Source organism: Rhodosalinus halophilus (assembly GCF_003298775.1).
Taxonomy (GTDB): domain Bacteria; phylum Pseudomonadota; class Alphaproteobacteria; order Rhodobacterales; family Rhodobacteraceae; genus Rhodosalinus; species Rhodosalinus halophilus.
This window is the reverse complement of sequence record NZ_QNTQ01000005.1, coordinates 216265-269779: the sequence shown is the minus strand read 5'-3', so window position 1 is coordinate 269779 and position 53515 is coordinate 216265. Positions and strand designations below refer to the sequence as shown.

61 protein-coding genes (2 of these 61 running past the window's edge) are annotated in these 53515 nt (G+C 71.0%); 27 read left to right on the top strand and 34 right to left on the bottom strand.

Features of this window, described 5'->3' with window-relative positions; genetic code table 11:
- The 7 genes in view from DRV85_RS06590 to DRV85_RS06560 are tightly spaced (each overlapping or abutting the next) and all read right to left on the bottom strand, a layout consistent with a single transcriptional unit that may run on beyond the window.
- On the bottom strand, positions 1-1400 hold the 5' portion of the coding sequence (locus DRV85_RS06590) for a complex I subunit 5 family protein (RefSeq protein ID WP_113288646.1). 64 nt of this gene lie to the left of the window's left edge; 1400 of the gene's 1464 nt are visible here — the first part of the coding sequence; the start codon lies at positions 1398-1400; its stop codon lies off the left edge, out of view.
- On the bottom strand, positions 1397-2842 hold the full coding sequence (locus tag DRV85_RS06585; protein ID WP_199525837.1) for a complex I subunit 5 family protein: 1446 nt from the start codon (positions 2840-2842) through the stop codon (positions 1397-1399). The genes DRV85_RS06590 and DRV85_RS06585 overlap by 4 nt, the downstream gene beginning before the upstream one ends.
- Positions 2839-3138 (bottom strand): NADH-quinone oxidoreductase subunit K, encoded by a 300-nt coding sequence (locus DRV85_RS06580; RefSeq protein WP_113288645.1) that lies wholly within the window; start codon positions 3136-3138, stop codon positions 2839-2841. The genes DRV85_RS06585 and DRV85_RS06580 overlap by 4 nt, the downstream gene beginning before the upstream one ends.
- Positions 3135-4064 carry a hydrogenase subunit MbhD domain-containing protein gene (locus DRV85_RS06575; RefSeq protein WP_199525835.1) on the bottom strand — a complete coding sequence of 310 codons (930 nt, stop codon included), beginning with the start codon at positions 4062-4064 and terminating at the stop codon, positions 3135-3137. The genes DRV85_RS06580 and DRV85_RS06575 overlap by 4 nt, the downstream gene beginning before the upstream one ends.
- Positions 4061-4345, bottom strand: a complete 285-nt coding sequence (locus DRV85_RS06570; protein ID WP_113288643.1) for a cation:proton antiporter — start codon at positions 4343-4345, stop codon at positions 4061-4063. The genes DRV85_RS06575 and DRV85_RS06570 overlap by 4 nt, the downstream gene beginning before the upstream one ends.
- Positions 4338-4643 (bottom strand): MrpF/PhaF family protein, encoded by a 306-nt coding sequence (locus tag DRV85_RS06565; protein ID WP_113288642.1) that lies wholly within the window; start codon positions 4641-4643, stop codon positions 4338-4340. Before DRV85_RS06565 ends, DRV85_RS06570 begins: the two co-directional genes overlap by 8 nt.
- Entirely contained in the window at positions 4640-5119 is a 480-nt protein-coding gene (locus tag DRV85_RS06560; RefSeq protein ID WP_113288641.1) for a Na+/H+ antiporter subunit E, read from the bottom strand. Before DRV85_RS06560 ends, DRV85_RS06565 begins: the two co-directional genes overlap by 4 nt.
- Positions 5120-5316: 197 nt before the next feature.
- Between DRV85_RS06560 and dgcA the strand changes: the two genes are divergently transcribed.
- From dgcA to DRV85_RS06545, 3 genes are all read left to right on the top strand, one after another.
- Positions 5317-6282 carry an N-acetyl-D-Glu racemase DgcA gene (dgcA, locus tag DRV85_RS06555; protein ID WP_199525833.1) on the top strand — a complete coding sequence of 322 codons (966 nt, stop codon included), beginning with the start codon at positions 5317-5319 and terminating at the stop codon, positions 6280-6282.
- Between the two features lie 14 nt (positions 6283-6296).
- Positions 6297-7157 carry a D-amino-acid transaminase gene (locus tag DRV85_RS06550; RefSeq protein ID WP_113288639.1) on the top strand — a complete coding sequence of 287 codons (861 nt, stop codon included), beginning with the start codon at positions 6297-6299 and terminating at the stop codon, positions 7155-7157.
- Between the two features lie 600 nt (positions 7158-7757).
- The gene (locus DRV85_RS06545) at positions 7758-8021 is read left to right on the top strand and encodes a hypothetical protein (protein ID WP_113288638.1); all 264 of its coding nucleotides are present in this window, start codon (positions 7758-7760) and stop codon (positions 8019-8021) included.
- A gap of 54 nt (positions 8022-8075) precedes the next feature.
- Here the strand turns inward: DRV85_RS06545 and DRV85_RS06540 are convergent, their stop codons facing one another.
- Both DRV85_RS06540 and DRV85_RS06535 read right to left on the bottom strand, forming a co-directional pair.
- A complete protein-coding gene (locus DRV85_RS06540; RefSeq protein WP_113288637.1) occupies positions 8076-8390 on the bottom strand; it encodes a DUF1244 domain-containing protein in 315 nt (104 codons plus the stop codon).
- Between the two features lie 61 nt (positions 8391-8451).
- Entirely contained in the window at positions 8452-9192 is a 741-nt protein-coding gene (locus tag DRV85_RS06535; RefSeq protein WP_113288636.1) for an N-formylglutamate amidohydrolase, read from the bottom strand.
- A gap of 100 nt (positions 9193-9292) precedes the next feature.
- Here DRV85_RS06535 and pyk point away from each other — a divergent pair, with 100 nt between their 5' ends.
- The 4 genes from pyk to rplT all read left to right on the top strand — a co-directional run bounded on the left by pyk (position 9293) and on the right by rplT (position 11689).
- Complete coding sequence (gene pyk / locus DRV85_RS06530; RefSeq protein ID WP_113288635.1) at positions 9293-10738, top strand: pyruvate kinase; 1446 nt, start codon at positions 9293-9295, stop codon at positions 10736-10738.
- Positions 10739-10769: 31 nt separating this feature from the next.
- Positions 10770-10994 carry a hypothetical protein gene (locus DRV85_RS06525; RefSeq protein ID WP_113288634.1) on the top strand — a complete coding sequence of 75 codons (225 nt, stop codon included), beginning with the start codon at positions 10770-10772 and terminating at the stop codon, positions 10992-10994.
- 115 nt (positions 10995-11109) lie between these two features.
- The gene (gene rpmI, locus DRV85_RS06520) at positions 11110-11310 is read left to right on the top strand and encodes a 50S ribosomal protein L35 (RefSeq protein WP_113288633.1); all 201 of its coding nucleotides are present in this window, start codon (positions 11110-11112) and stop codon (positions 11308-11310) included.
- A gap of 13 nt (positions 11311-11323) precedes the next feature.
- On the top strand, positions 11324-11689 hold the full coding sequence (rplT, locus tag DRV85_RS06515; protein ID WP_113288632.1) for a 50S ribosomal protein L20: 366 nt from the start codon (positions 11324-11326) through the stop codon (positions 11687-11689).
- A gap of 71 nt (positions 11690-11760) precedes the next feature.
- Here the strand turns inward: rplT and DRV85_RS06510 are convergent, their stop codons facing one another.
- From DRV85_RS06510 to DRV85_RS06500, 3 genes are read right to left on the bottom strand one after another with little or no spacing between them, the layout of a single operon-like run.
- A complete protein-coding gene (locus DRV85_RS06510) occupies positions 11761-12057 on the bottom strand; it encodes a hypothetical protein (RefSeq protein ID WP_113288631.1) in 297 nt (98 codons plus the stop codon).
- Positions 12045-12596: a DUF2953 domain-containing protein gene (locus DRV85_RS06505; protein WP_113288630.1), complete on the bottom strand. Its 552-nt coding sequence runs from the start codon at positions 12594-12596 to the stop codon at positions 12045-12047. The genes DRV85_RS06510 and DRV85_RS06505 overlap by 13 nt, the downstream gene beginning before the upstream one ends.
- Before the next feature lie 9 nt (positions 12597-12605).
- Complete coding sequence (locus tag DRV85_RS06500; protein ID WP_113288629.1) at positions 12606-12959, bottom strand: spore germination protein GerW family protein; 354 nt, start codon at positions 12957-12959, stop codon at positions 12606-12608.
- 152 nt (positions 12960-13111) lie between these two features.
- On the opposite strand from DRV85_RS06500, the gene pheS reads away from it, so the two are divergent.
- The 9 genes from pheS to DRV85_RS06455 all read left to right on the top strand — a co-directional run bounded on the left by pheS (position 13112) and on the right by DRV85_RS06455 (position 20189).
- Positions 13112-14185, top strand: coding sequence for a phenylalanine--tRNA ligase subunit alpha (gene pheS / locus DRV85_RS06495; protein ID WP_113288628.1), 1074 nt, complete (start codon positions 13112-13114; stop codon positions 14183-14185).
- 54 nt (positions 14186-14239) lie between these two features.
- The gene (locus DRV85_RS06490; RefSeq protein WP_158540117.1) at positions 14240-14392 is read left to right on the top strand and encodes a hypothetical protein; all 153 of its coding nucleotides are present in this window, start codon (positions 14240-14242) and stop codon (positions 14390-14392) included.
- A gap of 42 nt (positions 14393-14434) precedes the next feature.
- Positions 14435-14947, top strand: coding sequence for a DUF6647 family protein (locus DRV85_RS06485; RefSeq protein WP_158540116.1), 513 nt, complete (start codon positions 14435-14437; stop codon positions 14945-14947).
- A 31-nt stretch (positions 14948-14978) separates the two neighbouring features.
- On the top strand, positions 14979-15200 hold the full coding sequence (locus tag DRV85_RS06480; RefSeq protein WP_113288625.1) for a phenylalanyl-tRNA synthetase subunit beta: 222 nt from the start codon (positions 14979-14981) through the stop codon (positions 15198-15200).
- 3 nt (positions 15201-15203) lie between these two features.
- Positions 15204-15485, top strand: coding sequence for a YrhK family protein (locus DRV85_RS06475; RefSeq protein WP_113288624.1), 282 nt, complete (start codon positions 15204-15206; stop codon positions 15483-15485).
- Between the two features lie 62 nt (positions 15486-15547).
- Positions 15548-16423, top strand: coding sequence for a nitrilase-related carbon-nitrogen hydrolase (locus DRV85_RS06470; RefSeq protein ID WP_113288623.1), 876 nt, complete (start codon positions 15548-15550; stop codon positions 16421-16423).
- Positions 16424-16610: 187 nt separating this feature from the next.
- Positions 16611-19004: a phenylalanine--tRNA ligase subunit beta gene (pheT, locus tag DRV85_RS06465; protein ID WP_113288622.1), complete on the top strand. Its 2394-nt coding sequence runs from the start codon at positions 16611-16613 to the stop codon at positions 19002-19004.
- Positions 19005-19089: 85 nt separating this feature from the next.
- Complete coding sequence (locus DRV85_RS06460) at positions 19090-19746, top strand: phosphoribosyltransferase (protein ID WP_113288621.1); 657 nt, start codon at positions 19090-19092, stop codon at positions 19744-19746.
- Entirely contained in the window at positions 19743-20189 is a 447-nt protein-coding gene (locus DRV85_RS06455) for a YtoQ family protein (RefSeq protein WP_113288620.1), read from the top strand. Before DRV85_RS06460 ends, DRV85_RS06455 begins: the two co-directional genes overlap by 4 nt.
- A gap of 70 nt (positions 20190-20259) precedes the next feature.
- On the opposite strand, the gene DRV85_RS06450 is transcribed toward DRV85_RS06455, so the two are convergent.
- The 3 genes from DRV85_RS06450 to DRV85_RS06440 are packed head-to-tail and all read right to left on the bottom strand — an operon-like array spanning position 20260 to position 24022.
- Positions 20260-21912, bottom strand: a complete 1653-nt coding sequence (locus DRV85_RS06450; RefSeq protein WP_113288619.1) for a choline dehydrogenase — start codon at positions 21910-21912, stop codon at positions 20260-20262.
- Between the two features lie 7 nt (positions 21913-21919).
- On the bottom strand, positions 21920-23056 hold the full coding sequence (locus tag DRV85_RS06445) for an aromatic ring-hydroxylating oxygenase subunit alpha (protein ID WP_113288618.1): 1137 nt from the start codon (positions 23054-23056) through the stop codon (positions 21920-21922).
- 30 nt (positions 23057-23086) lie between these two features.
- On the bottom strand, positions 23087-24022 hold the full coding sequence (locus DRV85_RS06440) for a DMT family transporter (RefSeq protein WP_158540115.1): 936 nt from the start codon (positions 24020-24022) through the stop codon (positions 23087-23089).
- Positions 24023-24251: 229 nt separating this feature from the next.
- Between DRV85_RS06440 and DRV85_RS06435 the strand changes: the two genes are divergently transcribed.
- From DRV85_RS06435 to kdsA, 3 genes are read left to right on the top strand one after another with little or no spacing between them, the layout of a single operon-like run.
- The gene (locus tag DRV85_RS06435) at positions 24252-25226 is read left to right on the top strand and encodes a KpsF/GutQ family sugar-phosphate isomerase (protein ID WP_113288616.1); all 975 of its coding nucleotides are present in this window, start codon (positions 24252-24254) and stop codon (positions 25224-25226) included.
- Positions 25226-26017, top strand: a complete 792-nt coding sequence (locus DRV85_RS06430) for a 3-deoxy-manno-octulosonate cytidylyltransferase (protein WP_113288615.1) — start codon at positions 25226-25228, stop codon at positions 26015-26017. The genes DRV85_RS06435 and DRV85_RS06430 overlap by 1 nt, the downstream gene beginning before the upstream one ends.
- Positions 26014-26835, top strand: coding sequence for a 3-deoxy-8-phosphooctulonate synthase (gene kdsA, locus DRV85_RS06425; protein WP_113288614.1), 822 nt, complete (start codon positions 26014-26016; stop codon positions 26833-26835). Before DRV85_RS06430 ends, kdsA begins: the two co-directional genes overlap by 4 nt.
- Before the next feature lie 25 nt (positions 26836-26860).
- Here the strand turns inward: kdsA and DRV85_RS06420 are convergent, their stop codons facing one another.
- The gene (locus tag DRV85_RS06420; RefSeq protein ID WP_420820910.1) at positions 26861-27655 is read right to left on the bottom strand and encodes a mechanosensitive ion channel family protein; all 795 of its coding nucleotides are present in this window, start codon (positions 27653-27655) and stop codon (positions 26861-26863) included.
- Positions 27656-27790: 135 nt separating this feature from the next.
- Between DRV85_RS06420 and DRV85_RS06415 the strand changes: the two genes are divergently transcribed.
- Positions 27791-28492, top strand: a complete 702-nt coding sequence (locus DRV85_RS06415; RefSeq protein ID WP_113288612.1) for a glutathione S-transferase family protein — start codon at positions 27791-27793, stop codon at positions 28490-28492.
- A gap of 49 nt (positions 28493-28541) precedes the next feature.
- Here DRV85_RS06415 and DRV85_RS06410 read toward each other — a convergent pair whose 3' ends face one another.
- Entirely contained in the window at positions 28542-29306 is a 765-nt protein-coding gene (locus DRV85_RS06410) for an SDR family NAD(P)-dependent oxidoreductase (RefSeq protein WP_113288611.1), read from the bottom strand.
- Between the two features lie 127 nt (positions 29307-29433).
- On the opposite strand from DRV85_RS06410, the gene DRV85_RS06405 reads away from it, so the two are divergent.
- Complete coding sequence (locus tag DRV85_RS06405; RefSeq protein ID WP_113288610.1) at positions 29434-30486, top strand: GlxA family transcriptional regulator; 1053 nt, start codon at positions 29434-29436, stop codon at positions 30484-30486.
- A gap of 13 nt (positions 30487-30499) precedes the next feature.
- Here DRV85_RS06405 and DRV85_RS19140 read toward each other — a convergent pair whose 3' ends face one another.
- Together DRV85_RS19140 and DRV85_RS06395 are read right to left on the bottom strand one after the other, a co-directional pair.
- The gene (locus DRV85_RS19140; RefSeq protein ID WP_158540114.1) at positions 30500-31363 is read right to left on the bottom strand and encodes a formate/nitrite transporter family protein; all 864 of its coding nucleotides are present in this window, start codon (positions 31361-31363) and stop codon (positions 30500-30502) included.
- 824 nt (positions 31364-32187) lie between these two features.
- Positions 32188-32682 carry a YciE/YciF ferroxidase family protein gene (locus tag DRV85_RS06395; RefSeq protein WP_113288608.1) on the bottom strand — a complete coding sequence of 165 codons (495 nt, stop codon included), beginning with the start codon at positions 32680-32682 and terminating at the stop codon, positions 32188-32190.
- A 168-nt stretch (positions 32683-32850) separates the two neighbouring features.
- Between DRV85_RS06395 and DRV85_RS06390 the strand changes: the two genes are divergently transcribed.
- Complete coding sequence (locus DRV85_RS06390) at positions 32851-33051, top strand: CsbD family protein (RefSeq protein ID WP_113288607.1); 201 nt, start codon at positions 32851-32853, stop codon at positions 33049-33051.
- A gap of 75 nt (positions 33052-33126) precedes the next feature.
- Here DRV85_RS06390 and DRV85_RS06385 read toward each other — a convergent pair whose 3' ends face one another.
- Positions 33127-34596, bottom strand: coding sequence for a Do family serine endopeptidase (locus DRV85_RS06385; RefSeq protein WP_113288606.1), 1470 nt, complete (start codon positions 34594-34596; stop codon positions 33127-33129).
- 178 nt (positions 34597-34774) lie between these two features.
- Here DRV85_RS06385 and DRV85_RS06380 point away from each other — a divergent pair, with 178 nt between their 5' ends.
- Positions 34775-35176, top strand: a complete 402-nt coding sequence (locus DRV85_RS06380; RefSeq protein WP_233495416.1) for a hypothetical protein — start codon at positions 34775-34777, stop codon at positions 35174-35176.
- 38 nt (positions 35177-35214) lie between these two features.
- On the opposite strand, the gene DRV85_RS06375 is transcribed toward DRV85_RS06380, so the two are convergent.
- The 4 genes from DRV85_RS06375 to DRV85_RS06360 all read right to left on the bottom strand — a co-directional run bounded on the left by DRV85_RS06375 (position 35215) and on the right by DRV85_RS06360 (position 38913).
- A complete protein-coding gene (locus tag DRV85_RS06375) occupies positions 35215-36465 on the bottom strand; it encodes an AI-2E family transporter (RefSeq protein ID WP_113288605.1) in 1251 nt (416 codons plus the stop codon).
- 8 nt (positions 36466-36473) lie between these two features.
- Positions 36474-37358, bottom strand: a complete 885-nt coding sequence (locus DRV85_RS06370) for an alpha/beta fold hydrolase (protein WP_113288604.1) — start codon at positions 37356-37358, stop codon at positions 36474-36476.
- Between the two features lie 113 nt (positions 37359-37471).
- On the bottom strand, positions 37472-38512 hold the full coding sequence (locus tag DRV85_RS06365) for a YihY/virulence factor BrkB family protein (protein ID WP_199525831.1): 1041 nt from the start codon (positions 38510-38512) through the stop codon (positions 37472-37474).
- On the bottom strand, positions 38509-38913 hold the full coding sequence (locus tag DRV85_RS06360; RefSeq protein ID WP_233495415.1) for a DUF4112 domain-containing protein: 405 nt from the start codon (positions 38911-38913) through the stop codon (positions 38509-38511). Before DRV85_RS06360 ends, DRV85_RS06365 begins: the two co-directional genes overlap by 4 nt.
- 112 nt (positions 38914-39025) lie before the next feature.
- On the opposite strand from DRV85_RS06360, the gene ku reads away from it, so the two are divergent.
- The 3 genes from ku to DRV85_RS06345 all read left to right on the top strand — a co-directional run bounded on the left by ku (position 39026) and on the right by DRV85_RS06345 (position 44055).
- Positions 39026-39895 (top strand): non-homologous end joining protein Ku, encoded by an 870-nt coding sequence (gene ku, locus DRV85_RS06355; RefSeq protein ID WP_113288603.1) that lies wholly within the window; start codon positions 39026-39028, stop codon positions 39893-39895.
- Entirely contained in the window at positions 39895-42351 is a 2457-nt protein-coding gene (gene ligD / locus DRV85_RS06350) for a DNA ligase D (protein ID WP_113288602.1), read from the top strand. Before ku ends, ligD begins: the two co-directional genes overlap by 1 nt.
- 90 nt (positions 42352-42441) lie before the next feature.
- Positions 42442-44055, top strand: a complete 1614-nt coding sequence (locus DRV85_RS06345; RefSeq protein ID WP_113288601.1) for a phospholipase D family protein — start codon at positions 42442-42444, stop codon at positions 44053-44055.
- Between the two features lie 18 nt (positions 44056-44073).
- Here DRV85_RS06345 and DRV85_RS06340 read toward each other — a convergent pair whose 3' ends face one another.
- From DRV85_RS06340 to DRV85_RS06305, 8 genes are all read right to left on the bottom strand, one after another.
- Entirely contained in the window at positions 44074-44775 is a 702-nt protein-coding gene (locus DRV85_RS06340; RefSeq protein ID WP_113288600.1) for a gamma-glutamyl-gamma-aminobutyrate hydrolase family protein, read from the bottom strand.
- Positions 44772-45812, bottom strand: coding sequence for an amidoligase family protein (locus tag DRV85_RS06335; RefSeq protein ID WP_113288599.1), 1041 nt, complete (start codon positions 45810-45812; stop codon positions 44772-44774). Before DRV85_RS06335 ends, DRV85_RS06340 begins: the two co-directional genes overlap by 4 nt.
- Before the next feature lie 51 nt (positions 45813-45863).
- Entirely contained in the window at positions 45864-46520 is a 657-nt protein-coding gene (locus tag DRV85_RS06330) for an RNA polymerase sigma factor (protein ID WP_113288598.1), read from the bottom strand.
- Positions 46521-46908: 388 nt separating this feature from the next.
- A complete protein-coding gene (locus tag DRV85_RS06325) occupies positions 46909-47493 on the bottom strand; it encodes a DUF3618 domain-containing protein (protein WP_113288597.1) in 585 nt (194 codons plus the stop codon).
- Entirely contained in the window at positions 47480-47887 is a 408-nt protein-coding gene (locus DRV85_RS06320; protein WP_113288596.1) for a phage holin family protein, read from the bottom strand. Before DRV85_RS06320 ends, DRV85_RS06325 begins: the two co-directional genes overlap by 14 nt.
- Positions 47884-48423, bottom strand: coding sequence for a hypothetical protein (locus DRV85_RS06315; protein WP_113288595.1), 540 nt, complete (start codon positions 48421-48423; stop codon positions 47884-47886). The genes DRV85_RS06320 and DRV85_RS06315 overlap by 4 nt, the downstream gene beginning before the upstream one ends.
- A 201-nt stretch (positions 48424-48624) precedes the next feature.
- A complete protein-coding gene (locus DRV85_RS06310) occupies positions 48625-49296 on the bottom strand; it encodes a PRC-barrel domain-containing protein (protein WP_158540113.1) in 672 nt (223 codons plus the stop codon).
- 130 nt (positions 49297-49426) lie between these two features.
- Positions 49427-50128, bottom strand: a complete 702-nt coding sequence (locus tag DRV85_RS06305; protein WP_113288593.1) for an FAD-binding oxidoreductase — start codon at positions 50126-50128, stop codon at positions 49427-49429.
- Positions 50129-50280: 152 nt separating this feature from the next.
- Between DRV85_RS06305 and DRV85_RS06300 the strand changes: the two genes are divergently transcribed.
- A complete protein-coding gene (locus DRV85_RS06300) occupies positions 50281-51300 on the top strand; it encodes a hypothetical protein (RefSeq protein WP_113288592.1) in 1020 nt (339 codons plus the stop codon).
- 84 nt (positions 51301-51384) lie between these two features.
- Here DRV85_RS06300 and DRV85_RS06295 read toward each other — a convergent pair whose 3' ends face one another.
- Both DRV85_RS06295 and DRV85_RS06290 read right to left on the bottom strand, forming a co-directional pair.
- Positions 51385-52095: a potassium channel family protein gene (locus DRV85_RS06295; protein WP_233495414.1), complete on the bottom strand. Its 711-nt coding sequence runs from the start codon at positions 52093-52095 to the stop codon at positions 51385-51387.
- Positions 52074-53515 carry the 3' portion of a potassium transporter TrkG gene (locus tag DRV85_RS06290; protein ID WP_147238814.1) on the bottom strand. 13 nt of this gene lie beyond the right edge of the window, so the window shows 1442 of its 1455 coding nt (coding positions 14-1455); its start codon lies off the right edge, out of view; its stop codon occupies positions 52074-52076. The genes DRV85_RS06295 and DRV85_RS06290 overlap by 22 nt, the downstream gene beginning before the upstream one ends.

Genomic DNA, 53515 nt, shown 5'->3' with positions numbered 1-53515 from the left:
GCGAGCGCCCCCACGCCCAGCGCGCCCAGCGCTGCGACCACGGTCGGCGCGACCAGCGCAGGCGCGCGCTCGTCGCCCTGCACCTCCGGCGCGGGCTCCCTGAACCAGAGACGGTAGAGCAGCGGCAGGAAATAGGCCGCGTTGAGCAGGGTCGAGGCCGCGAGCACGGCCAGCACCCAGGGCGCCCCGCTCTGCAGGCCGCCGAGCCCGAGGTATATCTTGCTCACGAAGCCGGCCATCGGCGGCAGCCCGATCATGCCCAGCGCGCCGAGCGAGAAACAGGTCGAGGTCCAGGGCATCCGCGGCCCCAGCCCATCGAGTCCCTCGATCCGCTTCACGCCCGCCCGTTCGTCGTAGATTCCGGCACAGAAGAAGAGCGTGATCTTCATCAGTCCCTGGTGAATCAGATGGGCGAGGCCCCCGATCACCGCGAAGGGGCCGATGAGCGAAATGCCGAGCACGATGTAGCTGACCTGGCTCACCGTCGAATAGGCGAGCCGTTTCTTGATCTCGCGCTGGCCGAGCGCGCGCACCGAGCCCCAGAGGATCGTGACCGAGGCCAGCGCCGCCAGCGGCAGGCCGAGCCCCAGCTCGCTCATCCGGTCCATCCCGAAGACGTCGTGCACCACCCGAATCACCCCGAAGGCGCCCGCCTTGACCACAGCGACCGCATGGAGCAGCGCCGAGACCGGGGCCGGCGCCGCCATGGCCGCGGGCAGCCAGCCATGCAGCGGGACGATGGCTGCCTTCATTCCCATTCCCACGATCAGCAACGCGAAGATCGCCCGCTGGGCGTTTGGCGCGAGCGTCCCGAAGTCCGTCGGCGCGGCGAAGATCACCGGGCCGGTCGCGCTTTCCAGCCACACGATGGCCCAGAGCAACGCCGCGCTGCACGGCATGGCGTAGAGCAGATAGCGCCGACCCGCCGCGAGCGACGGCGCGTCCTGCTTGTGCGCGACGAGCGGCCAGGTGCTGAGCGTGAGCAGTTCGAAGAAGATGAAGAATGTGAAGAGCGAACCGGAGAGCGCGATCCCGGTCGTCGCGGCGACGCAGAGGCTGAAGAAGCCGAAGAAGCGCGAGAGCTGGGGCTTCGTGCCGAAATAGGCGATCGCGTAGATCGTCGTGAGCAGCCACAGGATCGCCGAGAGCGACACGAAGAGCAGCGCGAGCGCGTCGATCCGGAGCAGCAGCATCAATCCGGGCGCCGGCGTCAGGCCTGCCTCGTAGCTCGCGCCGCCCGCGACCGCGAAGAGCATGGCCACGATCAGCGCGACCTTCAGAAGCGCGCCGCCGAGGCTCAGGGCGTTGCGCAGCCGGTGGGCCTCTTGCGGCAGGAAGAAGGTCACCGCCGCCGGCACAAGCGAGGTAAGCAGCAGCAGAACGGGCAGCGGCACCGTCATCGCACCACCGCCTGTATCGGGGGCTGTCCGTTCGCGAGAAGCGCCAGCGGCTCCGCCGAGGCGAGGCCCAGGGCAATCCCGCCGCCGGCGAGGGCGAGCGGCACCGCCTGCCGCGCGCGGGACGGCGCCGCCACGGAAGCCCCCTCGCGCGCGAAGAGCGCCGCGAGCGGGCGGTAGAGATAGGCCGCCGCCAGCAACCCGCCCAGCGCCATCGGCAGCGCCCAGACCCACTGCCCCGCCGTGAAGGCCGCCGTCATCACCATATACTTGCCGAGAAAGCCGCCCGAGGGCGGCAGCCCGGCGAGCGTGACGGCCGCGAGCGCGAAGGCGAAGGCGCTCATCGGCATCGCCTGCGCCAGGCCCCGCAGCTCTTCCAGCCGGTCGCCGCCGGCCGCCGCCATCCACTGCCCCACGGCGAGGAACATCGCCGCCTTGGCCAGCGCGTGGCTGAGCGCGAGAAAGATCACGCCGCTCCAGGCCGCCTGTGCGAGCGGCAGGAGCGGGAAAACCGCGAAGAGATAGCCGATCTGCGCCACGGTGGAATAGGCGACGATCAGCTTCACGCGGCTCTGCGCCAGCGCACCGAGGCTGCCCCAGACCACCGCCGCGACGCCCAGCGCGCCGATCAGCGTCAGGGCTGCCGGCGAAGCCTCATCCGGCAGCGCCTCGGTCCAGAGCCGGAGCAGGATCACGAAGGAGGCCTTCGGCACCAGCGCCGAGAGCATGGCCGAGGCCGGGGCCGGGGCGCCTGCATGCGCCGGCGGCAGCCAGACGTGAAAGGGGAAGAGCGCCGTCTTGGCCGTCAGCCCCGCCGTCATCAGCGCGAGCGCCAGCGCGTCGGTCCCGGACGGGCGACGGCTCGCCAGAAGGTCGATGTCGAGCGCGCCGTGAGCGGCGTAGATCAAGGCGACGCCGGCGAGATAGAGCAGCGAACCGGCGAGGGCGAAGAGCATGTAGCGCATCGCGGCGGCGAGCGCCTCGGGCTTGCCGCCGATGGCGACGAGGCCGACGGCGGCGAGGCTCAGAAGCTCGATCCCGACATAGAGGTTGAAGAGATCGCGCGAGACGAAGACCGCGTTGAGCGCGGCCCAGAGCATCAGCGCCAGCGGCCAGAAGCCGAAAGCGATGCGCGGCCCCGCCAGGCCGGCCGCCATCGTGTGACGCGCCGCCAGCAGGACTGCGGCCATCACCGCCGCCGTCGTCACGAGCAGCGCGGCGGACAGACCGTCGGCGGCGAGCGCAATGCCCAGTGGCGGCGGCCAGCCGCCCAGCGCGATCCGCGGCGGCGCGCCTGCTGCGACCTCTGAGGCGACCGCGAGCGCTGCCGCGACCGTGCCGGCCGCTGCGGCCAGCGCTGCCCCGCGCGCGACGCCGGCCGGGAACGCGACCGCCGCGAGCGCCCCGCCAAGCGGCAGCGTCAGCAGGACGACAAGGGCGTTCACTCCGCCTCCTCCGGCAGCGTCGCCCGTCCCGAGAGCCGCGCGCCCGCCACCAGCAGCCCGACCGCCAGCGCGCTCGCCGAGAGTGCGACGACGATACCGGTGATGATGAGCGCCTGCGGCACGGGGTCGGGGCCATCGCCCCGCGCGCCCGCCGCGCCCAGATACAGAAAGAGCCCCGAGCCCAGCAGGTTGAAGGCCACGATCCGGCGCAACAGATGCCGCGCCGCGATCAGCCCGTAGAGCCCAAGGCCGATCAGCGCAGCCCCGGTGAGCGCGTAGAGCGTAAGCGCCGTCATCGCGTGATCGTTTCCTCCGGCGGGCCGAGGACGAGGAAGGCGAGGGTCACGGCGATGGACGCCGCGAGCGCCACCTCGATCGCGAAGAGCGCCGCCCCCGCGATCTGCGGCGGCAGCGTGAGAAACCCCGCGCCGAGCGCGGCGCCGGCGAGCCCGGCCAGAAGGAACACGAGCGGTCCGGCCACGAGCGCCGCCCGCCAGCGTGTCGCGCCGATGCGCGGCGGCCGCACGGCCCCGGCCAGCGCCGCGACGAGCCCCACAGCGGCCAGGACCGTGCCGCCCTGAAACGCGCCGCCGGGCCGGTCCGCACCGATGTAGACGAGATAGACGCCCACGAGCAGCCCGAGCGGCGGCAGCACGCGTCCGAAGCCAGCCATCACGCCGTCGGGCCGGACATGCTGCGGCAGGCCGATCCGCCCGCCCCAGGCCGCGTCTCGGGTGAGCATCCAGAGCCCGGTCAGGGCGGCCAGCAGCACGACGCTTTCCAGAAGGGTGTCCCAGGCGCGGAAGTTCAGCAGCACCGCCGTCACGGGGTTCTCGACGCCAGACATGGGCAGGGCTTCGGCCAGTTGGGGCCCCGGCCGGTCGGGCAGGGGCAGGGCGCTCCACGCCCAGCCGAGCGCGCATGTCACGCCGAGGCCCGCCATTGCCGCCGGCAGATGGGCAGGCGCGGGCGCATCGCCCCCGGCGCCCTCCCGCCCGAGCCGGCCGTAGGCGGCCAGAAACAGCACGCCGGTGAGTCCCGCGCCGATGGCCGCCTCGGCGAGCGCCACGTCCACGGCGCCCAGCCGCACCCAACCGACGGCCACCAACAGGCCGTAGACGATGAAGAACACGATCGCCCGGAACACCCCGTGTCCTGCGATCGTCGCCGCCGCCACGCCGAGGATGAGCGCGCAGAGCACGGCGTCGAGCACGAAGGTCATCGCGTCTCCTCCTCGCCGAGCGCCGCGCGCGCGACCAGTTGCGAGACGGTTCCCGCGGCGAGCAGCGCCAGCGCCCAGATCAGCGCCAGAAGCGCCACTTCGCGCCATGTCGCGGCCTGGAAGGCGACGCCGAGGGCGATGAAGCCGAGGCCCAGATTGTCGGCCTTGGTCAGCGCGTGCAGCCGGCTGAAGGTGTCGGGAAACCGCATGAGCCCTGCCGTCCCCGCGAGGAAGAAGAAGAGCCCGATGCCGGTGAGCACGACCGTCGCGACGTCAGCCATCGGCCTTCCTGCGCGGTGTCTCCTCCTCCTCTTCCGGGTCGCCGGCGCCGTCGGGGCTCGTGGCCTTCACGAAGCCGACCGCCGCGAGCGCCGCGAGCAGCGCCAGCACCAGCGCGACGTCGAGCGCCGCCCAGCTGCCCAGCGGCGCCAGCAGCATCAGCACGGCCACGCCGCCGGTCCCGACGAGCTGCGCCCCCATCATCCGGTCGGCGCGCCGCGGACCGCGCCAGACCCGCCAGAGCGCGCCCGCGAGGCTCGCCAGCACGCCCGCCGCGACGAAGGACAGCCAGAGCGTCATCGTGGCGCGCCGTCCGTCATGGCCGTGATGGCCGCCGCCGCGTCGCGGATCGTGCGCTCGAAGCCCGCGTCGGTGTCGAGGACATGCACCAGAAGCCGGTCCTGGCGGCTGCCCGCGGCGAGCGTTCCGGGCATCAGCGACAGCTCGCCGCCCATCGCGGCGCGGCCCCCCGGCGGCAGATCGAGCGGCACCTCGACCCAGCCGGGCGCGAGCCGCAGGCGCGGCGCCAGGGCGCGCCGCGTCACGTCGATCCCGCCCCGGAGCGAGCCCGCGAGAAAGCGCGGCAGGTGACCTGCGAGCCGCCAGAGGCGCAGCGGAGCGCTGGCGGGCAAAAGCCGAAGGCTCATCCACAGGGCCACGGGCACGGCCGCCGCGCCGAGCGCAAGGCCCTTGGCCTCCCCGCCCGTGAGCACCACCCAGACCCCGCCGAGAAGCAGGGCACGGTGCAAGATCGCCGTGAACTTCGGCCCGTCCATGGCGGAAAGCTCAGCCGATCCGCGCCCGCGTTTCAAGAGCACGGCGAGTGCCGCCGCCCTGTGACAGTCCGTCGCCCTCCGGCGGCCGCATGTTCAGCATCCGGATCGGGCGGCGCCGCTGCGCCGCGGCTGGGCCTTCCCGGAAAGCTGTGCTACCCGACGCCCGGCAGGATCATTGCCGGGCAGGAGGGCGGAACGTGCAGATCGAGGTCACCCGTGAAAGCTTCCGGCTGCGCGAGGCCTTCACCATTTCTCGGGGCTCGCGCACGGAGGCCGAAGTGCTGACGGTCCGCGTCGCGGCCGAGGGCGTGACGGGGCAGGGCGAATGCGTCCCCTACGCCCGCTACGGCGAGACGCGCGACAGCGTGGAGGCCCAGATCGCCGCGCTGCCGGAAGGCCTCGACCGGGATGCGCTGCAGAGGGCGCTGCCGCCCGGCGCCGCCCGCAACGCGGTGGATTGCGCGCTCTGGGACTGGGCGGCGAAGCGCGCGGGTCGCCGGGTGTGGGATCTCGCCGGGCTTGCGGCGCCCGCGCCCCTCGTCACCGCCTACACGCTGTCGCTCGACGCGCCGGACAGGATGCGCGACGCCGCAACGCGTGCGGCGGACCGGCCGCTGCTCAAGATCAAGCTGGGCACGCCCGAGGACATGCCGCGCCTCGAAGCCGTGCGGGAGGGTGCGCCGGAGGCGCGGCTCATCGTGGACGCCAACGAGGGCTGGACGGCAGAGGTTTACGCGGATCTCGCGCCGCATCTGCTGCGCCTGGGCGTCGAGATGGTCGAGCAGCCGCTTCCCGCCGGAGAGGACGACGCGCTGGCCGAGATCGCGCGCCCGTTGCCGGTCTGCGCCGACGAGTCCTGCCACGACCGCGCCTCGCTGGCCGGACTCGCAGGCAAGTACGACATGGTAAACATAAAGCTCGACAAGACCGGCGGGCTCACGGAGGCGCTGGCGCTGCGCGAAGCTGCGCGGGCACAAGGCTACCGCATCATGGTGGGCTGCATGGTGGGCTCGTCGCTGGCGATGGCGCCCGCGGTGCTCCTGGCGCAGGGCGCCGAGGTCGTGGACCTTGACGGCCCGCTCCTGCTGGCCGAGGACCGGGAGCCGCCGCTGGTCTACGACGCGGACGGCGTGCACCCGCCAGAGGCCGCGCTCTGGGGCTGACAAAGGAGAGGATCATGCGCACCGTCTATGTCAACGGCGAGTATTTGCCCGAGAACGAGGCCAGGGTCTCGGTCTTCGATCGCGGCTTCCTCATGGCCGACGGGGTCTATGAGGTCACCAGCGTGCTCGACGGCAAGCTGGTGGATTTCGACGGGCACGCCGTGCGGCTCGACCGCTCGCTCAGCGAGCTTTCCATGCGCGCGCCGGTGACGCGCGACGAGCTGCTGCAGATCCACCGCGAACTGGTCGCGCGCAACGACCTGACCGATGGTCTGGTCTATCTGCAGATCACCCGCGGCGCGCCGGCCGACCGCGACTTCGCCTTCCCCGACCCGGACGAGGTGCCGCCGACCATCGTGCTCTTCACCCAGTCCAAGCCCGGCCTTGCCGATGCGCCGGCGGCGAAGACCGGGATCAAGGTGATCTCGATCGACGACATCCGCTGGGGCCGGCGCGACATCAAGACGGTGCAGCTTCTCTATCCCTCGATGGGCAAGATGATGGCCAAGGCCAAGGGTTGCGACGACGCCTGGATGGTCGAGGACGGCTACGTCACCGAAGGCACCTCGAACAACGCCTACATCGTCAAGGACGGCCGGATCGTGACCCGGCCGAAGTCCAACGACATCCTGCACGGCATCACGCGCGCGGCCGTGCTGCGCTATGCCGCAGAGGCGCAGATGGAGGTGGACGAGCGGCCGTTCACGCTGGAGGAGGCCAAGGCGGCGGACGAGGCCTTCGTCACTTCCGCCTCGACCTTCGTGATGCCCGTGGTCGAGATCGACGGAACGCCGGTCGGAACGGGCGCCCCGGGGCCCGTCGCAGCGCGCCTGCGCGAGATCTATCTCGAGGAGAGCCGCAAGGCCGCGATCTGAAGGCCGCCGCATCCTGGCGTCCGGACGGGCCGCCTGCAGTCTGCGCTCAGCCGCGAGCTTGGACGTCCGCGCCGTTCTGCGGGCGTAGGCGGGTTTTGCTGCGCCTCAGTCCGCCGCATCTCCGATGATTGTCGCCGGTGCGCCGCCTGCCGGGATCAAAGCATGCGCCGGGCGCCGATGGTCCGCGCGCGATACGGCTCTCCGCCATCGCGTCCCGCGAGATACCCCGAACCGTTCGAACCAGTGCCTCGCGCCGGCAGTCGAAGCCCTCTTCGGCTGCAGCATTCCTCACGCCGCCTGTGAGGTCTGCGCGCATTTGCAGAGGGCGGCTGCATGCGACTGCACACAAGCCTGCGCGAGGTCTGGGCGGCGGCCCCTTGCAGCGGCGTCGAGGGCAAGCCGGAGATGACGTAAGTATTTGTTTGAAAGTTTAATTTTCTGGCTGACCTTTGTTCACGAAGCTCTCAGGCACAAACACATTCTGTTGATAGCATGTGTTTTGAAAACCCGCCTTCGGCGCGCCATCTCTGCTACACGCAACGACGACAGCAACCGCCCGGACCGGCCCGGCCGGGAAGGGCATGAAGAGGAGAGAACGACATGAAACTCAGCATCGCCACTATCGCCGCGACCGTTCTGCTGACCGGCGCCGCCACCGCCATGACCGAGCGCACCAGCCCGTTCCACGAGCCGCGCGACGCCGCGCTCGGCGGCAACGGCCTCGTGACCGCCGGCGAAATCGTCCGGAAGGATGCCGACGAATTCTTCGAGCCGCGTGCCAAGGCGCTCATCTCGGCGGAGACCGTCGACGTGACCGTCTTCGAGACCAAGGACGAAGAGCCCAGCGACCGCGCCATCCGCTGAGCTGCCCGCTTGCCCCGCTCCGGCGCTGCCGGAGCGGGGTCTACGCGCCTGGCTTCACTCCGGCTTGCCCACGTTTTCCGCGAAGCTCTTCTCGAAGTCGGCCTTCTGCGCCGCGGAGGCTTCCGTCTGATGCTGCGCCTTCCACTGGTCGTAGGGCATCCCGTAGAAGACCTCGCGCGCCTCTTCCTTGCCCATCTCGATGCCGCGCTCGGCCGCCGCTTCCTGATACCAGCGGCTCAGGCAGTTGCGGCAGAAACCGGCCAGGTTCATCAGGTCGATGTTCTGCACGTCCGGCCGGTCCTCCATCAGGTGCTGACGGAGCCGGCGAAAGGCCGCGGCCTCGAGTTCGGTGCGGGTCTGATCGTCCATCAACTGCACTCCTCTGCTCCATGGAGTCTGAGTCCTCGGTGCTACTGAATCAAGCGGCGCCTCAAATCCCGGTGTCCGCGAGCGCCGCTTCCAGCGCCGGCGCCAGCCGGTCGGCCCATGCGGCCTGTTCGGCCTCCGTCCCGATCAGGTCGTTGCGCAGCTCCACCAGCACGTTGAGCCGCCCCTCGGCGAGCGCGTGGCGCGAGATCGCATCGCCTGGCAGGTGGCCGCCGTAGGGCTGATTGCGCCCCACGCAGAGATCGGGCTCGGCCGACAAGCGCGCGATCAGCGGGTCGGCGAGCCGCGCGTCGTGACCGTGCAGCACGCCGATGTGCCAGGGCCGCGGCTCCCGCCCGCGCAGTTGCGGCGTGAAGGAATGGATCGACAGGATCACGACGTCGTCCCGCCGCCCCGCGAGATCGGCAAGCGCGGCGTGATAGGGCCGGTAATAGGCGTTCAGCCGTCGCTCGACCTCGTCGGCATCGGCATGGCGGTTTCCGGGGATGATCGTGCCGTCGTAGAGCTTCATCAGCAGCGTGGGGTCGTCCTCGCCCCGATTGGGGTCGATCACCAGCCGCGAAAAGTTCGACAGGATCGCTGGCGCATCGAGCCGATCCGCGAGCGCGAGCGCAAACCCCGCCGCGCCCACGTCGTAGGCGATGTGGCGCGCCATCTCCTCCTCGGGCAGGCCAAGCGTGCCGCCGTTCACCTCGGCGGGCACGAGGTTGCTGGCGTGATCGCAGGTCACCAGCCAGCGGGCGGGGCGCGCAGCCCCGTGGATATGATAGGGATGATATGTCATGTCCGGGTCACCGTGCCGCGGCATGACATACGCGGGTTGCAGGCGGAAGGGAATTGGCCGTAAGCCGCAGTTTCGTGAGGCACCGAGCGGAGGACCGCAGATGCGCCGCATGCGCAACGTCAAGATCGTGGCCACCCTCGGCCCCGCCTCGAGCGACCGCGAGACGATCCGCGCGCTCCATGCCGCAGGCGCCGATGTCTTCCGGCTGAACATGAGCCACGGCACGCACGACGAGATCGCCGCGCGCCACGCGATCATCCGCGCGCTCGAGGCGGATCTCGACAGCCCGATCGGGGTGCTGGCGGACCTGCAGGGCCCCAAGCTGCGCGTCGGCACCTTCGCCTCGGGCGCGGTCGAGCTCGAGGAGGGCGCGCGCTTCCGTCTGGACCTCGACGAGGCCGAGGGGGACAGTCATCGCGTGCGCCTTCCGCACCCCGAAATCTTCGCGGCCCTCGAGCCTGGGGCGGAGCTTCTGGTGGACGACGGCAAGGTGCGGCTTCGGGTCGAAGACTGCGGTGACGGCTTCGCCGAGTGCACGGTCGTCACCGGCGGCACCATCTCGAACCGCAAGGGCGTCAACGTGCCCGACGTGGTCCTTCCGGTCGCGGCGCTTTCCGACAAGGACCGCGAGGATCTGGAATTCGCCTGCGCACTGGGCGTGGACTGGATCGCGCTGTCCTTCGTGCAGCGCCCCGAGGACGTCGAGGAGGCGCGCGCCCTGGTCGATGGCCGTGCCGCGGTGCTCTCCAAGATCGAGAAGCCGACGGCCGTGCGCCGCATCGACGAGATCATCGCGGCCTCCGACGGGATCATGGTGGCGCGGGGGGATCTGGGCGTCGAGCTGCCGGTGCAGAACGTCCCGCCCATTCAGAAGCGCATCGTGCGCAAGTGCCGCGCGGCGGCCAAGCCGGTGATCGTGGCCACGCAGATGCTCGAGAGCATGATCGAAAGCCCGATGCCCACCCGCGCCGAGGTCTCGGACGTGGCCACCGCGATCTACGAGGGCGCCGATGCGATCATGCTCTCGGCCGAAAGCGCGGCCGGCCAGTATCCCGTCGAGGCGGTCACGACGATGGACGCGGTCGCCCGCGAGGTCGAGGACGATCCGACATACACCGAGATCCTCGAGGCCTCGCGCGTGGCGAAGCGTGAAAGCGTGGCCGACGGTATCGTCGCCGCCGCGCGCGAGATCGCCGAGACGACGGAGATCAAGGCCATCGCCTGTTTCACCCAGTCGGGCACCACCGCCGCGCTGGTCGCGCGCGAGCGGCCGCGCGTGCCGATCATCGCGATGACGAACCTGCGCGGCACGGCGCGGCGTCTGGCTCTCACCTGGGGGACACACTGCGTGATGACCGGCGAGCTGACCCGGTTCAAGCAGGCCGTGGTCAACGCCGCCCGCGCCGCGCGGGTCGAGGGCTACGCGACCGAGGATGACCAGATCGTCGTGACCGCCGGTGTCCCCTTCAACATCCCCGGTACTACCAACATCCTGCGTGTCGCGCCCTGCGACGAGCGTTTGATCTGGGCGACGGATCCGGAGTAGTCTTTCTCTCCGTTACAGGGAGGCAGGGGGCATGAACCCTGATGTGGCGCTCGTCGTCGGTCTCGTCGTCGGGGTGTTCGCGATCCCCGCGATGGTCTCGTCCTATTCCGAGGGACGCGCGCCGCGCGTGGCGGCCTTCGCGGCGATCGTGGCCGGCGGTCTCGTGCTCTGGGCGCTGACCACGAAGCCCGGCGGCTACCGCTTCGAGGAGATCCCCGAGGTGATCGTGGGGGTGATCGGCGGCTTTCTGCCCTGACGTGCCCGCTCTTGCGCCTCGGCCGAGGATCGCCTATACGCGCGACCTCACTTCGCGCGGCCGGCCCGGACGGCATGCCGAGTCGCGCGCCACACCGACCGATCAGGAGACGGAAATGCCGAAACTCAAGACCAAGTCGAGCTGCAAGAAGCGGTTCAAGGTGACGGCCAAGGGCCGGGTCAAGTTCCAGCAGGCCGGCAAGCGCCACGGGATGATCAAGCGGACGAACAAGTTCATCCGCAACGCCCGCGGCACCGCCGTGATGTCGAAGGCCGACGAGCAGATCGTCAAGCCGATGATGCCCTACCAGCGCTGAGGAGCACCGACCCATGTCCCGAGTCAAAGGCGGAACCGTCACCCACGCGCGCCACAAGAAGGTCCTGAAGGCCGCCAAGGGCTACTACGGCCGGCGCAAGAACACCTTCAAGGTCGCCCGCCAGGCGGTCGACAAGGCCAATCAGTACGCCACGCGCGACCGCAAGAACCGCAAGCGCAATTTCCGCGCGCTCTGGATCCAGCGGATCAATGCGGCCGTGCGGGCGCATGACGAGAGCCTGACCTATTCGCGCTTCATCGACGGCCTGAACCGGGCCGGCATCGAGGTGGACCGCAAGGTGCTGGCCGATCTCGCCGTGCGCGAGCCCGACGCCTTCGGCGCCATCGTCGAGAAGGCCAAGGGCGCGCTGGCGGCCTGAGCCGTGCCGCGTGACGAATGACAGGGGGGCCGCCTCGGGCGGCCCTTTCTCGTTTCCGCGGTCGCATCGGTCTACCGGCCGGCGACAGCCCGGCGAAAGGCGGCGAGGCACCCGGGCAGCAGTGCTTCGGCTTCCTGCTCCGTCATGTGCCCGCCATCCGGGCGCAGGCAGCGCAGCTCCTGACCGGCGATCACCATCAGCGCCAGCGCGGTCTTTTCACCGCCGCCCAGCACCCCGGCGACGCGGGCGCGCGCCGCGCGCGCGTCCAATCGCGGCCCGGCCCGCACCGTCACGCGGCACAGCGCGGCGACCGTGCCATGCGGCGTCTCGACAGGCGCATCCAGCTGCACGCGGCTCACCTGTTCCACAGCACCCTCCAGCCAAAGCGGATCGCCGCGCCAAGCGCGGGCGCCAGAGTCACCGCCACCCGTCCCTCCGCTTCCCCCGTCAAGCTGGGGCCGTCGAACACGGGCCGCAGCGCGATCTCGCGCCGCGCCGAGGGTGGCAGCCCGTAAAGCAAGGGGCAGAGCAGGCCGAAAAGCTGGCCCGTGTCCGCAGGGTCCAGCAGGCCAAAGGCGCCGTCCACGCGCAGCCGCTCGACCCGGACCGCGCGAAGGAGACCGCGCGTCAGGTCGGGGGCCGCGCGCAGCATGGCGCCGCCGCGCCGATACCGGCGCCAACGGTGCGACCTCTCCCGCGCCACGGGCTCGGGGGCCACGGCCCGGGGCCGCGCGCGCCTGCCGCCGATCCGGATCGGGAGCAGCCCGCCGAAAAGCCCCAGCGTCAGCCGCGCTTCCACCCGCTCGGCGCGCGCCAGCCGCCCCTCCACCCGGATCGGCAGCCAGATGAGCCCGGCGAGCGTGGCCAGCACCAGCGCCGCGAGCGTCCAGAGGGCTGCCGCGAGCATCGCCCGCGATCAGCTCTCGCCCGCGCCGCCGGCGGATTTCGCGCCGCGCTCGACCGCCGCCGCGGCCACGTCGCGCACCACGTCCGCCATGCTGGACATGGTGCCCTTCACGGCCTCGTCGCGCGCGCCGTCGGCGTCGAAGACGATGGCGCCCACCGGCTTGATGCCGCCGCCCGCGCCGGTCCCGCCCGAGGGGCCGGTCTTGGTCTGCGCGCCGCCCGCGCCGAAGCCGAAGCCGTAGCTCACGATGGGGATGACCGTCGCGCCATCCTTCTCGATCGGCGCGCCGAGCACGTTCTTGGCGCTGAGCAGCCGATCCAGTTCCTCGACCGTGCCCTTCAGCAGCTTCTCTACATCGTCCATGACCGCGTCTCCCTCGCGAAGCGCGCCCGGCCCGGGCGCAAGGGCAGCATAGCCGCCGAGTCCGACAGCGCATTGACGTGCGTCATGCCGCGCGCTTGCGCTCTTTCGGCCTGCAGGCTAGCACCGGCGCGGCGCTCAAAGGGGATGCGGACATGGACGATCTTCGCGAAAAGTGGCTGAAAGCGGTCGCCGATGCGGGCGACGCGGCCGCGCTCGAGGCGGTGCGCGTGGCCGCGCTCGGCAAGAAGGGCGAGATCAGCGCGCAGATGCGCGAGCTGGGCCGCATGACCCCCGAAGAGCGCAAGGAGGCCGGCCCGCGCCTCAACGCGCTCAAGGACGAGATCAATTCGGCCATCGCCGCCAAGCGCGCCGCCCTCGCCGACGCCGCGCTGGAGGAACGCCTGCGCACCGAGTGGCTGGACGTGACCCTGCCCGCGCGGCCGCAGCGCATGGGCACCGTGCACCCCATCAGCCAGGTGACCGAGGAGGTCACGGCGATCTTCGCCGACATGGGATTCTCGGTGGCCGAAGGCCCGCAGGTGGAAAGCGACTGGCACAACTTCGACGCGCTCAACATCCCCGGCCACCATCCCGCGCGGGCGGAGATGGACACCTTCTACATGGCCCGCGCCGAGGGCGACAACCGCCCGCCCCACGTGCTGCGCACCCACACCTCGCCGGTGCAGATCCGCGCGATGGAGATGGCGGGCGCGCCGCTCCGGGTGATCTGCCCCGGCCGCGTCTACCGCGCCGACTACGACCAGACGCATACGCCGATGTTCCACCAGGTCGAGGGGCTGGCCATCGACAAGGATATCTCGATGGCGAACCTGAAATGGGTGCTCGAGGAATTCGTGAAGGCCTTCTTCGAGGTGGACGAGGTCGAGCTGCGCTTCCGCGCCTCGCATTTCCCCTTCACCGAACCCTCGGCCGAGGTCGACATCCGCTGTTCCTGGGAGGGCGGCACGCTCAAGGTGGGCGAGGGCGACGACTGGCTGGAGATCCTCGGCTCCGGCATGGTCCACCCCAAGGTGCTCATGGCCGGCAACATCGACCCCGCCGCCTGGCAGGGCTTCGCCTTCGGCATGGGAATCGACCGGATCGCCATGCTGAAATACGGCATCCCGGATTTGCGCGCGTTCTTCGATTCAGACCTGCGCTGGCTGCGCCACTACGGCTTCGCCGCCCTGGACGTGCCGACGCTGCACAGGGGGCTGTCGCGGTAGCGGCAGTCTGATGGCGGGCGTGCATGGTTGCTCCTTCCCCGCCTGATCGCCTTCATGGATCGCTGGCTCATGGCGGAGGCCTCGGAGCTGGCTCCCGGGCCGGTCTGCATGGAGGTGGAGGCCGACGTGACCATCGCCGGGATCGGGCGCGACGCGGCGCGCACCATCATGGCCGGGATCGACGCGAAGGCCGCGCGGCGCGGGTGACGCGGTGGCCCCCGGCCGCTAGGCTGGGGCATGGCCTGCGCCTTGCGTCCCCTCCTGCTGGCAGCGTTCTGCGTGATCCTGCCCGACCTCCCGCGCGCCGAGATCGCCGGCGAGCACGCCTTCTGCCTCCGCCCGCCCGATGCGCTGGTGCAGGAGCTGCTCGACTGGATCGAGGAGGCGTCCGACTACGACGTGAGCCCGGCGCGTGCCGACCCGCCGCTGATCCTGTTCTGCGACGAGGGCGACGCGCTGGACTACCCCGGCGGCGGCACGCTGGTCCAGCCGGGCGAGGGCGGCGTCTACGACTACCAGGCGCGGGTGATCTACCTGGTCTCGCCGTGGTCACCCGGCGACACATGGCACCGATCCATCCTGCTGCACGAGCTGATCCACGACGTGCAGTTCCTCAACCGAACCTGGGAGTGCCCGAACGCCAGCGAGATGGAGGCCTACACGCTGCAGGACGACTGGCTGAAGGCCCAGGGGGTCGCGCACGACTTCGACTGGCTGGCGATCTGGTTCTGGTCGAAATGCGGAGACGGGCCGCATCCGTGACCCCGCGCGGCCGCGCGCTAGACTGACCGTCATGCGCATTCTCTTCGCCCTTGTCGTCGCGGCACTGGTGGTTGCAGGGCACGTCGGGCTCTGGACCTCGGACCGCGTGCCGGCAGAGCTCAAGGCCGACCTCACCCGGATCAATGCCACCGCCTGGGCCGTTGTGCTGATGCCGGCGGGGGCGGTGGCGCTCTGGCGGCGCGCGCAGCGCCGCCGGGGACGCGAACGGCGGAACCACGACAGGACGGAGTGACGCATGCAACTCTTCAGGCTCTCGAACCGCGAGCGTAACGAGAATTCGCGCCGGATCTGGGCGCTCTGGGAGATCGCCTATACCTGCGTCGACTTCGGCGCGGCGCTCTGTTTCACGGTGGGCTCCGTGCTGTTCTTCTGGAAGCAGTACGAAACCGCCGCGATCTGGTTCTTCACGGTGGGCTCGGTGCTCTTCATGGCCAAGCCCAGCATCCGTCTGATCCGTGAGTTGCATCTGCTGGCCATGGGCGACGATGACGACCTCGCCCGACGGCTTCGGGGATGAGCGGCGGTTGACCGAAGCCGCGCGGCCGCCTACGGGCGGCCCGACCCGTAAGGAGCCTCGCCATGTCGCAGAGCCTGACCCTCGCCGCCGCGCAGTTCGCGAGCCATATCGGCGACCTCGACGCCAACTTCGAGACGCATCACGCCTGGGTGGCACAGGCGCAGGCGGCGGGTGCCGATGTGCTGGTGTTCCCCGAACTGAGCCTCGTCGGCCACTACGGCGCCGAGCGGCTGCTCGACGTGACGATGAAGCGCAACGATCCGCGGCTGCTGGCGCTCTCGCGCGCGGCGGGGGAGACGATCCTGATCCTTGGCTTCATCGAGGAAGGGCCGGCTGCGCAGTTCTACAATGCCGCGGGCGTCTACAAGGCCGGGCGCTGCATCTACCTGCACCGCAAGATCAACCTGCCCTCCTACGGCAAGCTGATCGAGACCAAGTACTACGCGCAGGGCCGCTTCGTGGACACCCACGCCATCGCCGAGGACTGGCGGCTTGGCCTGCTGATCTGCGCCGACCTGTGGAACCCGGCGCTGGTGCATCTGGCTTTCCTGCATGGTGCGACGCTCCTGGTCTCGCCGATCTCCTCTGGCGTCGAGGCGGTGGGCGACGGCTTCGACAACCCCGCGGGCTGGGCGGCGACGATGCATTTCTACTCGATGATGTACGGGGCGCCCTCGGTCATGATGAACCGCGTGGGGCCGGAGGAGGATCTGACCTTCTGGGGCGGCTCGCGCATCCTGGGCCCCTTCGGCGAGCCGCTGGCGGTCGCGGGGACCGAGCCGGAACTGATCTCGGCGACGCTGGACTACGCCGAGGTGCGGCGCGCGCGGGCCCTGCTGCCCACGGTGCGCGACAGCAACATGGGCCTTGTCGAGCGCGAGATGAACCGGCTGATCGACCGTCTGGGCGTGCCCGACATCATCCGCGACGACGACTGAGGTCCCCGGCGATTCTTCGTACGAAAAACCGCCGCCGCCTCCGGACGGATCCCGCCTTCGGGGGCGTCGGGCCGAAAATTCTTCGTGCGAAGAATTTTCTGCGCGCCCCGGTGGCGCGGGCGGGCTCTTCCACCGGGACGCCCGATCGGCTATCCCGCGCGCGATCGAGGCCCAAGGGACGCGCAAGATGAAATTCACCCTCTCCTGGCTCAGGGACCATCTGGAAACCACAGCCACGGTCGACGAGATCGCCGAGTCGCTGACCGATCTGGGCCTCGAGGTCGAGGAGGTCTTCGATCCCGCGAAGCGGCTTGCCGGCTTCACGCTGGGAAAGGTTCTGGAGGCCGAGCAGCACCCCGACGCCGACCGGCTGCGCGTCTGCCGGGTCGAGACGGATCAGGGCGAAAAGCAGATCATCTGCGGCGCACCCAATGCGCGGGCCGGCATCATCGCCGTCATCGCGCATCCGGGCACCTACATCCCCGGCCTCGACACCACGATTCAGGTGGGCAGGATCCGCGGCGTCGAGAGCCACGGGATGATGTGCTCCGAGCGCGAGATGGAGCTCTCCGACGAACACGAGGGCATCATCGAGCTGCCTTCGGGCGATGTGGGCGAGCGCTTCGTGGACTGGCTGGCGGCCCATGACCCGGCCAAGGTGGATCCGGTGATCGAGATCGCCATCACCCCCAACAGGCCCGATGCGCTCGGCGTGCGCGGCATCGCGCGCGACCTCGCCGCGCGCGGCCTCGGCACGCTGAAGCCGCGGGAGTCGACGCCGGTTCCGGGCGCCTTCGCCAGCCCCATCGGCGTGACCATCGACGCGGATACGCAGGATGGCTGCCCGGTCTTCGCCGGCCGCGTCATCCGTGGCGTCCGGAACGGCCCCTCGCCACAGTGGCTGCAGGACCGGCTGCGCGCCATCGGGCTGCGCCCGATCTCGGCGCTGGTGGACATCACGAACTTCTTCACCTTCGACCGCAACCGCCCGCTGCATGTCTTCGACGCCGCGAAGGTCGCGGGCAACCTGCGCGTGCATCGTGCGGCGGGCGGCGAGGAGCTGCTGGCGCTCGACGAAAAGACCTATCGCTTCCCCGAGGGCGCCATCGTCATTTCCGACGACAGCGGCCCCGAGAGCATCGCGGGCATCATGGGTGGCGAGCCCACCGGCGTGACGGAAGAGACGACCGACGTCTTCCTCGAAAGCGCCTACTGGGACAACGTGCAGATCGCGCTGACCGGCCGCGCGCTCAAGATCAATTCCGACGCCCGCTACCGCTTCGAGCGCGGGGTCGACCCGGCCTACACGGTCAAGGGGCTGGAGGACGCGACGCGGATGATCCTCGACCTTTGCGGCGGCGAGCCCTCCGAGGTGGTGGTTGCGGGTGGCATTCCGGACCATTCCCGCGCCTACCGGCTCGACCCGGACCGGGTGCGTTCGCTCGTCGGCATGGATCTGCCCGAGGCGGAACAGCGCCAGACCCTCACCGCGCTGGGCTTCACCCTCGAGGGCGACATGGCGCATGTGCCCTCCTGGCGGCCCGACGTGATGGGCGAGGCGGATCTCGTCGAGGAAGTGGCGCGGGTGGCCAGCCTCACCCGGCTGGAGGGCAGGCCGCTGCCGCGGCCCACGCAGGGGGTCACCGGCCCCGTGCTCACGCCGCTGCAGCGCCGCGAGCAGGCCGCGCGCCGCGCGCTGTCCGCCGCGGGCTTCAACGAATGCGTCACCTACAGCTTCATCGACCGGGAGGCGACGCAGCTCTTCGGGGGGGACGACAGGCTGGCGCTCGAGAATCCGATCAGCTCGGAGATGACGCACATGCGGCCCGACGTGCTGCCCGGCCTCCTGCAGGCGGCGGCGCGCAACCAGGCGCGCGGCTTCGCCGATCTGGCGCTCTTCGAGATCGGCCCGGCCTTCCACGGGCCGGAGCCCGGCGAGCAGCACCTGCAGGTGGCGGGCGTGCTCGTGGGCCGCGCGGTGCCGCGCAACGTGCATGGGGCCAGCCGTGACGCCGACGCATTCGATGCCAAGGCCGCCGCGGAGGCCGTGCTCGCCGCGCTCGGCGCGCCCGCGGGCGTGCAGGTGCTGCGCGGCGGGGCGGCGTGGTGGCATCCCGGCCGGCACGGCCGCCTCTGCCTCGGCCCGAAGAAGACGCTCGGCACCTTCGGCGAACTGCACCCGCGCGTGCTTCGGGCGCTCGACGTGAAGGGGCCCGCGGTCGCCTTCACGCTCTGGCCCGAGGAGATCCCCGCGCCGCGCCGGGCGGGTGCCGCGCGCCCGGCGCTCGCGGCCTCCGATCTGCAGGCGGTGGAACGCGATTTCGCCTTCGTGGTTGATGCCGGGGTGGAAGCCGCGGCTCTCGTCAACGCGGCGCGCGGCGCAGACAAGACATTGATCGAGTCGGTCGAGGTGTTCGACGAGTTCGCCGGCGGCGGTCTCGGAGAGGGACGCAAATCGCTTGCGCTCTCCGTGCGCCTTCAGCCGCGGGACAAGACGCTGACCGAGGCCGAGATCGAGGCCGTCTCGGGCCGCATCGTCGACAAGGTCCGTGCCGCGACGGGCGCAGAGCTGCGGGGCTGAACCGCCGCCGGCTTGCGCCCGGTCAAGGCGTCCGCGCCCGGATCGCGGCAGGCTGCGTCCCGCGGCGCGACACGGGAGAGACGCGATGTTCGAGGACCGGAAGCAGGCAGGCGAGCAGTTGGCCGAGGCGGTCGCCGCCGAGCGCCCGGCGCGTCCCGTCGTTCTCGCGCTGCCGCGGGGCGGCGTGCCGGTCGCGGCGGTCGTGGCCGAGCGGCTGGGCGCGCCCCTCGACCTTCTGCTCGTGCGCAAGCTCGGCATGCCGGGGCATGAAGAGCTCGCCGCCGGTGCGCTCGTGGACGGCGAGCCGCCGCAGGCGGTCTACAATCCCGAGGTGCTCGCCATGGCCGGTCTGGACGAGCGCGACTTCGCCGTCCAGATCGAGGAGAAGACGCGCGAGATCGCCGAGCGGCGCGCACGCTGGCTCGCCGGCCGCGCGCCGACAGACCTTGCCGGGCGAACGGCCATCGTCGTCGATGACGGGATCGCCACGGGCGCCACGATGCGCGCGGCGCTGCGCGGCCTGCGCGCGCGCACGCCGGAGGCGGTATGGCTCGCCGTGCCGGTGGCCCCGCCCGACACGCTGGAGCGCCTCGCGCATGAGGCCGACAACGTGATCTGCCTGTACCGACCTCGCGCCTTTCAGGCCGTCGGCCTGCATTATCGGCGCTTCGGACAGGTGAGCGAGGCCGAGGTCTCCGACATCCTGAAGAATTTCGACCAGCCCGAGCGGAGGAGCGAATGACCCTGACCGTCTATCTCGCAGGCGAGATCCACAGCGACTGGCGCGACGAGGTGAAGGCCGCGGCCGAAGGCCTCGGCATCCGGTTCACCGCGCCGGTGACCGATCACGCGGCGAGCGACGACTGCGGCGTGGCGATCCTCGGCGCGGAGGATGACAAGTTCTGGCACGACCGCAAGGGAGCGCTGCTCAACGCAATCCGCACGCGCACCGCGCTGGAGGAAGCGGATGTCGTCGTCGTCCGCTTCGGCGACAAGTACAAGCAGTGGAATGCGGCCTTCGACGCGGGCTACGCCGCCGCGCTGGGCCGGCCGCTGATCATCCTGCATCCGCCAGAGCACGACCACGCCCTGAAGGAGGTGGACGCCGCGGCCAACGCCGTCGCGCGCGAGCCGCGCCAGGTCGCGGAGATCCTGCGATATATCGTCGAAGGGCGTCTTCCCTAGCGCGTGCCGCGTTGGGGCCGGCGCCCTGCGGGCTCCGGCCCGGTGGTCGGGGGCGTGCCACGCCGGGACTCTAGGCTGGCGACACGGGCTGTGGGGCGTCCTGAGCCTCGACTTGGGCGGCCGGCAGCGGCGCACGCCCGAGCACCGCATCGGCCAGTTTCTCCGCGATCATGATCGTCGGCGCGTTGGTGTTGGAGTTCACCACCTCCGGCATCACGGAGGCGTCGATCACGCGCAGGCCGGGCACGCCATGCACCCGCCCCTGCGGATCGACGACGGCACCGACGTCATCTGCCGGACCCATGCGCGCGGTGCCGGACAGGTGCCACTGGCTCAGGCAGTTGGCGCGCAGCGCCGCCTCGAGCGCGGCCTCGTCCCGCACCGGCTCGCCCGGCGCGATCTCTTCGCCGCGCAATCCGTCGAAGGCCGGCTGCGCCACCAGATCGCGCGTGAGCCGGATGCCGGCGAGCATCGCGTCCACGTCGCTGCGTTGGCTGAGGTAGTTGCACAGGATGCGGGGCGGCATCAGCGGGTCGGGCGCGCGCAGGGTGATCTCGCCCCGGCTCGCCGCGCGCATCAGCCCGACATGGATCTGAAAGCTGTGGTCCGCGACCGGCTCCCAGGTCAGGCCCTGCATGGCGATGGGCGCGATGGTGAGCTGCAGGTCGGGGTAGTCCACGCCGGGGCGCGAGCGGATCGCGGCCACCACGTCGAAGTGGTTCGTCCCCACGACCCCCTCGCCGTTCAGTAGCCAGCGAACCCCTTCGATGTAGCGCCGCGGAAAGCGCGTCTGCGGCCAGACCGAAACGGGTTTTGTGGCGCGCCATTTCAGCACGTAGTCCGGATGGTCGTTGAGGTTCTGCCCGACGCCGGGGATGTCGCGCGCGACCGCGATGCCGTGCTCGGCCAGCTGCGCGGCCGGTCCGATCCCCGAGAGCATCAGCAGATGCGGAGAACCCACCGCGCCGGCCGAGAGAATCACCTCGCGCGCCGCCTCGATCACCTCGGTCGCGCCGTCCGGGCGACGCAGTTCCACGCCCGCGGCGCGGCCCTCGCGCAGGACCACGCGCTTCACCGTCGCGTCGGTGCGGATCTCCAGATTGTCCCGCCCGCGGGCGGGGTCGAGATAGCCGCGCGCCGTGCTCCAGCGCACGCCCTGATGCACCGAGCGGTCGAGCACGCCGAACCCTTCCTGCCGCGCGCCGCAGATGTCCTCGGTCTCGGGATAGCCCGCCTGTCGCCCGGCTTCGAGAAAGGCGCGGGAGAGCGGGTGATCGGGCCGGGGCCGGGCGATCCGCATCGGCCCCTCGCCGCCGCGGAAATCGTCCGCGCCCCCCGCGTAGCTCTCGGCCCGCCGGAAGTAGGGCAGCACCTCTGCGAAGCTCCAGCCCTCGCAGCCGCGCTGGCGCCATGTGTCGTAGTCGCGGGCATGTCCGCGGATCCAGACCATGCCGTTGATCGAGGAGGAGCCGCCCAGCACCCGCCCGCGGTCGTGCACGAAGCTGCGCCCGTCCAGCCCCGGCTCGGGCTCGCCCGGATAGGCCCAGTTGTAGCGGTGGCTCGTGAGATTCTGCACCATCGCGGCGGGCGCGCGCAGGCTGAGCGCCCCGTCCTTCGGCCCGGCCTCGAGCAGAAGGACGCGCAACCGCCCGTCCTCGGTGAGACGGTTGGCCAGCACGGCGCCGGCCGAGCCGGCGCCGACGATGATGATGTCGGGCTGCATCAGGGCGTCAGCGATGGATCGCCTGATACACCAGCGTGTGGAAGTGGTGCAGCAGATGCTCCGAGTTCGGCCCCCGCTGGGCGTCGATCATGTAGCGCCCCTGATCGAAGGCCATCGAGTGCAGGCCCCGCTGCACGTAGAGGTTCAGGTCGATGTCCTCGGGCCCCAGCTTCTCGTTGAACCAGGCGATCGCGGCCTTGCTGAGTTCGCTCTGCGGGCGCGATTTCGGCACGTAATGCCCGAAGCGCAGGAGCGTCCTTTCCGGCCCCAGGGGGATCTGGTTGAAGCTGCCGATCGCGTCGGCATAGGGGAAGGCGTAGAAGGTTGTCGTGGGCCAGAGCTGGATGTTGTAGAACCAGTTGGTCTGGTATTTCTCGTCCTTCACGGGATGGCCGAAGGCGGTGTCCACGTCGCGCGGCGGCCCGACGAAGTCCCACCACTTGCCGTGCTGCGTCAGCGTGTAGCCGTCGAAATCGATCAGCGCGGCGAGCTCCTTGTGGTGCGGCCCCGAGAGCTTGAAGTGATAGCCCTCGATCTGGTTGTCGACGATCACCTTCCAGTTGGCGTCGACATACATGTCCACCTCCTCGACGAAGCGCAGGTCGTCGAGGTCCGGGAAGAAGGGGCGCATCGCCTCTTCCGCGCCGGCGAACTGCTCGGCGGCGGGTGCCGCGTCCGGGTCGAAGTTGACGAACCAGAAGCCTGCGTAGTTCTCCAGCCGCACGGGCACGAGGCCCCAGTCCTCGCGCCGGAAGTCGGCCAGCTTCTCGCAGCGCGGCGCGTGGCGCAGCCGACCGTCCAGGTGATAGGACCAGGCGTGATAGGGGCAGGTGATCATCGAGGACAGCCGCCCGCGCCGGGCCTGCACCAGCCGGGTGCCGCGATGCCGGCAGACATTGTGCAGCGCGTGCACGCCGCCGTCCTCGCCCCGCACGACCAGCACGCTCTGGCCCAGGATCTCGAAGTTCACGAAATCGCCCGCCTCGGGAATCTCGCAATCGTGGCAGACGCAGTGCCACGCAGGCGTGAAGATGCGCTCGACTTCCTTGTCAAAGATCTCCTGGTCGAAGAAATACCGCGACGGCAGCGTCAGCGCGTGCTCGGGATCCTGGCTGTCCCAGGTCAGCACCTTCTGTTCGATCATTGCGGCCTCCCGACTGGTTGCGACGCGACCCTAGCCGCCTTGTCCCGGCCCGGTTTGACCGGAATCGACAGGACTCGCGCGCCGGATCGGCGGCGCGATCGCCTCGGCCGTGGCGCCGAGGATGATGAGCGCGGCGCCGACCGCTTCCGGCACGCCGAAGGGCTCGGCCAGGAAGAGGGCGCCCGAGACGACGCCCGCGATGATCTCGGCCGTCAGCAGAAAGCTCATCGTCGCAGGGGCGAGGCGCTGCGCCGCCCATATCGTGACCAGAAGTACGGGCACGATGTAGAGCAGCCCCGTGGCCAGTGCGAGCGGCACGGCCTCCAGCGCCTGCGCGCCACCCGGCCAGCGCCCCGCGGCCGCGCCGCCGATAACGAGCACCGCCGCCGCGGCCAGCACCAGCCCGAGGGTGGCGAAGAAGGACAGGGCGACCGGCCGCCCGCCCGGCCGGGAAAAGACCAGCGCCGCGCCCACGGCCCAGGCCAGCCCGGAGAGGAGCGCGGCCAGGTCGCCGGCCGCCAGATTGTCCAGCGTGACGTCGAAGCGGAAGATCGTGGCAACGCCCAGGAACGACAGCCCCAGCGCGATGCCGCTGCGCAGGCTCCAGCGGCGGCCCATGAACAGGCATTCGATGGCCGTCGACCAGGCCGGCGCGAGATAGAAGATCACCACCGCGCGCACGACGTCGGTGAAGGCCAGCGCCGCGCCGTAGAGCATCGCCGCGAGACCCATCAGCAGAGCGCCAAGCAGCGCCTGCGGCGCGGTGACCGCGCCCGCGCGGTCCCGCAGCGCCATGAGCCCGAACACCGGCAGGGCCGCGAGCCCCATGGCGAGGCTGGCCCAGACCCCTTCGAGGCCCTCGGCCTCGAGCCAGCGAATGGGCATCCACCAGACGCCCCACAGCAGCGAGGCGGCCAGCGTGAGACCCACCGCGCCGCGATATCCCAGCCCGTCGAGCGCCTGCATGACGCCGTGCCTCCGCCCTCTCGATCCGTCGTGAAAAGCGCGCCGGAAGCCCGGCGCGCGCCGCGAGCCTATCCGCTCTTGCACGACGGACCTGACGATTCGCGACATGCCGCAGGGTATCCGTTCGCCCGCACGCGGCGCGCTCCGACCTGGGCCGCAGGGACGCGAGGGCCGGGTTGGACAGCGGCCGCGCTCGGGGTATGAGGGGCCAGCCGATGCGAGCCCCGAGATGACCGCGCCCGACACGCCCCGCCAACCCTCCGCTTCCGAGATCGCCCGCGAGGTGCTCGCCACCGAACAGGCGGCGCTCGCCCGGCTCATCGACGAGCTGCCTGCGAGCTTCGACGCGGTCGCGTCGCTGCTCATCGGGGTGCCGGGCCGCATCGTGGTTTCTGGCATCGGCAAGTCCGGCCATGTGGCCGGCAAGATCGCGGCGACGCTCGCCTCGACCGGCACGCCGGCGCAGTCCGTGCATCCGGCCGAAGCGAGTCACGGCGATCTGGGGATGATCACTCGCTCGGACGCGGTGATCCTGATCTCGAACTCCGGGGAGACGCGCGAGCTCGCCGACATGATCGCGCATACCAAGCGCTTCGGCATCCCGCTGATCGCGATCACCCGCAAGCCGGAGAGTTCGCTGGCGCGCGCCGCAACGCATGTTCTGACCCTGCCCGACGCGCCCGAGGCCTGCGCGATCGGGATGGCGCCCACCACATCGACCACGCTCACCATGGCGCTGGGGGACGCGCTGGCGGTGGCGCTGATGCGGCAACGCGGATTCGACCGGGCCGACTTTCTCGCCTTCCATCCGGGCGGCACCCTGGGCGCGCAGCTTCTGCAGGTCTCGGCGGTGATGCATACCGGCGACGAGCTGCCGGTCGTCGCGCCCGAAACGCCGATGGGCGAGACGCTCGTCGTGATGAGCCAAAAGGGCTTCGGCGTCGCGGCGGTGCTCGCAGAGGGGCGGCTGGCCGGCGTCATCACCGACGGCGACCTGCGCCGCAACCTCGACGGTCTGATGGATCGGCGCGCGGGCGAGGTCGCGACGCGTTCGCCCCGCACGATCCGGCCAGACGCGCTCGTGACCGAGGCCATCGGCATCATGAACGAGAACAAGATCAGCGCGCTCTTCGCCGTCGACGACGCGGGCGAGCTGCTCGGCCTCATCCATATCCACGACGCGCTCCGGGTGGGCGCGGCCTGATGCGCGTGGCCATCGTCATCCCGGCGCGCTACGCCTCGACGCGCTATCCCGGCAAGCCGCTCGTGCCGCTGCGCGGCGCGACGGGCGGCGCCAAGCCGCTGATCCGCCGCAGCTGGGAGGCGGCGCAGGCCGTGCGCGGCGTGGCCGAGGTGCATGTCGCCACCGACGACGACCGCATCGCCGAGGCGGCGCGCGGCTTCGGCGCCTCGGTCGTGATGACATCCGCCTTCGCGCGCAACGGAACCGAGCGCTGCGCCGAGGCGCTGGCCCGGATGGATCCCGTCCCGGACGTGATCGTGAACCTTCAGGGCGACGCGCCGCTCACGCCGCCCTGGTTCGTCGAGGCCTTGATCGAGGCCATGGAGAGCGACGCCTCCGTGCAGATGGCCACCCCTGTCCTGCGCTGCTCGCACGAGGCGCTGACACAGCTTCTTGAAGATCGGCGCGCGGGCCGTGTGGGGGGGACCACGGCGGTCTTTCGCGGGGACGGGCGGGCGCTCTACTTTTCCAAGGAGGTGCTGCCGCATGTCGGCGATCCCGGCGCGCCCCCGCCGGTGTGGCATCATGTCGGCGTCTACGCCTACCGCCCTGCAGCGCTCACGGCCTATGCCGGCTGGGCGGAAGGGCCGCTGGAGCGGGCCGAGGGCCTCGAACAGCTGCGCTTTCTCGAAAACGGGACGGCGGTGCACTGCATCGAGGTCGAAGCGCGCGGCCGCGCCTTCTGGGAACTCAACAATCCGGTGGACGTGACCCGTATCGAGGCCGCGCTCGCCGAGGAAGGGATCGCATGACGACCGTCACGGTAGGCGACATCGAGATCGCGCAGGACCGTCCCTTCGCGCTGATCGCCGGACCCTGTCAGCTCGAATCGCGCGATCACGCGCTGATGCTGGCCGAGCGGCTGGCCAGGGCGGCCGAGCTGGCGGGCACGCGCTTCATCTTCAAGGCGAGTTACGACAAGGCCAACCGCTCGTCCCTGGCCGGCAAGCGCGGCATAGGCATGGAGGAAGGGCTGGAAATCCTCGCCGCCGTGCGGGCCGAGATCGGCGTTCCCGTGCTCACCGACGTGCATGCGCCGGACCATTGCGCGCCGGTCGCCGAGGTCGTGGACGTGCTGCAGATCCCGGCATTCCTCTGCCGGCAGACCGATCTGCTGCTTGCCGCCGGCCGCACCGGGGCCGCCATCAACATCAAGAAGGGGCAGTTCCTCGCGCCCTGGGACATGGCGAACGTGGCCGAGAAGGTCGCCAGCACCGGGAACACGCGCATCCTGCTCTGCGAGCGGGGCGCGAGCTTCGGCTATAACATGCTCGTCTCGGACATGCGCGCGCTGCCGATCATGGCGCGCACGGGCTATCCGGTGGTCTTCGACGCCACACACTCGGTGCAGTTGCCCGGCGGGCAGGGGACGAGTTCGGGCGGCCAGCGCGAGTTCGTGGCGCCGCTCGCGCGGGCGGCGGTGGCCGTCGGCGTGGCCGCGGTCTTCATCGAGGCGCACGACGATCCCGACCACGCGCCCAGCGACGGACCCAACATGGTGCCGCTGGAGGCGATGCCGGAGCTTCTCCGGCGGCTGCGGGCGCTGGACGATCTGGTGAAATCCGGTTGAGCCGCCCGCCTGGGGTGCGGGGCGCTCACACGCTCTTCTGAATCTCGACCGAATGCGGATAGGGGATGGTCACGCCCTCTGCGTCGAAGGCCTCCTTCACGCGCTTGAGCATGTCGAACTTCAGCTCCCAGTAATCGTCCGCGGCGCACCACAGGCGAACGCCCAGGTCCACGCTGCTCTCGCCGAGACCGACCACCCGTGTCCAGGGGAGCGGATCGTCCATCACGCGCGGGTCGGCCTCCGCGATCCGCAGGATGATGCCCATCGCGCGCTCGGCGTCGTCGCCGTAGTCGATGCCGAAGGTCAGATCCAGCCGGCGCGTGTCGTGCGCCGAGTAGTTGGTGATGATCGAGCCCCAGGCCTGTCCGTTGGGCATGATGATCTGCACGTTGTCCGGCGTCACCAGTTCCGTCACGAACAGGTCGAGGTTCTGCACCGTCCCGGCGGTGCCGCCGATATCGACATACTGCCCGACCTTGTAGGGGCGGAAGACGATCAGCATGACGCCCGCGGCGAGGTCCGAGAGCGTGCCCTGCAGGGCGAGCCCGATCGCGAGCGTCGCGGCGCCGAGGATGGCGACGAGGCTGGTGGCCTGAATGCCGAAGATGCCCAGCACGGCGATCAGCACGACGAGCAGCAGCACCCATTTCACCAGGCTGGCGGCGAAATTGCCGAGCGTCCTGTCGATCCGCGGGGTTGCGTTGACCCGCCGGCGGACCATCCCGCTGACGATGCCGGCGACGATCCAGCCGACGATCAGGACCGCGAGCGCCTTGACGGCGTTCCAGACCAGCGGGCCGTAGCCCGCGGCCGTATCCATGAGTTCCTGCACCTGTCAAATCCTCCTTGATACCCGCGCCGGCGCATGGCGGATCCGGCGCCGGCGCACAAGTCTGACGGTTTCGCCCGCCGCGGTGACGTCTATGTTGGCGTCTTACCGCAACAGGAGACCAGAATGGCATCGCTCGACGATTTTCCGATCACCCGGCGCTGGCCGGCGCAGAACCCGCAGATCCTGCAACTGTATTCCTTTCCCACCCCGAACGGCATCAAGATCTCGACGTTTCTGGAGGAGTCCGGGCTGCCCTACGAGGCGCACCGGGTGACGCTCGACGATGCGGACGTGAAGAGCCCCGAGTTCCTGTCGCTCAATCCAAACAACAAGATTCCCGCCGTCATCGACCCGAACGGGCCCGACGGCCGGCCGGTGGGTCTGTTCGAGTCGGGGGCGATCCTGATCTATCTGGCCGAGAAGACGGGACAGTTCCTGCCCGCCGATCCGCGGGCACGCTACGAGACGATCCAGTGGCTGATGTTCCAGATGGGCGGGCCGGGGCCGATGTTCGGCCAGCTCGGCTTCTTCGTGAAGTTCAAGGGCGCGGAGGTCGAGGATCCGATCCCGCGCGAGCGTTACATCGGCGAGACGAAGCGCCTGCTCGGCGTGGTGGAGACCGCGCTCGAGGGGCGCGAGTGGATCGCGGGCGACTACTCGATTGCCGACATGGCGCTGGCGCCCTGGCTCGGCGCGCTCGACTTCTACGGCGCGAAGGAGATGGTCGGCTGGGAGACGCATCCGCGGACGGTCGCCTATCTCGACCGCTTCCTCGCCCGTCCCGCGGTGCAGCGGGCGCTCGACATCCCGCCGCGCGAAGGATGACCACGGGGGACAGACGATCCCGGCGCGGTGCGCCTGCGCCGGGCCCGGCTCAGCGCGACAGGGTGACTCCGGCGGTGCGCGCGCCGTCGACGGGCAGCGCGGCGCCGGTAACGAAGCCGGCCTCGTCGGACGCGAGCCAGAGGATCGCGGCGGCGACCTCCTCGGGCTGCGCCATCCGGCCCTGGGGCGCGTAGCTCTCGGCCCAGCGCATATAGGCGTCGGGATCGCCGCTCGCCTCGGCTGCGCCGCGGATCATCGGCGTGTCGACGTTGGAGGGGCAGACCGCGTTCACCCGCACCGACCCGGCGAGTTCCAGCGCCATGGCCCTGGTCATGTTCACCAGCCCGGCCTTGGCGGCGCAGTAGGGCACGGCCAGCGGCTGACCGATCAGCGCCGCGTCGGAGGCCACGTTCACCACGTTGCCGCCGCGCGCGCCCAGCTCGGGAAGCGCCGCCTGGGTGCAGAAGAAGGGCGCCGAGAGATCGACGGCGAGCGTCCTGTTCCAGTGGTCGTCATCCACCGCCTCGATCGCCGCTTCCAGATAGACGCCGGCCGCGTTGACCAGCACATCGAGGCCGCCGAGCGCCTCGAGCGCCGCGGCGACCATGCTGCGGCAGCCCTCCGGGGTGGCGAGGTCGGCGACCACTGGGTGAACGCGCTCCGCGCCGTGACGGGCTGCGAAGCCCTCGAAGGCCTGGGCCCTCCGGGTTCCGAGCGCCACCGTCGCACCCTCGTCGCGGAAGGCGGCCACCGTCGCCGCGCCGATCCCGCCGGCGCCGCCGGTGACGAGAACCCTCTTGCCGTCGAAGCGCATCGTGTGCCCCTTTCCGCCCGGACGCGGACACCGGACATGCGCCCGCGGTCCCGTGCTTGACGATTTTCGACGACGCTTTGCCGGATCTTGCTGGGCTTCGAGGCCGATCCGCCGTAGCGTCCGGCCCATGACGAAACGTGACGCGACACGCGAGCCGCGCGTCGAGAAGCCGCTGAGCCGCGAGGTCCAGTTCCTCCTGATGCCGCGCTTCTCGTCGCTGGGGCTCATGCTGCTGACCGAGCCGCTCTTTCTCGCCAACTGGCTGCTCGGCGAGGATCGCTATTCCTGGCGGCTTCTGTCGACCGGCGGGCCGAAGGTGATCTCCAGCGACGGTCAGGCGCATGTCGTCTCCGGCGGGCTCGATGCCTTGCGGCCCGACTGCGCGACCTTCGTGCTGGCGAGCTTCGAGGCCAAGACCCATTGCCGCGCGCCCGGCGTCGCCAGCGCGCTGCGACAGGTGGCGCGGCACGGCGCGACGGTCGTCGGGATCGAGACGGGCTCGGTCGCGCTGGCGCAGGCGGGGCTTTTGTCGGGGCGCAAGGCGGCGGCGCATTGGGACGCGGCCTCGCCGCTGCGCGAACTCCACCCGGACATCGAGGTGACGGACGCTGCCTTCGAGATCGACGGGCGCGTGGCGACCTCGGCGGGCGCGCTCGCCAATCTCGACCTGATGCTGCATCTGCTGGCGCTCACCGACGGCCCCGGCCTCGCGGATCAGGTGGCGCGGCACCTGTTGCATCACCACCCGGACGCCGCGCGGAACCTGCGGGCCTCGGACCCGCTGCCGCGCGAGAGCGCGGTGAACGCCCGCATCGGCGAAGCCGTGCGCATCATGGAACAGACCCTGGAAGAGCCCCTTTCGGTGCCGGAACTCGCCGGGCGGCTCGGTATCTCGCAGCGCCAGATGGAGCGCGATTTCCGCATCGTCTACGGCGTCTCGCCCAGCCGCTTCTACCGACAGCTGCGGCTCAATCTCGCGCACCGGCTGCTCCAGCAGACCGATCTTTCCGTGACCGAGGTCGCCGTGACCGCGGGGTTCGTCTCGTCCGAGCATTTCTCGCGCGCCTATCGGGCGCAATTCGGCGTGCCGCCCAGCCGGGACAGGCTGCAGAGCACCGAGGCGCCGGCCTCCTGGATGCCCAACGGCGCGCAGAACCTGACGCTTCGGCCCAACAGGTGAGCTGCGCCGCCCGTCAGCCCCGGCCGGTGCGCTGCCGGTGGAGCTCGGCGCGGATCTGCGCCCAGGTCAGCAGGGTGAAGAGCACCGTGCCGCCCAGGATGTTGCCTGCGAGCGTCGGCAGAAAGACGCGGAAAACGGCCGCGCCGGGCGCGAGATCTCCAGCGAGTGCCGCGACGGCGGCCTCGACCGTGCCGGCGACGACATGGGTGAACCCGGCGAGCGCGATGACATAGGTCAGCGCCATGATCAGGGGCATGTGCGCGCGCTCGGTCGTCGACATGATCCAGACCAGCGCCGCGATCAGCCAGCCCGCACCGATGCCGCGCGCCAGCGTCTCGCCTGCGGTGAAACCCGTGCCGTGCGCGGCGATAGCGCGCGCGGCTTCCCATATCTCGGGCTGCATGCCCTGCGTGAGCCAGAGCGCCATGCCGAAACCGGCGGCGCCGACGAGATTGGCGGAAAGCACGAGCGCCCAGAGCCGCAGCAGCCCGGCGAGCGTCTCGCGGTTAGGCGTCTCGAGCGCGGGGCAGACCGCGGTGATGGTGTTCTCGGTGAAGAGCTGCATCTGCCCCTTGATGACGATCAGGAAGCCCACGGTATAGCCGAAGTTGTCGACCAGCGGCCGCCAATCGGTATCGGGCAGATGCGCCCGCAACAGCGCCTCGGTCAGCAGCGAGAAGCCGATCGCCACACCCGCCACCAGGCCGGACGCGAGCAGCGCGGCGGCCGGCCGGCCGGTCTCGCGCCGGCCGGCGCGGCGGATCACCTCGAAGACGGCGGGCGGCGAGATCGGCGTGCGGCTCTCGATCTCCTCGCGCTCGCGCGGATCGAAGGGGGCGGCGTCCCGCCGCTGGTGGTCCTGCTCGCGTTCCGGCATCGGGCCTCCTTGGGGTCGCGCGGCCAACATCCGGAGCCGGCCTCGCGTTCCTGCGCATCGTCGCGGCGGCTTCCACCCAGCGCGGGAACAAAAGGCGCATTTGGATGTTGTTCGGTTGCGCCTTTGAAAAGAGGTGCCTGTCCCTCCCCAGGGCGGTCGCGTCCCCGGCGCGGCCGCCCTCCCTTTTCGGCACATCCCGGCCAATGCGCGCGCGCCGCAGGGCGTCACGGCCTCGCCGTTCGAACGGAACCAGGATGGCGGGGGACGGGTTTCTCTTTCGTCAACCAACGATGCCCAGGAGGTCGACAATGCCTCAAGCTGAACCTGCCCGCCCGCGGCCGAAGAGCGGTTGGAAGGAAGTGCTCGGCGGCTGGCTCGAGGGCCTGTTGCCGCCAGAGCCGAAACCCGCTCCCTCGCGCATCCCGGCACGGGCGCCCGCCCAGAGCTGCAAGAAGATTCCGGGTCAGATTGCCGCACCCCGCGGCATTCGCTGACCTCACGGGAACTCGAGGCCATTCGAATTAGTTGACGGGCTGTGTCGGGTCTCGACCCGGCCGGTCCCCGGGCGGCTGTGGCATCTGTCCCCGCCGCAGTCGCCCACCTTCCCAGAATACCGACACCGCCCGAAGTAACCCCCCGCCCACAGGTGGCGGCGGTTGTCTTTGCGCAGGCGGATGCGGGACGTTTCCCCTACTGCTGACGTGCCGGTCGACACGAAGCCAGGCGCAGTGCACCGAAAAGGCCCGCGCAGCAAAGGCTGCACGGGCAGGTGGCCGACGCGTCCCAGGGATCAAGCCGCGCCGACGGTGAGGGAAAACCGGAAATCACGCCGCGTCGCGGTTCACATGTCCGGTCGCGATCTCGGTAAACTTGCGGTCGCCGTCGTAGGACTTGTCCAGGCACTCCTGCGCGGCTGCGGCATCGGAATCCAGCTTGAGCCGCTGGGCGAAGGCGCGGATCGTGCCGTAGCCTGCGATGGCGTAGTGCGCCATGCGCTGATACTCGGCGATGATCGCCGCATCGCGCGTATCCTCGTCGGTGAAACGCTCGCCGAAGACGTCCTTTTCGGATTCCGCGACGAGGCCTTCCATCGCCTTGCTGTGGCGGCCGTCCGCCTCTGCGCCGTGGGCCTTCGCGAGCTGCGCCATGGTATCGCGGCCGCGCTCGATACCCTCGACGCCGCGCTGGAGCGCGTCCTTCAGATCATCGTTGGAGGCCGCCTCGACCAGCTTGCGGGTGATGTCCTCGGATTGCTTGCAGGCGCTGTGCATGTCCTGCACCTGCTCGATATAGAGGTCTTTCAGATCATCGGTCGCCATGGCAGCGATCTCCTTCTTCCGAAACTCGGGGGCAGGCGCGGCGCGCCCGCCGTCTGTCTCTCAACGGATCGCCCGGCGCAGGGTTCCTGCCTGCAAGGGCGGAACTTCACCCGATCGCGCCGCCTTTCTTCGCAGGAAACCAAGACGACGTTGCCAAAGGAGGACGTGATGAACTGGGACCAGATCCAGGGGCGCTGGAAGGAAATGACCGGGCGCATCCGAGAGCGCTGGGGCGAACTGACCGAGGATGATGTTCAGCAGGCCGCCGGCGACCGCGAACAGCTCGAGGGCCTGATCCAGCAGCGCTACGGCAAGAGCAAGGAGCAGGCGCGCGAGGAACTCGACAAGTGGATGGCCGAGCAGCGCTGAAACCTGCCTGACATGAATGAAGCGGCCCCGCCGGATCGCTCCGGCGGGGCCTTTTTGCGTGGCGGTCGCGGGCGATCAGCTCTGGTCGCCGTCGTCGAGCCGCACCGCGACGAAGCTGTGACTGCCACCGCGGAAGACGCGCAGGAGCAGCGGCCGCTCGGACTCTTCGGCAGCGCGCGCAGCCGCGCGCAGCGCCTCGACGCCCTCGATCTCCTCGCCGTCGGCGGTCGAGATCACGTCGCCCTCGCGCAGGCCGGCGCGGGCGGCCGGGGTGCCGGGCGCGACCGACACGACATAGAGGCCGGAGACGGTGTCCGGCAGGTTCGACCGCGCGCGCAGCTCGCCGTCCACCGGGGCGACGGTGACGCCGAGGCGCGCTTGGCCGTCGTCCTGCGGGGTCTGCGGGGGAGCGGCGGCAGCGAAGAACTCTGCCGGCTGTTCGCCGATGGTCACCTCCAGCCGCTCGGGCTCGCCCTCGCGCAGCACGCTGACGCCGACCTCGCTGCCCGCCTCGAGCGCGGCCACGGCGAAGGAAAGCGCGCGCGGATCCTCGATCGGCTCGCCTGCGATCTGCGTGACGACGTCGCCTGGCCGCAGCCCGGCTTCGGCCGCAGGACTGCCCTCTGTCACATCGGCGATCAGCGCGCCGCCGGGCGCGTCTTCGGGCAGGCCGAGCGCCGCGGCGAGATTCGCGTCCACGGGCTGAAGGCGAACCCCGAGATAGCCGCGTTCCACCTCGCCGTCGTCCCGCAGGTCGGCCACCACCGACTGCGCCACGCGCGAGGGGATCGCGAAGCCGATCCCGACGTTCCCGCCCGATGGCGAGAAGATTGCCGTGTTGACCCCGACGACGTCGCCCTCCGTGTTGAAGAGCGGGCCGCCCGAGTTGCCGCTGTTGATCGCGGCGTCGGTCTGCAGGAAGTCGTCGTAGGGCCCCGAGCGGATGTCGCGCGAGCGCGCCGAGAGGATGCCCGCGGTGACCGTCGCGCGGAGGCCGAAGGGATTGCCGATGGCGACCAGCCATTCGCCCACCTGGAGATCCGAGGAGGCGCCCCAGGTGACGAAGGGCCGCGTCTCGTCGGTCTCGACCTTGAGCAGCGCGAGATCCGTGGCCGGGTCGGTGCCGACGATCGCGGCCTCGAGCCGCTCTTCGTCGGCGAGGACGACCTCGACGCTCTCGGCGCCCTGCACCACATGGTTGTTCGTCACCACGTAGCCGTCAGCAGACACGAAGAAGCCCGAGCCCTGCGCGCGCATCGGGCCTGGCGGCTGCTGCGGCATCGGTGCGCCGAAGAAGTCCTCGAAGCCCGGCGGCAGGCGCGGTCCGCGTTCCGGCCCGCCGGCACGCGCGGGCGCCGTGGACAGGATGCCGACAACGGCGGGCAGCTTGTCGGCGACCATCTCCTGAAAGCCGGCCGGCGTGTCGTAGTCGGCGCCCGGCGCCGTGCCCTGCACGGATTGCTGCGCGGCGAGCGGCTGCGCGGCCGCGAAGAGCGCGACGAGCGCCGCCGCGCTTTTGGGGCGGCGAAGCACGAAGTCTGGCATGAAGGTGTCTCCTCCTGGTCCTTTGGAAAAACGGTGTCGGACTCTCAATCCACGGGCATGGCGGATGTTCCGGGCGCGGGGCGGTCCGTGCGCCGCGGAAACCGCGGCGGGGCTGGCGCGTTCTCTCATCGGCCGGACCGGCCACCGCGACGACCTGCGCAGAGGAAGGAGGCGCGCCATGTCCGACGACCGAACAGACCCGGCAACGCCCGGGGCGGAGATCGATCCCGCGCAGGAGGCCCGCGCGCCGATGACACGCGAAGAGATCGTGCAGATGCATCGCCGCCGGCGCAAGGAAGAGCCCGCCGCGGCGGCGATCGAACCGGATGCAGAGGCCGGCAACCCGACGGGCCGCTATGCCGGACAGCCGGTGGAACGCGACGGCGACGGCAACCCGGTCGATCCGGCGCGCCGCGATCCGGCCGACCTGCGCGCGGGGCCTGGCGACGCAGGTGCCCAGCGAAAGCCGCGGGTGCTGCCCGAGAAGGTCGCGGCGCGCGACAGGGACAGCTGGCGCCGCGCGCTTCTGGTCGTCGCCGCGGGGTCGGTGATCCTCGGCGCGCTTTTCGTGCTGATCTGATCCACAAGGCGCCGGCGCGGCACCCCGGCCGCACCGGCTCACCGCGCCATGGCCTCCATCAGGCGGTCTTCGTCCGGCTGGTCCGACAGCAAGAGGGCGATGGGGCGCAGGGCAGGAACATGCGCGAAGCCCACCATGAGTGCCGTCGTCATCGGCACCGCCAGAAGGGCGCCCGCGATCCCCCAGATCCAGCCCCAGACAAGGATCGCCACGAGCACGACGAGCGGTGAAATCGCGATCTGCCGGCCCTGCAGCCGCGGATCGACGAAGTTTCCGATCACCTGTTCGATCACGAACAGCCCCGTCCCCACCAGCAGCGCGGTGCCGAGATCGCCGGTGGCGAGAATGTAGAGCGCCGGCAGCACGCCCGAGATCACCGAGCCGAGGTTCGGAATGAAGCTGAGCAGGAAGGTCAGCATCGCCCAGACGACGAGCAGATCGACCCCGAAAAGCATCAGCCAGCCTGCGTAGAGCGCTGCCGAGAGCGCCCCCATCGCCGCGCGCATCAGCAGGAAACCCCGCAGCTTGCGCGACAGGGCGTCGAAGGTCGCCCGCCACTCTTCCTGCCCGCGCCCCGGCCAGATCGCGCCGAGTTTCTGCGTCCAGAGCGACGACTCGCTCAGCACCAGCAGGACCATGAAGACGATGATCACCGTCGCCGCGACGAAGGTGCCCACCATGCCCGCGATCGTCGCCGCGAGGCCGGAGGCGGCATTCACCATCCAGCTGCCGGCCATCGAGCCGAACTCGTTGACAAGGTCTCGGGCCGTGGCGCTCATTTCCTGCAGCTGCCCCGCGTCCTCGTCGTCCGTGGCGCGGGCGGGGGCGTTCCGGGCCTGCTGGTCCTGCCGTGCCTCGGGGGAATCGGATGCCGCGCCGGAGGCGGTCTCCGGCGCGCGTCCGATGCTTTCCTCCAGCATGCGCATCGCCGCGGCATCCTCGGGCAGATACGCCGCGAGGTTGTCGGCCAGCGTCGGGATCTCCTGGCTCACCTGACGGGCGCTGTAGAGGAGCCCCGCGAAGAAGGCCGCCAGCACAACCAGCAGGACGAGGATCACCGCTGCGCGTCCCAGCCAGGCGAGCGGCCGTGGCAAGTGCCCGGAGATGATGCGTTCGAGCGGTGCCAGCGCAGCGGCCAGGAAGAGCGCGGAGACGATTGGCACCGCGACGACGGTCGTCGCGCGAAGCGCCCAGCCCAGCAGAAGCGCGAGAATCCCCGCCAGCAGCCACGGCAGCGCCCGGCGGCCGGGCGTCGTGCCCGTCTCGGTCTTGTCCGGCGTCTCCGGCATGGCGCTCCTCAGACCTCGGCCGGCGCGCGTGTCGCGCAGCCCTCGGTCGGGGCCGCGGCATCGTCGAGCCAGGCGCGGACGGTCATCGCGAAACGGCGCGGCGCGGTGAGCATCGGCAGATGCCCGGTGTCGGCGATGCGGGCCACCGCCGCGGGCAGTTCTCGGGCGAGCGCCATCTGATGCGCGAAGGCGACGACAGGGTCGCGCGCACAGATCACCACGGTGACCGGCCGCTCGATGGACCGGAAGCTGTCCAGCGCGCTCTGGCCGCGCGCCCAGGCCGCCAGCGCCTGGATCGTGCGGGGGCTGCCCGTCGCCAGTTCGGTCCGCATCGCTGCGGGCACCTTGCGCAGCCGCTCGCCGGGCGCGAGCGAGGAGGTCATCCAGGCCGCGAAGCGGTCCGCATCCGCGAGCCAGCGCCGCATCAGCACCTGCGCCGAAACCGGTCCCAGCAGGGGCATCCCCGTGACGACCCGCGTGCGCAGACTCGGCCGCTTGCCGCAATCGCCGGCATGGATCGCCCCTACGACCATCACGCGCTCGACGAGTTCGGGCCGCTCGCGCGCGATCAGAAGCGCCAGATAGCCGCCCAGCGAATGACCGATCAGCCGCACCCGGCGGCCGCCGGTGCGGGTCTCGATCTCGTCGGCCATGTGACGGGCGAGCGCGACCTCGCTGCCCAGAAGCGGCAAGGCCTGCGGCAGACGGGCCGCATCGCCGCGATGACCGGGCAGGGGGGGCGCGTAATGCTCGCCGAGATCGAGCGCCTCGGAGAGCGGCTCCCACAGTGCGGGGCTTTCGAGCAGCCCGTGCAGCATGACGACAGGTCCGCCCTGCGCCCCCGGCGCGGCGCGGCCGGCAGTCGTCTCGCCACGGGTGAAATGCTCTCCCATGCCCGTCCCTCCGGAGCGTTGGATGTCGGCGCTGCCGCGCAGCGTGCGGGCGGCAGGGTGAGAACCCTTCGCGCTCGGGATTGTTCCGTGGCGCCGGAGGGCGCAGCCGCGCCTCACGGCTTCCGCCCGAGCGTGTCGGCCATGTAGGCGCCGCGTTCGCCCATCGGGCGGACCGGCTTGCGCGTGGTGTCGCGGCGCGTCTGGTGCTCCATCTCGGCGTTGAGCTGCGCGCCCAGAAGCACAACGAAGCTCGACAGCCACATCCACAGCAGCAGGATCACCACGCCGGCGAGCGCGCCGTAGGTCGGATTGTAGGCGCCGAAATTACGCACGTAGAGCGAGAAGAGCACGGAGCCCGCGACCCACAGGGCGGTGGCCACCACCGCGCCGGGGGAGGCCCAGCTCCAGCGGGGTGGCGTGCGCGCCGGCGCGTAGCGATAGACGAGCGCCAGCGAGACCATCGCGAAGAGCGCCATGACGGGCCAGCGCGCCCAGCTCGCCAGGGCCTCGGCCCAGCCGCTGCCCGGCAGCGCCGCGGCGAGCGCTGGCAGGGCGAGCGTCACCCCCAGCGCGACCAGAGCGAGCACCACCAGCACGAGGGTGATCGCGACGGCCACGAGGTTGCGTTTGATGATCCCGCGCGTCTCTTCCTCGGCGTGGGCCATGTTGATGCCGTCGATCAGGTTGTTCACCCCGCGCGAGGCCGAGAAGAGCGAGATCGCGAGGCTGACCAGCGCGGCAAGGCCGAGGCTGCCCTCGGCGCGGCCGGTGATCGTCGTCGCCTGGCTTTCGACCACGTCGACCGCGGCGGCGGGCGCGATGGTGCGCAGGGCCTCGATCTGGTCGGCGACGAGGCCCGGCTCGAAGAACATCGCCGCAAGCGCCGCCACCGCCGCGATCGCCGGAAAGAGCGCGACGAGCGCGAAGAAGGCCACGCCGGCGGCCATCAGCGAGACGTAATCTCGCCCGATGCGGGCGCCGATGCGCCACAGGATGTCGCGCCAGCCCTTCAGCGGGATGCGGTGCGGCCAGCGCGCCTCGCGCCCGCGGCCGGATTCGGGCGGCGCTTCGGCCGGCGGCGTCTCTTCGCGCAGGTGCGCGGCGTCGGCATGCGGACCCTCACGCGGCGGTTCGTCGTTCTGGTCTCCGCTCAATCTGTGGCCTCCGCACGAGCGCCGAGTTCGTCGCGCAGCAGCCGGATGTTGCGCAGGTTGCCCTTGAAGCCGATGTCGAAGAGATCGCCCACCAGCGGCACGGTGCCGATCAGGTAGTCGATGCCGGTGTTGCCCACCATTCGCGCGAGCACGCGCCTGCGCGCGCCGAGTTGCCATCCGCGCAGGATCACATAGGCCGAGGGCAGCGCGGCCAGCGTGTCGCCCACGCCCGGGATCAGCCCGACGAGCCCGTCGAGGCCCACGCGCACGCCCACGACCGGAATGCGCCAGCGCGCGTCGAGCGTGTGGGCGAGCCGCGCCAGCCGCTCCAGTTCGCGCGCACGCTCGGGCGCCATGGCGTCGGTCTCCGGCATCGGTGGCAGGGTGTCGGCTCGGGCCATCGCCCTCCTCCTGACTTGTCCGTAGAACGGCGCATCGCGCGCGTCGGTTCCGCCTCCGGGGGAACCATCCGGTGCCGTCGCCGCTTGGGCCATAGGCAACGACGGAGGCAGCATGGCGCCCCGCCCGGTCTGGAAAGGGCAGCTTCGGCTGTCGCTCGTGTCGATCCCGGTCGAGCTCTACTCGGCGCAGTCGAGAGGCGCGCGCCCCGCCTTCCGGCAGATTCATGCCCCCTCGGGCAAGCCCGTGCGCTATGAAAGAACCGTCCCCGGAATCGGCCCCGTCGAGGCCGGGGACATCGTGAAGGGCTACGACACGGGCGAGGGGGACTACATGCTGATCGAGCCCGAGGAGGTCGAGGCGATCAAGCTCGAGACGAAGAAGACGCTCGAGCTGGTGCAATTCGTCGATTCCTGCGAGATCCCGCCGATCTATTTCGACAGGCCCTATTACCTGGTTCCCGCCGACGATCTGGCCGAGGAGTCCTATCGCGTCCTGCGCGACGCGCTGCGCCAATCCGGCAAGGCAGGACTGGGTCAGGTCGCGATGCGCGGGCGGGAATACCTGACCGCGCTCAGACCCTGCGGCGACGGTCTGCTGCTCGAGACGCTGCATTACCCCGACGAGATCCGCGAGGCCGAGCCGTTCTTCGCCTCTGTCGAGGACGAGAAGGCCGACGAGGAGCTGCTCGATCTCGCCACCACGCTGATCGACCGCAAGACGGCCGCCTTCGACGCCTCCGCCTACGAGGACCGCTATGCCGAGGCGCTGAAGGATCTGATCGAGACGAAACGCAAGAGCGGCAAGACCCCGCGCGTCGAGCGCGGCGAAAGCGGTGGCAGACGCGAGGGAGAGAACGTCGTGGACCTGATGGGCGCGCTCAAGGAGAGCCTGGAGAAGGACAAAAGCCGCGGGACGGGGTCGAAGTCCGCCTCGTCCGGCAGGTCGCCGAAGCGCTCCGGCAAGCGGCGGAAGGCATCGTGATGAGCTCCGGCGATCGCCTCTCCGAGTACAACGCGCGCCGCGACTTCGATCGCACCGCCGAGCCCGAGGGGCATGCGGCCGCCTCCGACGGTGACGGCCTCCGCTTCGTCGTGCAGAAGCACGACGCCTCCACCCTGCACTACGACTTCCGCATCGAGTGGGACGGCGCGCTCCTGAGCTGGGCGGTGACCAAGGGGCCGAGCCGCGACCCCTCGCAAAAGCGGCTCGCCGTCCGCACCGAGGACCATCCTCTCTCCTACGCCGAGTTCGAGGGCACCATCCCCGAGGGCGAATACGGCGCGGGCACCGTCATGCTCTGGGACGAGGGCACCTGGGAGCCGCGCTGCGACGTGGAGGAGGGGCTCGACAAGGGCGAGCTCAAGATGGAGCTCCACGGCGAGCGCATGAAGGGCAAGTGGGTGCTCGTCCACATGCGAAGCGACGACAAGCGCGAGAACTGGCTGCTCATCAAGGAAAGGGACAATTACACCGGCAATCCCGACACGCTGGTCGAGAACAACAAGACCTCGGTGCGCACGGGCCGCAGCATGGAGGGAATCGCGAAGGGGGACCCGCCCGCGGACGATCCGCCCGTCCGCAGCCACGCGGCCCCGGCCTTTCGCAAGCCGCAGCTCGCCACGCTGGTGGATGCGGCCCCCGAGGGCGACGACTGGTGGCACGAGACGAAGTTCGACGGCTACCGGGCGCTGGTCTCGATCGGAAAGGGCGGCACGCGGATCTTCAGCCGGTCCGGCAAGGACTGGACCGACACCTTCGCCGCGCTCGAGGGCGCCTTCGACCCGCTCGACTGCGACTCGGCGCTGATCGACGGCGAGGTGATGGCGGCGGAGATCGAGGGCTCGCCCTTCTCCTCGCTGCAGCGCGCGCTCTCCGAGGGCGGGGCGCTCGTCTACTACGCCTTCGATCTGCTTTCGCTCGACGGCGAGGATCTGACGGACCATCCTCTCTCGGAGCGGCGCGAGCGTCTGTCCGGCCTCTTCTCGGGCATCCCCGCCACGGCCGGCGCGGTCCGCATGACCCAGCATGTCGAGGGGCACGGGCCCGAGGCGCACAGGGCCGCCTGCCGGGAAGGCGCGGAAGGCATCATCTCCAAGAAGGCCGACGCCCCCTATCGCGGCACGCGCACCAGAAGCTGGCTGAAGGTCAAATGCGCGAAACAGCAGGAATTCGTCGTCGGCGGCTACGCACCCTCGGACAAGGCGGAGCGGCCCTTCGCCTCGCTGCTGCTCGGGGCCTACCGCGATGGCGAGCTGATCTATCGCGGGCGGGTCGGAACCGGCTTTTCCGAGGACGACCTCGAGCGGCTGTCACGCAAGTTCCGCGGGCGCAAGACTTCGCCCTTCGCGGATGTGCCGAAGCAGGTCCGCCGCGACGCCTGCTGGGTCACGCCCGACGTCGTGGCAGAGGTGGCCTTCACCGAGTTCACCGCCGACGGCTACGTTCGCCACGCGAGCTTTCTGGGCGAACGCCGCGACAAGTCGGCGCGCGAGGTGCAGGACGAAACCCCGGCGGAGGTGGAAGAGATGACCGAGGAAGCCACCGTCGCCGGGATCGCGATCACGCATCCCGGCCGCGAGATGTTTCCCGAAGCGGGCTGCACCAAGCTGGACATCGCGCGACACTACGAGCGCGTGGGCCCGCGCATGGCGCCGCTGATCGCGGATCACCCCGTGTCCCTGGTGCGCTGCCCGGACGGGATCGACGGCGACTGCTTCTATCAGAAGCACGGGCGCAAGGGCTTTCCGGAGGCGCTGGACCGTGTCGAGATCGAGGAGAAGGACGGCGGAACCGCGGAATATCTCACCGCCGACGATACCGCGGCGCTGATCGCGGCGACGCAGATGGGCACGATCGAGTTTCACATCTGGAACGCCCGCACCGACCGGCTGGAGCGGCCAGACCGCATGGTCTTCGATCTCGATCCCGACGAAGGGGTGGAATGGCGGGATGTGCGTCAGGCGGCCTTCGACATCCGCGACCACCTGGACGCGATGGAGCTCGACTGCGGCGCGCTCGTCACCGGCGGCAAGGGCATCCACGTCTGGATGGCGCTGCGCCGCATCTCCGGCTGGGACAGGGTCAAGGGCTTTGCCGAGACCTTCGCCCGCGCGCTCGCGGACCGCGAGCCGGAGCGCTTCACCGCCACCATGTCGAAGCAGAAGCGCAAGGGCCGCATCTTCATCGACTGGCTGCGGAACGAGCGCGGCGCCACCGCGATCGCGCCCTATTCGATGCGGGCGCGTCCCGGCGCGCCCGTGGCCGTGCCGGTGACCTGGGACGAGCTGGGCGCGCTGGATGCGCCCGATTGCTTCCGCATGGCCGACATGGCGGATCGGCTCGACGGCCCCTGTCCCTACGCGGCGCAGGCCGACCGGCTGCAATCCATCGGCGCGCAGGCGATCGAGCGACTCGAGGACTGGATCGCCGGGAGCTGAAAGTCCGTCGCCGCGCTGAAAGGAACCTGCACCGCCGCCGGGGTCTTGCCTCCACGTGCCACGGACGAACGAGGCGGGAGACGACGGCACATGCAGGACACTCCGAACCGTGCGCAAGACCGCCGCGGCCGGCCGGGCGGCGTGCCGGCGCCGGCCGCGCCCGGCGGCTACGACGATCTGCGTGTGATGCTGACGGCGGAAGAGGCCTTTCCCTGTCTCGAGCAGATGTTTCTTTCCGCCGAGCGGCGGATCGTGGCCGGCTTTCGCATCTTCGATCCGACGACGCAGCTGCAGTCGGCGGAGGCGCGATCGCGTTTCGACGACTGGTGCGGGCTCGTGATCGACACGCTCGCGCGCGGCGTGCAGGTGCGCCTCGTGCTGAGCGACTTCGATCCGGTCGCCGCGCCGGATCTGCACCGGCGCGCGCACAAGAGCGCGCGCCTGTTCCAGGAGGCGGCGGAACGCGCCGGCGTGGCGCAAGAGCTCGAGATCCGGGTGGCGATGCACCCCGCCGAGGTGGGGCCGGTCTTCCGCGTCGTCTTCGCGCCGCTCGCGCGCCGCTACCTCGCCCGCACGGCGCGGCACCTCAACGCGCTGACGCGGGCGGAGCGCGCGGAATGGCTCACCGATGCGGTGGCGCTTCGCGGGTGGGTCACCGAAACCCGCGAAGGACGGCTGCGGCGCCGCCGCTCGGCGCTTCCGCCGCTCCGGCCCTGCACCCATCACCAGAAGCTCGCCGTGGCAGACGGCGAACGGCTCTTCATCGGCGGGCTCGACCTCGACGACAGGCGTGCCGACGGGCTGGGGCACTACCAGTCCGCGGGGCAGACATGGCACGACGTGGCGCTGAGCCTGTCCGGGCCCGTGGCGGCCTCGGCCGAGGCCCATCTCGACAGGTTTCTCGAGGAGCTCGACGGACGTCGGACGCCTGCGCCGCGCCCCGGCCTGCTGCGCACCCTCGCGCGCCGCCGGCGCGGCCCGGCGCGGCTTCGCCTCGGGCCGAAGCCCGTGGCCCGTGAGATCTACGACCGCACGCTCGCCGAAGTGGAGGGCGCACAGCAACTCGTATACTTCGAGTCGCAGTTCCTGCGGGATCTTCGCTTTGCGAGCGCGCTCGCGCGGCGGGCCCGCGAGGCGCCCGGGCTCCGGCTGATCGTGGTGCTGCCGGCCGCGCCGGAGCCCGCCGCCTTTCTCGGCGACACGGGGCTATCCGTGCGCTTCGGCGAACATCTCCAGGCGCGCTGCGTCGAGAGGGTCAAGACGGCCTTTGGCGCGCGCGCGACCTTCGTCTCGCCGGCGCAGCCACGCGCGCGGCCACCTGATGGCACGCGCGCCGTGATCCACGACGCGCCGATCGTCTATGTTCACGCGAAGGTGTCGGTCTTCGACGGGCGCACGGCGGTCGTTTCCTCGGCCAACCTCAACGGGCGCTCGCACCGCTGGGATACGGAAGCCGGGGTCGCGCTCGAGGCACCCGACCAGGCGGCGTTCCTGCAGGAGCGTCTGATGCGCCACTGGCTTCCAGAGGATGCCGGGCCGGAGCTGTTCGATCCACAGGCCGCGCCCGAAGCCTGGGCGCGGCTGGCCGAGGACAATGCCGCAAGCCGCCCGGACGAGCGGCGCGGCTTTCTCCTGCCCTTTCCGCGCAAGGCGCCGCGCCGCTTCGGCCGGCCGATCCCCTTTCTGCCGCAGGAAATGATGTGAGTGCGGCGCCGCGCGCCGTCAGGCGGTCGCCGGGGCGCCGAGGGCGCGATGCGAAGCCGCCTCGGTCAGCGCAGCGAAGATCTGACGCTGCTGGCGCTTGTAGAAGAGGTGCTCCGGATGCCACTGCACGCCCAGCGCGAAGGGCGGTGCGGGGCGCTCGATGGCCTGCACCATGCCGCCGGAATCCGTCGCGGCGATCCGCAGGCCCGCGCCGAGGCGATCGACCGCCTGCGTGTGCAGCGCGTTCACCCACATCTCTTCGCGGCCCGCGAGCCTCGCCAGCATCGTGCCGGCGCAGGCCCGCACCCGGCGGCGCGGCAGGATCGTCTTGTAACGGTGCGAACCGGGATAGGCGGCGTAGGCATCCGCGTGCAGCGTGCCGCCCAGAGCCACGTTGAGCATCTGTGCGCCGCGGCAGATCCCCAGCACGGGGATTCCCCGCTCGAGCGCCTCCTCCGCGAGGCGCCGCTCGAGGGCGTCGCGCGCCGGGTCGAGCCGCACCTCGGCGCGGATCTCGCCACCGTAGAGCGCGGGCGAGATGTCGTCGCCGCCGCCGATCACGAGGCCGTCCACCGTGTCGAGCTCTGCCGCCCGCCCGGTGCCCCAGCGCACGGCGCGGCCGCCGGCGAGCCAGATGTTGAGCGCGACCAGCGGAAAGATCCGCCAGCCCGAGCGTGCCGAGGTGGTCACGGCGATGCGTGGGCGCACCGAAGCGGTCATGCGGCCCCCGGCCCGGGTCCGCCGCGGGGCGCGAGGGCCGCGAAGCTTCCAAGTGCCTGCGTGACCGGCGCGCCCTCGTCCGCCCGGTCGGCGAAGGGGGAGGCCGCCGCGGCTTCCTGCCGCGCCGCCGCGACACGCGCCGCGAGCGTGTTCTCCGACGCCACGCGCTCGACCAGCCACCAGCGCCGCCAGTCGTAGGACAGGCTCCACTCCGGCTCGCCGATCCGGCTTTCAGGCATGCGGAAGTGGTAGGCGGGCCGCGCCGCCACTGCCCCCGCGGCGGCGGCGGCGTGCCGCGCGAACCGTTCCGGCGCGAGATGGGCATAGGCCGGCATGAGATCGAGCCCGTGGTTGCGCGAGGTCAGATGCGCGTCGATCAGGTCGAAAAGCCGCGCGGGCGGATCCGAGGGCGCGAGCGCTGCGAGCGCCTCGACGAAGGCCGCGGGGAAAGGCGCGGTGAAGGGCAGGACGCGGCGGCTCAGGTCGAGCGGATCGCGCGCGCGCAACCAGTCCTCGAGCAGCGCGAAGGCGCGCGCAACGCGCAGCAGGTCGCGGCCGGTCTCGGGATCTGCGAGCGCGATGTTGAGGTGCAGCCCGAAGCCGTGCAGCAGATGCGCCCGCGAGCCTTCGGCTCCAGCAGCCGCGAGTTCGGCGACCAGCGCATCGATCTCGGGCAGGCGCGTCTGCGGCAGCGGCTCGGTGACGATCTCGATCGGCACCACCTGCCGCGCCACGGCGACGCCCATCTCGGCGGCCCTGTCGCTTCCGCCCGGCCGCCAGGCGCTGTCGAGGTAGATCTTCAGATTGCCCACCCGGCTGCCCTCCAGCCTCCATTCGCTCGCCGAGACCTGCCGGAGGTCTCCGCCGAAGCGATCCTCGCAGATTTCGGCGGCCCGCTCGGGTGGCAGGGCTCCGAATTCCACCTCGATGCCCACCGGCCGCGGCGCGCCGGGCCCCTCCGGCAGATCGGGCAGCACCGGAAAGCGCGCCGCGGGTGGCGCCGTTGGCAGCGTCCTGGGGTGCGAGGTATCGGCCATGCGGGCAAGGGTAGGCGACCGCGCGTCGCGCGTCCAACGCCGCGCGGGGTCTCAGCCGGCGTTGCGGCCGTTCTGCGCCACGACTGCCGAGGTGATCGGATCGGTGGCCTCGGTCGCCTGCCGCCCGTCCAGCCCCATGAGTTCGGCGAGCCGGGCGCGGCCGCGGTTCAGGCGGCTCTTGATCGTGCCGACGCGGACGCCGCACATCGCCGCCGCGTCCTCGTAGGAATGCTGGAGCGCCCCGACGAGGATCAGCACCTCACGCTGCTCGTCGCTCAACTGCGCAAAGGCCCGGCGGAAATCGCGCAGGTTCAGCCGCCCGTCGTGCGAGGGCTTCACCGCGAGATCGCCCGCGCGCTCGCCGTCCTCGTCGGCGACCTCGCGGCGGGCCTTTCGGCGCTCGGAATAGAAGGTGTTGCGCAGGATGGTGAAGAGCCAGGCGCGCATGTTGGTCCCGGGCGTGAAGCTGCCCAGGTTGGACCAGGCCTTCATCAGCGTCTCCTGCACAAGGTCGTCGGCCTGGGTTCCGTCGCGGGTGAGGCTGATCGCGAAGGCGCGCAGCGCCCGGACTTCTTCGAGCATCTCCTGCTGCAGGGCATCGCGCGTCGCGCGATCGGGCTGGGCGCGTCGCTGCGGACGGCCGGAGCGAGCGGCGCCGCGCGCTTCTGCGACCGCGGCGCGTGCGGGTTCCGTCCATCTTGCGGTCATGCCAGCACCTCCCTTGCACGCGCGAGCTGGCGAAAGCGGTGAGGCCGGAGCGCCCGTGGCGCCTCTGTGCCCCGGTCTCGCGGGGCGTTCCGCGTTCCGGTCGGTCACGCCCGCCTTCTCGGCATCGCATTCGTTCAACTCGCGCGGCGCGTGCGGTGTTCCGCCGCACAGGGAGACCGGCGAATATCCGCGCACCGGCTGTCTCGGCGCGCTCCGGTGGACTGTCAGGGGTGCGGCGCGTGGGGGTGCGAGGGGCAAGAGTGGAGGCAGTCGCACGTTGGCAGCACCGTGGGCCGCCGTCCGGGGCTCCGCGCGGTCGAGCCGAACGAGGCGGCGTCGGGCACCGCAGCTCCGTCGCGTTTAGAGCGAGGCCCGATGGCGCGCGCGATCAGACGTCTTCGCGTGCCGCCGCCGCGGACGGCATCGCCGGCGCCTGCACGCGGTCGCGTCCGGCCAGCGCCTCGCCGCGCTCGGCGCGTGCGCGCTCGAGCTGCCAGACGGTCTCCGCCCGGCCGGCGGCGATGCGCGCCTCGATGTCAAGCGCCTCCTCGGGCCGCGCCTCGCCGCGCCGCCGCGCCGCCGCGAAGACGGCCGCGCCGAGCGCGCCGCCCGCAAGTGCGGCCAGGCTTCCGGCCAGCACGGGATGCGCCTGCGTCTCGCGGCGCAGGTGCCGGCCGATGCCCTCGCCGGAGTCGGCTTGCGCGGAGTCGGCCGTGTCTGCGGTCTGCGACCTTCCGGCCGCCAGCCAGGCCAGGCCACCCAGCAGCATCGCCGTGGCCCCCGGGTTGCGCGCGAGCCTGCGCGCTGTCAGCTTCGCGAGGTCGGGCCCCTCCTTGCGCAGAGCCTCGCCTGCCGCCGCGACGAGCGCGCTCGGCGCGGCGCGCGACTGAAGCTCTTCCACCGTAGCGGCCAGCGCCGCGCGCCGCTTGGCGATGTCGCGCGCAATGGTCTCGGGGCTTTCAGTGTCCGGCATCTGCCGCCTCCTTCACCCGGCGCGCATCCTCGCGGAGGCTTTCGCCCACCCGCTCGGGCGCGAGGCGCGCACGGTCGAGATCGCGCAGGCCGCGCCATGCGACGACCAAGGCGACCAGCGCGAGCGCCCCGCCCACGAGCACGGCGGCCCACCCAGGCGTGAGCCCCGAGCGCTCCAGAGCCAGCACGGCCGCTTCGGCCAGCACGTCGAGCGCGGTGATCGCGAGCAGCAGGGCGACGGCCAGCAGGCCCAGCGCGGCGCCAGCGCTCCGCAGGCTTCGATCCGCCTCGGCCCGCGCCAGATCCAGTTCCCGGCGCAGAAGGCCGCGCGCCTGGTCGAACGCCTGCACGAGGAGCGCGGCGGCGGAACGGCGGGGAGGTTCCTGCTCGCTCATGGGCCGTCATCCTCCCCGGTGCCGGTCTGCGGCGAGACTGCGCCGGCGGGACCGCCGAAGCCCGCAGAGGTCGCCGATTGCGACGGCCCGGGTGCGGCGTCGGACGCATCGGCACGATCCGCGGCGCGCAGGAGCCGCGCCGCGGCGAAGCCCAGCGCCGCAGCGCCTGCCAGGAACGCCATCGGGTGGCGCTGCGCGAAACGGTCGACGCCGTGAACCATGCTTTCCAGATCGAGCGCGTGTAGACGTTCGGCGGTATCTTCCAGGAACTGCGCGATGCTCCTGAGCGCCTTCGCCTCGACGCTGTCGGCGCCGAACTCTGCCGCGGCATCCTCGGCGGCGCGGGCGGCGTTCGCGGCCTCGGCGGCCGCGTCGTCGGCGGCCTGCGACACGCGGGCATTCGCCTCTTCCCGCGCGCGGCGACCGGCCTCGTCCAGCGAGCGGGCGGCCGCTTCGCGGGCCTCAGCGACCGCGTCGCGCGCCTCTTCGGTGACAGCCTGTGCCGCAGCCTCGGCCTCTCGTGTGGGATCGGTCATGCGTGCCTCCTTCAGGCGGTGTCGGGCGATGCGGAGATGACCGGCCCCGGAGGCCGGTCGCGTCGCGGGTCATGCCCGATCAGGTCGGCGGATCAACCCGCTCCGGCGGCAAAGAGTTCCCGCGCGGGCGCGGCGCCGGAAACGGAAAAGGCCCCGCCGCGCCGTGCGCGGCCGGGGCCTCCCTTCGGTCCGGGTCGGACCTCAGAACCAGTTTTCTTCGACCTCCGGCATGCCTTCGATGCTGCTCTCGGTCATGTTTGTGACATAGTCGATGTCGCCGCCGCCGGTCTCGACCCGGCGGACGTCCTTCATCGACAGCAGGACGTTGTCGTCGCCGATGTCGAGGAAGCCGCCGTGCTCGATGACGAGCCCCACGGCCTTGCCGTCCTTGCTGAGCACCACGTCGGAGATGTCGCCAACTTCCTGCCAGCCGTCCTCGATCGTGTCAAAGACCTCGGAAGCCGCCCACTCGTCGTCGGACCATTCCTGCTCGACGGCATAGACGTCGCCGCCGATGATCTCGGAGGCGCGCAGCATGTTCGTGGTCATTTCGCCCGAGGTGATCCCGCTGGCGTGCTCGTCCATCGCGACCACGCCGTTGTCCTCTGTGGCGTCGGTCTCGTCGGCGGCCATGTCCGTCTCATCCCCCTGGCCGGAGGCCATGTCGGATTGCTCGCCGTCTTCGCCCGACATCATGCCGGTCTCCTGATCGTCCTGACCGGAGGCCATGTCGGACTGCTGCTCCGACGTCTGTGCCTCGCCGTTCTGCTCCTGCATCGCGGTCTGACCGCCGTTTTCGCCATCATGGCTGTCGGCGAAGACCGGCGCGGCTGCGAGCGCGGCGACCGAGGCGAGAAGAGTTGCGCGTTTCATGGATGTCTCCTTCGAAGCTTGCGTGTCGTTCGTTCGCGCCGCCGCGATCCCGAAGCATCCGGGAGCTGGCGGCGCGAACCTCATTCATTGGCCCCCAACGTGCCCGTGGCGCCGCTGTTCCGCTAAGCGCTCAACTTTCGAAAAGCGCGTCGCGCTCCTCCTTCGGCGGCATCTCCTCGGACACGATGCCGTCGTCCCCGACGCCGTGCGCGGCGAGGGCGTCGCGGACGGCCTTCTCCATCGGCGGCGGGCCGCAGAGGTAGAAAAGCCCCGAAAAGTCGCCGACGAGGCGGCCCAGTAACTCCGCGTCGAGCGGCCCCTGCGGAAAGGTTTCGTGCGGCGCGTCCAGCACGAAACTGGTACGCAGGTCCGGCGCGCGCTCCCACTCCTGGCGCAGGATGATGTCCTGCTCGGCCTTGTTCGAGAAGACGAGGTGGCATCCGCCGAGCGCCCCGTCGCGCGCGCGCCGACGCAGGATCGAGATGAAGGGCGTGAGCCCCGCGCCACCCGCGACGAAGACGCCGGGCCCAGCATCGTGGATCGCGCCCCAGGGCGCGCCAATGCGGACGCGATCGCCCGGCCGCATTTCGGGAATGCGGGCTGTCACCCCGTCGTGGTCGGGATAGCTCTTGATGACGAACTCGAGGTGCGCGTCCTCCGGCTGGCTCGTCATCGTGAAGGGCCGGCGCTCGTCCCGCCAGCCGTCGCGGTCCAGCGTCATCTCGACGGCCTGCCCCGGGACGAACTCGAAGCCCATCGGTTTTTCGAAGACGAGCCGGTTCGTGTCGTGCGTGACCGGCGCAATCTCGAGAAGCGGGATCGTGTAGGCCATCGGGTCTCCATTCTTCGTCAGGGAGCAGGAAACGGCGGCGGGCGCGCTTCGTTCCTCGCGCGGAACCCAAGCGGGGGGATGTCGTTGACAGTCCAAGACACCGGCGCGTCGGACGCGCCGCGACGGCCCTTCTGGACGAGAAAGGACGCAAGATGACTGCCTGGCAGACCAACGATCCCCTCCGTAGGCGATCCGTCCCGCGCGGTGAAACGCAGACGGCCGGGGCGACTCCGGGGGCCGCGAGGCCCGACCCGGTCACTGTCGAGGACGACCCCGCCGTCTATGCAGCGCTCTACGAGCGCGTCGATCCGGGCGTATCGGATTTCGAGCGCTGGGAGGACGGCGAGGAGCATGGCCGGTTCAGCGGCGCTGCCCGTCAGACCCGGCACCTCGGCAGCGGCATCGTCGACGCCGCGCGCGCCAATCCGGTGGGCACCGCGCTGACGGCGGCCGGCATCGCCCTGCTTCTCGCGCCGCGGATCGAGCGCGAGGATGCGCGCGCCGCCTACGAAAGGACGCGCGAGGCGGCGCGCCGTCGCGCCGCGCGGCTGCGCCACGCTGCCGACAGCGACAGGCTGCGCAGCGGTGCGCGCGACCTCCGGGCGCGCGCCGAAGCGTTCGGCGACGACATCGAGGACCGTTTCGATGCGCTGCGCGACCGGATCGACGCGGGCACCGAGGGCATGAGCCGCGAAGCGCGGGCGCGCGTCGTGGCAGCCCGTGTTCGCGCCATCGAAGCCCGCGACCGTGCCCGCGAGGCCGCGCATCGTGTCCGGTCGAGCGCGGGACACGCGATCGACGAAGCGCCGGAACGTGCCGCCGAAACGGTGCGCCATCATCCCTTCGTCGCCGGCGCCGTGGCGCTCGCGGCCGGTGCGGCGATCGCCGCCGCCCTGCCGCGCACCCGCTTCGAAACCGAGCGGCTTGGCGACGTGTCGGAAAAGCTGATGAACGAGGCGGACGCCATCTATCGGCGCGAGCGCGACCGTCTCGCCGACGCGGCGCGAGGCGCGACGGACGAGGCGCGCCAGATGGCGCGCGAGACCGGCGAAGCCCTGCGCGAGCGGGTGCCCGACGCGGAAGAGGCGGTCGAAAGGACGGCCGAGGAAGCGCGCAAGAGCGCGGCCCGGATCGCCGAAGGCGCACGGCGCGGCGCGCAGGGCAACGACTGAGCCGCGCAGGGCCGCCTGCGGCCGGACCCGCAAGGCCCCGCGCCGGACGATGGCGCGGGGCCTCCTTCGTTGCGGCTTTCGAACTCACTCCGCGTCGGAGTTGTCTTCGGGCTCCGCGAAAAGCTGGTCCATGCGATCCTGCGCGTCGGGCGCGACAGCGACGATCAGCAGATCGCCCTCGCGCACGGTCGTGTCCTCGTCGAGCAGACGGTCTTCGCCCTCGCGGGTGAGCGCGATGGCGCGCGCCTGCTTCGGCAGCCCGAGGTCAGACACGCCCTGCCCGTCCTGCGCGGCCTGAACCTTGTAGCCGAGCACGTCGAAGCCCGAATAAGCCCGCAGGTCGAGCGCCGTGTCGGCATGCTCTTCGAGCGAGCGCACGATCGACCGCGCGACCGTGGCATGGGGCGTGATCAGGTTCTCCAGTCCGAGTTCGTCGCAAACAGCGAGAAGCTGCCGCCGGACGATCTGCGGCACGACGCGGGGGTAGCCGACCGACCGGCCGACCAGAGCCGCGAGGATATTCACGTCGTCCACGTTGGTCAGCAGCACCAGCGCGTCCGCGCCGTCGGCATAGGCGTCGCGCAGCACCGAGGGCAGCGAGCCGTCGCCCTCCAGAAAGCCGCAGTCGATCTCTTCCGCCAGACGTTCGAGCTTGGCGCCGTCCTGGTCGACGAGCACCACGTCGTGCCCTTCCTCGACGAGCTGTTCGGCGGTGGCGATTCCGAAACGCGAGGCCCCGACGATGACGATGCGCATGGCGTCCTTCCTTTCCTTCAGCCGCGATCCGGCGCCCATGTCGCGGGCGCGAGCACCGCGATGAGCGCGAGAAATTCCAGTCGCCCGAGCAGCATGGCCGCGATCAGCACGAGCTTGAGCGGCCAGGCGAGGTCGGGCCCGGCCGCCCCGGCCGAGAGACCCACCGTGGAGAGGGCCGAAACCGTGTCGAACAGCGCGGCCAGGGCCGGGACACCTCCGGCCAGCATGGCGAGCCAGACGGCGAGCGCCGAGGCCGCGTAGAGCGCGACGACCGCGAGCGTCGCCACGATCCGCTGCTCCGGCATGCGCTCGCCGTTCGCCATCAGCGGCGTCACGGCCTCGGCCGGCACGCGGAGGCGCAGCAGCGCGACGCGCACCGCCCGCGCGAAGGTGAGTGCGCGTTCGAGTTTGATTCCGCCTGCGGTCGAGCCCGCGCCGCCGCCCACCACCATCACCGCGAGCAGAAGCGCAAGCAGGGGCGGAGCCGCGTCCACCGGCGCGACGGAAAAACCCGCCGTGGTCACGCCGCTCAGAGTGTTGAGCAGACTGTCGAGCGCCTGGGCCGGGCTGCCGCTCAGCGCCAGATGCAGGAGCGCGGCCAGCCCCGAAGCGCCCAGCGCGAAGGCGAGCATCGCCGCGGCATTGGTGCCGAAGAGCGCGCCGCGCAGCCCGTCGCGGCGCAGCTTCACGTAGAACAGCAGCGAAAACGCGGCCGCGAGCGAGACCAGCATCACCGCGGCCTGGGCGGCACGCGAATAGCTGGCGAGACTGTCGGGGCGCGGCGTGAAGCCGCCCGTCGAGACGGCGCTGAGCGCCACGGCGATCGCCTCCCACCAGCTCGGGAAGAGCGGCAGGAAGACCGCGACCGCCGCCACAGTGAGCACGACATAGGCCACGAGCAGCGCCCGCGCCTGGCGGCGGGTCGAGGTGCGCAGGTCGCGGTCGGGCAACCCGGCGCGCCCCATCGTGCTGGCCGCGCCGCGCGCCGCCGCACCCGGCCCGAGGATCAGCGCGACCCCCGCCACGGCGATCGCGAAGCCGCCGCACCACTGCATCCAGGCCCGCAGCGCGTGGCCCGCAAGCGGCCACTCCATCGTGCCGGTCGCCACGGTGAGCCCCGTGGAGGTGATCGCCGAGACGCTTTCGAAGGCCGCGTCGACCGGGGGCATGCCCAGCGTCACATAAGCCGGCGCTGCGAGCGCGGCGACGCCCACGAAGAGCAGCACCAGCACCGCCAGCGCCTCGATCTGTCTGAGGTCGCGCTGGGGCGGGAACCGCGGCGCCAGCGCGGCGCCTGCGAGCGTGGGCAGCAGCGCACAGCCAAGCGCGATGGCGAGCCGCCCCGCACCCTCTGCCAGCGCCACGGCGAAGGGGGGCGCGAAGACCATGCCCACGACATGCGCCTCGCCGAGCGCGGCGCGCAGCACCCTGTCGGGCCTGGCGCGCCAAGAGACGCTGG

Coding starts and splice junctions, on each gene's coding strand:
- DRV85_RS06535 (WP_113288636.1), bottom strand. CDS start 9,192: ATGACATATCATCCCTATCATATCCACGGGGCTGCGCGCCCCGCCCGC.
- DRV85_RS06395 (WP_113288608.1), bottom strand. CDS start 32,682: ATGGCGACCGATGATCTGAAAGACCTCTATATCGAGCAGGTGCAGGAC.
- DRV85_RS06340 (WP_113288600.1), bottom strand. CDS start 44,775: ATGACCGCTTCGGTGCGCCCACGCATCGCCGTGACCACCTCGGCACGC.
- pheS (WP_113288628.1), top strand. CDS start 13,112: ATGGACGATCTTCGCGAAAAGTGGCTGAAAGCGGTCGCCGATGCGGGC.
- rplT (WP_113288632.1), top strand. CDS start 11,324: ATGTCCCGAGTCAAAGGCGGAACCGTCACCCACGCGCGCCACAAGAAG.
- DRV85_RS06380 (WP_233495416.1), top strand. CDS start 34,775: ATGTCCGACGACCGAACAGACCCGGCAACGCCCGGGGCGGAGATCGAT.
- kdsA (WP_113288614.1), top strand. CDS start 26,014: ATGACGACCGTCACGGTAGGCGACATCGAGATCGCGCAGGACCGTCCC.
- DRV85_RS06475 (WP_113288624.1), top strand. CDS start 15,204: ATGCAACTCTTCAGGCTCTCGAACCGCGAGCGTAACGAGAATTCGCGC.
- DRV85_RS06505 (WP_113288630.1), bottom strand. CDS start 12,596: ATGCTCGCGGCAGCCCTCTGGACGCTCGCGGCGCTGGTGCTGGCCACG.
- DRV85_RS06480 (WP_113288625.1), top strand. CDS start 14,979: ATGCGCATTCTCTTCGCCCTTGTCGTCGCGGCACTGGTGGTTGCAGGG.
- ku (WP_113288603.1), top strand. CDS start 39,026: ATGGCGCCCCGCCCGGTCTGGAAAGGGCAGCTTCGGCTGTCGCTCGTG.
- DRV85_RS06460 (WP_113288621.1), top strand. CDS start 19,090: ATGTTCGAGGACCGGAAGCAGGCAGGCGAGCAGTTGGCCGAGGCGGTC.
- DRV85_RS06490 (WP_158540117.1), top strand. CDS start 14,240: ATGGATCGCTGGCTCATGGCGGAGGCCTCGGAGCTGGCTCCCGGGCCG.
- DRV85_RS06330 (WP_113288598.1), bottom strand. CDS start 46,520: ATGACCGCAAGATGGACGGAACCCGCACGCGCCGCGGTCGCAGAAGCG.
- DRV85_RS06435 (WP_113288616.1), top strand. CDS start 24,252: ATGACCGCGCCCGACACGCCCCGCCAACCCTCCGCTTCCGAGATCGCC.
- DRV85_RS06575 (WP_199525835.1), bottom strand. CDS start 4,064: ATGACCTTCGTGCTCGACGCCGTGCTCTGCGCGCTCATCCTCGGCGTG.
- DRV85_RS06560 (WP_113288641.1), bottom strand. CDS start 5,119: ATGGACGGGCCGAAGTTCACGGCGATCTTGCACCGTGCCCTGCTTCTC.
- DRV85_RS06525 (WP_113288634.1), top strand. CDS start 10,770: ATGAACCCTGATGTGGCGCTCGTCGTCGGTCTCGTCGTCGGGGTGTTC.
- DRV85_RS06580 (WP_113288645.1), bottom strand. CDS start 3,138: ATGACGGCGCTTACGCTCTACGCGCTCACCGGGGCTGCGCTGATCGGC.
- DRV85_RS06445 (WP_113288618.1), bottom strand. CDS start 23,056: ATGATCGAACAGAAGGTGCTGACCTGGGACAGCCAGGATCCCGAGCAC.
- DRV85_RS06405 (WP_113288610.1), top strand. CDS start 29,434: ATGACGAAACGTGACGCGACACGCGAGCCGCGCGTCGAGAAGCCGCTG.
- rpmI (WP_113288633.1), top strand. CDS start 11,110: ATGCCGAAACTCAAGACCAAGTCGAGCTGCAAGAAGCGGTTCAAGGTG.
- ligD (WP_113288602.1), top strand. CDS start 39,895: ATGAGCTCCGGCGATCGCCTCTCCGAGTACAACGCGCGCCGCGACTTC.
- DRV85_RS06570 (WP_113288643.1), bottom strand. CDS start 4,345: ATGGCTGACGTCGCGACGGTCGTGCTCACCGGCATCGGGCTCTTCTTC.
- DRV85_RS06370 (WP_113288604.1), bottom strand. CDS start 37,358: ATGGGAGAGCATTTCACCCGTGGCGAGACGACTGCCGGCCGCGCCGCG.
- DRV85_RS06360 (WP_233495415.1), bottom strand. CDS start 38,913: ATGGCCCGAGCCGACACCCTGCCACCGATGCCGGAGACCGACGCCATG.
- DRV85_RS19140 (WP_158540114.1), bottom strand. CDS start 31,363: ATGCCGGAACGCGAGCAGGACCACCAGCGGCGGGACGCCGCCCCCTTC.
- DRV85_RS06385 (WP_113288606.1), bottom strand. CDS start 34,596: ATGCCAGACTTCGTGCTTCGCCGCCCCAAAAGCGCGGCGGCGCTCGTC.
- DRV85_RS06545 (WP_113288638.1), top strand. CDS start 7,758: ATGAAACTCAGCATCGCCACTATCGCCGCGACCGTTCTGCTGACCGGC.
- DRV85_RS06335 (WP_113288599.1), bottom strand. CDS start 45,812: ATGGCCGATACCTCGCACCCCAGGACGCTGCCAACGGCGCCACCCGCG.
- DRV85_RS06440 (WP_158540115.1), bottom strand. CDS start 24,022: ATGCAGGCGCTCGACGGGCTGGGATATCGCGGCGCGGTGGGTCTCACG.
- DRV85_RS06310 (WP_158540113.1), bottom strand. CDS start 49,296: ATGAAACGCGCAACTCTTCTCGCCTCGGTCGCCGCGCTCGCAGCCGCG.
- DRV85_RS06500 (WP_113288629.1), bottom strand. CDS start 12,959: ATGGACGATGTAGAGAAGCTGCTGAAGGGCACGGTCGAGGAACTGGAT.
- DRV85_RS06550 (WP_113288639.1), top strand. CDS start 6,297: ATGCGCACCGTCTATGTCAACGGCGAGTATTTGCCCGAGAACGAGGCC.
- DRV85_RS06375 (WP_113288605.1), bottom strand. CDS start 36,465: ATGCCGGAGACGCCGGACAAGACCGAGACGGGCACGACGCCCGGCCGC.
- DRV85_RS06410 (WP_113288611.1), bottom strand. CDS start 29,306: ATGCGCTTCGACGGCAAGAGGGTTCTCGTCACCGGCGGCGCCGGCGGG.
- DRV85_RS06450 (WP_113288619.1), bottom strand. CDS start 21,912: ATGCAGCCCGACATCATCATCGTCGGCGCCGGCTCGGCCGGCGCCGTG.
- DRV85_RS06455 (WP_113288620.1), top strand. CDS start 19,743: ATGACCCTGACCGTCTATCTCGCAGGCGAGATCCACAGCGACTGGCGC.
- DRV85_RS06320 (WP_113288596.1), bottom strand. CDS start 47,887: ATGAGCGAGCAGGAACCTCCCCGCCGTTCCGCCGCCGCGCTCCTCGTG.
- DRV85_RS06420 (WP_420820910.1), bottom strand. CDS start 27,655: ATGGATACGGCCGCGGGCTACGGCCCGCTGGTCTGGAACGCCGTCAAG.
- DRV85_RS06565 (WP_113288642.1), bottom strand. CDS start 4,643: ATGACGCTCTGGCTGTCCTTCGTCGCGGCGGGCGTGCTGGCGAGCCTC.
- DRV85_RS06325 (WP_113288597.1), bottom strand. CDS start 47,493: ATGCCGGACACTGAAAGCCCCGAGACCATTGCGCGCGACATCGCCAAG.
- DRV85_RS06470 (WP_113288623.1), top strand. CDS start 15,548: ATGTCGCAGAGCCTGACCCTCGCCGCCGCGCAGTTCGCGAGCCATATC.
- DRV85_RS06295 (WP_233495414.1), bottom strand. CDS start 52,095: ATGGGCGCCGGATCGCGGCTGAAGGAAAGGAAGGACGCCATGCGCATC.
- DRV85_RS06430 (WP_113288615.1), top strand. CDS start 25,226: ATGCGCGTGGCCATCGTCATCCCGGCGCGCTACGCCTCGACGCGCTAT.
- DRV85_RS06345 (WP_113288601.1), top strand. CDS start 42,442: ATGCAGGACACTCCGAACCGTGCGCAAGACCGCCGCGGCCGGCCGGGC.
- DRV85_RS06315 (WP_113288595.1), bottom strand. CDS start 48,423: ATGACCGATCCCACACGAGAGGCCGAGGCTGCGGCACAGGCTGTCACC.
- DRV85_RS06415 (WP_113288612.1), top strand. CDS start 27,791: ATGGCATCGCTCGACGATTTTCCGATCACCCGGCGCTGGCCGGCGCAG.
- DRV85_RS06540 (WP_113288637.1), bottom strand. CDS start 8,390: ATGGACGATCAGACCCGCACCGAACTCGAGGCCGCGGCCTTTCGCCGG.
- pyk (WP_113288635.1), top strand. CDS start 9,293: ATGCGCCGCATGCGCAACGTCAAGATCGTGGCCACCCTCGGCCCCGCC.
- DRV85_RS06300 (WP_113288592.1), top strand. CDS start 50,281: ATGACTGCCTGGCAGACCAACGATCCCCTCCGTAGGCGATCCGTCCCG.
- DRV85_RS06390 (WP_113288607.1), top strand. CDS start 32,851: ATGAACTGGGACCAGATCCAGGGGCGCTGGAAGGAAATGACCGGGCGC.
- DRV85_RS06305 (WP_113288593.1), bottom strand. CDS start 50,128: ATGGCCTACACGATCCCGCTTCTCGAGATTGCGCCGGTCACGCACGAC.
- pheT (WP_113288622.1), top strand. CDS start 16,611: ATGAAATTCACCCTCTCCTGGCTCAGGGACCATCTGGAAACCACAGCC.